Origin of the sequence: Leeia sp., from assembly GCF_041909055.1 — a bacterium.
Classification (GTDB): domain Bacteria; phylum Pseudomonadota; class Gammaproteobacteria; order Burkholderiales; family Leeiaceae; genus Leeia; species Leeia aquatica.
In genome coordinates, this window is record NZ_JAYREC010000005.1 from 283126 (window position 1) to 337921 (window position 54796).

General features: G+C 62.1%; 65 protein-coding genes (2 of these 65 running past the window's edge). 45 read left to right on the top strand and 20 right to left on the bottom strand.

Annotated elements, in window-relative coordinates; translation table 11 throughout:
* The 15 genes from ACE3O2_RS14150 to ACE3O2_RS14220 form a co-directional block, all read left to right on the top strand.
* A protein-coding gene (locus ACE3O2_RS14150) for a hypothetical protein (protein ID WP_374338533.1) crosses the window boundary here: on the top strand, window positions 1–2175 show its 3' portion. The gene continues 90 nt to the left of window position 1, outside the view; 2175 of the gene's 2265 nt are visible here — the last part of the coding sequence; its start codon lies off the left edge, out of view; its stop codon occupies window positions 2173–2175.
* 106 nt (window positions 2176–2281) lie between these two features.
* On the top strand, window positions 2282–2545 hold the full coding sequence (locus ACE3O2_RS14155) for a helix-turn-helix transcriptional regulator (RefSeq protein WP_374338535.1): 264 nt from the start codon (window positions 2282–2284) through the stop codon (window positions 2543–2545).
* An 11-nt stretch (window positions 2546–2556) separates the two neighbouring features.
* Window positions 2557–3033 carry a hypothetical protein gene (locus ACE3O2_RS14160; protein WP_374338537.1) on the top strand — a complete coding sequence of 159 codons (477 nt, stop codon included), beginning with the start codon at window positions 2557–2559 and terminating at the stop codon, window positions 3031–3033.
* Window positions 3034–3038: 5 nt separating this feature from the next.
* Entirely contained in the window at window positions 3039–3797 is a 759-nt protein-coding gene (locus ACE3O2_RS14165) for a Bro-N domain-containing protein (RefSeq protein ID WP_374338539.1), read from the top strand.
* On the top strand, window positions 3797–4639 hold the full coding sequence (locus ACE3O2_RS14170; RefSeq protein WP_374338541.1) for an ATP-binding protein: 843 nt from the start codon (window positions 3797–3799) through the stop codon (window positions 4637–4639). Before ACE3O2_RS14165 ends, ACE3O2_RS14170 begins: the two co-directional genes overlap by 1 nt.
* 5 nt (window positions 4640–4644) lie before the next feature.
* Window positions 4645–5280: a hypothetical protein gene (locus ACE3O2_RS14175; protein ID WP_374338543.1), complete on the top strand. Its 636-nt coding sequence runs from the start codon at window positions 4645–4647 to the stop codon at window positions 5278–5280.
* Between the two features lie 79 nt (window positions 5281–5359).
* A complete protein-coding gene (locus ACE3O2_RS14180) occupies window positions 5360–5836 on the top strand; it encodes a DUF6511 domain-containing protein (RefSeq protein WP_374338545.1) in 477 nt (158 codons plus the stop codon).
* 10 nt (window positions 5837–5846) lie between these two features.
* Window positions 5847–6584 carry a hypothetical protein gene (locus ACE3O2_RS14185; RefSeq protein WP_374338547.1) on the top strand — a complete coding sequence of 246 codons (738 nt, stop codon included), beginning with the start codon at window positions 5847–5849 and terminating at the stop codon, window positions 6582–6584.
* Window positions 6581–6835: a hypothetical protein gene (locus ACE3O2_RS14190; protein ID WP_374338549.1), complete on the top strand. Its 255-nt coding sequence runs from the start codon at window positions 6581–6583 to the stop codon at window positions 6833–6835. The genes ACE3O2_RS14185 and ACE3O2_RS14190 overlap by 4 nt, the downstream gene beginning before the upstream one ends.
* Window positions 6832–9132, top strand: a complete 2301-nt coding sequence (locus ACE3O2_RS14195) for a phage/plasmid primase, P4 family (protein WP_374338551.1) — start codon at window positions 6832–6834, stop codon at window positions 9130–9132. The genes ACE3O2_RS14190 and ACE3O2_RS14195 overlap by 4 nt, the downstream gene beginning before the upstream one ends.
* Window positions 9133–9274: 142 nt before the next feature.
* Complete coding sequence (locus ACE3O2_RS14200) at window positions 9275–9751, top strand: crossover junction endodeoxyribonuclease RuvC (RefSeq protein ID WP_374338553.1); 477 nt, start codon at window positions 9275–9277, stop codon at window positions 9749–9751.
* A gap of 1 nt (window position 9752) precedes the next feature.
* On the top strand, window positions 9753–9962 hold the full coding sequence (locus ACE3O2_RS14205) for a hypothetical protein (protein ID WP_374338555.1): 210 nt from the start codon (window positions 9753–9755) through the stop codon (window positions 9960–9962).
* A complete protein-coding gene (locus tag ACE3O2_RS14210) occupies window positions 9955–10383 on the top strand; it encodes a DUF6362 family protein (RefSeq protein ID WP_374338557.1) in 429 nt (142 codons plus the stop codon). Before ACE3O2_RS14205 ends, ACE3O2_RS14210 begins: the two co-directional genes overlap by 8 nt.
* Window positions 10384–10727: 344 nt before the next feature.
* On the top strand, window positions 10728–12143 hold the full coding sequence (locus tag ACE3O2_RS14215) for a site-specific DNA-methyltransferase (RefSeq protein ID WP_374338559.1): 1416 nt from the start codon (window positions 10728–10730) through the stop codon (window positions 12141–12143).
* Window positions 12140–13375: a DNA methyltransferase gene (locus tag ACE3O2_RS14220; protein WP_197579652.1), complete on the top strand. Its 1236-nt coding sequence runs from the start codon at window positions 12140–12142 to the stop codon at window positions 13373–13375. Before ACE3O2_RS14215 ends, ACE3O2_RS14220 begins: the two co-directional genes overlap by 4 nt.
* On the opposite strand, the gene ACE3O2_RS14225 is transcribed toward ACE3O2_RS14220, so the two are convergent.
* The 4 genes from ACE3O2_RS14225 to ACE3O2_RS14240 all read right to left on the bottom strand — a co-directional run bounded on the left by ACE3O2_RS14225 (window position 13335) and on the right by ACE3O2_RS14240 (window position 14853).
* Complete coding sequence (locus tag ACE3O2_RS14225; protein ID WP_197579654.1) at window positions 13335–13559, bottom strand: hypothetical protein; 225 nt, start codon at window positions 13557–13559, stop codon at window positions 13335–13337. The genes ACE3O2_RS14220 and ACE3O2_RS14225 overlap by 41 nt on opposite strands.
* Window positions 13559–13924 carry a hypothetical protein gene (locus tag ACE3O2_RS14230; protein WP_197579656.1) on the bottom strand — a complete coding sequence of 122 codons (366 nt, stop codon included), beginning with the start codon at window positions 13922–13924 and terminating at the stop codon, window positions 13559–13561. The genes ACE3O2_RS14225 and ACE3O2_RS14230 overlap by 1 nt, the downstream gene beginning before the upstream one ends.
* 95 nt (window positions 13925–14019) lie before the next feature.
* Complete coding sequence (locus ACE3O2_RS14235) at window positions 14020–14538, bottom strand: DUF3489 domain-containing protein (RefSeq protein WP_197579658.1); 519 nt, start codon at window positions 14536–14538, stop codon at window positions 14020–14022.
* Window positions 14539–14646: 108 nt separating this feature from the next.
* The gene (locus ACE3O2_RS14240) at window positions 14647–14853 is read right to left on the bottom strand and encodes a hypothetical protein (RefSeq protein WP_374338562.1); all 207 of its coding nucleotides are present in this window, start codon (window positions 14851–14853) and stop codon (window positions 14647–14649) included.
* A 104-nt stretch (window positions 14854–14957) separates the two neighbouring features.
* On the opposite strand from ACE3O2_RS14240, the gene ACE3O2_RS14245 reads away from it, so the two are divergent.
* The 30 genes from ACE3O2_RS14245 (at window position 14958) to ACE3O2_RS14390 (ending at window position 37383) form a co-directional block, all read left to right on the top strand.
* Window positions 14958–15536: an elements of external origin gene (locus ACE3O2_RS14245; protein ID WP_374338702.1), complete on the top strand. Its 579-nt coding sequence runs from the start codon at window positions 14958–14960 to the stop codon at window positions 15534–15536.
* A 2-nt stretch (window positions 15537–15538) separates the two neighbouring features.
* Window positions 15539–17488: a phage terminase large subunit family protein gene (locus ACE3O2_RS14250; RefSeq protein ID WP_374338564.1), complete on the top strand. Its 1950-nt coding sequence runs from the start codon at window positions 15539–15541 to the stop codon at window positions 17486–17488.
* Window positions 17489–17515: 27 nt separating this feature from the next.
* Window positions 17516–18004 carry a hypothetical protein gene (locus tag ACE3O2_RS14255; RefSeq protein WP_374338567.1) on the top strand — a complete coding sequence of 163 codons (489 nt, stop codon included), beginning with the start codon at window positions 17516–17518 and terminating at the stop codon, window positions 18002–18004.
* Window positions 18004–18396 carry a hypothetical protein gene (locus tag ACE3O2_RS14260; RefSeq protein ID WP_374338569.1) on the top strand — a complete coding sequence of 131 codons (393 nt, stop codon included), beginning with the start codon at window positions 18004–18006 and terminating at the stop codon, window positions 18394–18396. The genes ACE3O2_RS14255 and ACE3O2_RS14260 overlap by 1 nt, the downstream gene beginning before the upstream one ends.
* A complete protein-coding gene (locus ACE3O2_RS14265; RefSeq protein WP_374338571.1) occupies window positions 18396–18617 on the top strand; it encodes a phage head-tail joining protein in 222 nt (73 codons plus the stop codon). Before ACE3O2_RS14260 ends, ACE3O2_RS14265 begins: the two co-directional genes overlap by 1 nt.
* Entirely contained in the window at window positions 18617–20104 is a 1488-nt protein-coding gene (locus tag ACE3O2_RS14270; protein WP_374338573.1) for a phage portal protein, read from the top strand. Before ACE3O2_RS14265 ends, ACE3O2_RS14270 begins: the two co-directional genes overlap by 1 nt.
* 10 nt (window positions 20105–20114) lie before the next feature.
* Complete coding sequence (locus ACE3O2_RS14275; protein WP_374338575.1) at window positions 20115–21323, top strand: S49 family peptidase; 1209 nt, start codon at window positions 20115–20117, stop codon at window positions 21321–21323.
* Between the two features lies 1 nt (window position 21324).
* On the top strand, window positions 21325–21702 hold the full coding sequence (locus ACE3O2_RS14280) for a head decoration protein (protein ID WP_374338577.1): 378 nt from the start codon (window positions 21325–21327) through the stop codon (window positions 21700–21702).
* Window positions 21703–21704: 2 nt separating this feature from the next.
* Window positions 21705–22709: a major capsid protein gene (locus ACE3O2_RS14285; protein ID WP_374338579.1), complete on the top strand. Its 1005-nt coding sequence runs from the start codon at window positions 21705–21707 to the stop codon at window positions 22707–22709.
* Window positions 22709–23002, top strand: a complete 294-nt coding sequence (locus ACE3O2_RS14290; protein ID WP_374338581.1) for a hypothetical protein — start codon at window positions 22709–22711, stop codon at window positions 23000–23002. Before ACE3O2_RS14285 ends, ACE3O2_RS14290 begins: the two co-directional genes overlap by 1 nt.
* A 10-nt stretch (window positions 23003–23012) precedes the next feature.
* The gene (locus ACE3O2_RS14295; protein WP_374338583.1) at window positions 23013–23438 is read left to right on the top strand and encodes a hypothetical protein; all 426 of its coding nucleotides are present in this window, start codon (window positions 23013–23015) and stop codon (window positions 23436–23438) included.
* Between the two features lie 7 nt (window positions 23439–23445).
* Window positions 23446–23652: a hypothetical protein gene (locus tag ACE3O2_RS14300; RefSeq protein ID WP_374338585.1), complete on the top strand. Its 207-nt coding sequence runs from the start codon at window positions 23446–23448 to the stop codon at window positions 23650–23652.
* A gap of 2 nt (window positions 23653–23654) precedes the next feature.
* Entirely contained in the window at window positions 23655–24407 is a 753-nt protein-coding gene (locus ACE3O2_RS14305) for a hypothetical protein (protein WP_374338587.1), read from the top strand.
* An 11-nt stretch (window positions 24408–24418) separates the two neighbouring features.
* Window positions 24419–24808 (top strand): hypothetical protein, encoded by a 390-nt coding sequence (locus ACE3O2_RS14310; protein ID WP_374338589.1) that lies wholly within the window; start codon window positions 24419–24421, stop codon window positions 24806–24808.
* Between the two features lie 53 nt (window positions 24809–24861).
* Window positions 24862–24993 carry a hypothetical protein gene (locus ACE3O2_RS14315; RefSeq protein WP_374338591.1) on the top strand — a complete coding sequence of 44 codons (132 nt, stop codon included), beginning with the start codon at window positions 24862–24864 and terminating at the stop codon, window positions 24991–24993.
* 4 nt (window positions 24994–24997) lie between these two features.
* Window positions 24998–25639 carry a DUF6441 family protein gene (locus ACE3O2_RS14320; protein ID WP_374338593.1) on the top strand — a complete coding sequence of 214 codons (642 nt, stop codon included), beginning with the start codon at window positions 24998–25000 and terminating at the stop codon, window positions 25637–25639.
* Window positions 25639–28353 (top strand): hypothetical protein, encoded by a 2715-nt coding sequence (locus tag ACE3O2_RS14325; RefSeq protein WP_374338595.1) that lies wholly within the window; start codon window positions 25639–25641, stop codon window positions 28351–28353. The genes ACE3O2_RS14320 and ACE3O2_RS14325 overlap by 1 nt, the downstream gene beginning before the upstream one ends.
* 17 nt (window positions 28354–28370) lie before the next feature.
* Window positions 28371–29429, top strand: a complete 1059-nt coding sequence (locus ACE3O2_RS14330) for a hypothetical protein (RefSeq protein ID WP_374338597.1) — start codon at window positions 28371–28373, stop codon at window positions 29427–29429.
* A gap of 83 nt (window positions 29430–29512) precedes the next feature.
* Entirely contained in the window at window positions 29513–30901 is a 1389-nt protein-coding gene (locus ACE3O2_RS14335) for a hypothetical protein (RefSeq protein ID WP_374338599.1), read from the top strand.
* A gap of 5 nt (window positions 30902–30906) precedes the next feature.
* Window positions 30907–31695, top strand: coding sequence for a DUF2163 domain-containing protein (locus ACE3O2_RS14340; protein WP_374338601.1), 789 nt, complete (start codon window positions 30907–30909; stop codon window positions 31693–31695).
* A gap of 18 nt (window positions 31696–31713) precedes the next feature.
* Window positions 31714–31941: a hypothetical protein gene (locus ACE3O2_RS14345; RefSeq protein WP_009521704.1), complete on the top strand. Its 228-nt coding sequence runs from the start codon at window positions 31714–31716 to the stop codon at window positions 31939–31941.
* Entirely contained in the window at window positions 31938–32153 is a 216-nt protein-coding gene (locus ACE3O2_RS14350; protein ID WP_374338604.1) for a hypothetical protein, read from the top strand. The genes ACE3O2_RS14345 and ACE3O2_RS14350 overlap by 4 nt, the downstream gene beginning before the upstream one ends.
* Complete coding sequence (locus ACE3O2_RS14355; protein ID WP_374338606.1) at window positions 32153–34426, top strand: phage tail protein; 2274 nt, start codon at window positions 32153–32155, stop codon at window positions 34424–34426. Before ACE3O2_RS14350 ends, ACE3O2_RS14355 begins: the two co-directional genes overlap by 1 nt.
* Window positions 34426–35034: a glycosyltransferase family 2 protein gene (locus tag ACE3O2_RS14360; protein WP_374338608.1), complete on the top strand. Its 609-nt coding sequence runs from the start codon at window positions 34426–34428 to the stop codon at window positions 35032–35034. Before ACE3O2_RS14355 ends, ACE3O2_RS14360 begins: the two co-directional genes overlap by 1 nt.
* 3 nt (window positions 35035–35037) lie before the next feature.
* Complete coding sequence (locus ACE3O2_RS14365) at window positions 35038–35388, top strand: DUF2793 domain-containing protein (protein WP_374338610.1); 351 nt, start codon at window positions 35038–35040, stop codon at window positions 35386–35388.
* A 66-nt stretch (window positions 35389–35454) separates the two neighbouring features.
* A complete protein-coding gene (locus ACE3O2_RS14370; protein WP_158383889.1) occupies window positions 35455–35760 on the top strand; it encodes a DUF6127 family protein in 306 nt (101 codons plus the stop codon).
* The gene (locus ACE3O2_RS14375) at window positions 35757–35984 is read left to right on the top strand and encodes a hypothetical protein (protein ID WP_045667467.1); all 228 of its coding nucleotides are present in this window, start codon (window positions 35757–35759) and stop codon (window positions 35982–35984) included. Before ACE3O2_RS14370 ends, ACE3O2_RS14375 begins: the two co-directional genes overlap by 4 nt.
* Entirely contained in the window at window positions 35981–36490 is a 510-nt protein-coding gene (locus ACE3O2_RS14380; RefSeq protein WP_374338613.1) for a lysozyme, read from the top strand. Before ACE3O2_RS14375 ends, ACE3O2_RS14380 begins: the two co-directional genes overlap by 4 nt.
* Window positions 36487–36984, top strand: a complete 498-nt coding sequence (locus ACE3O2_RS14385; protein WP_374338615.1) for a hypothetical protein — start codon at window positions 36487–36489, stop codon at window positions 36982–36984. Before ACE3O2_RS14380 ends, ACE3O2_RS14385 begins: the two co-directional genes overlap by 4 nt.
* A gap of 108 nt (window positions 36985–37092) precedes the next feature.
* The gene (locus tag ACE3O2_RS14390) at window positions 37093–37383 is read left to right on the top strand and encodes a hypothetical protein (protein ID WP_374338617.1); all 291 of its coding nucleotides are present in this window, start codon (window positions 37093–37095) and stop codon (window positions 37381–37383) included.
* A gap of 4 nt (window positions 37384–37387) precedes the next feature.
* Here ACE3O2_RS14390 and ACE3O2_RS14395 read toward each other — a convergent pair whose 3' ends face one another.
* The 16 genes from ACE3O2_RS14395 to moaA form a co-directional block, all read right to left on the bottom strand.
* Complete coding sequence (locus tag ACE3O2_RS14395) at window positions 37388–38335, bottom strand: COG2958 family protein (RefSeq protein WP_374338620.1); 948 nt, start codon at window positions 38333–38335, stop codon at window positions 37388–37390.
* 1 nt (window position 38336) lies between these two features.
* Window positions 38337–39053 (bottom strand): M48 family metallopeptidase, encoded by a 717-nt coding sequence (locus ACE3O2_RS14400; RefSeq protein WP_197579716.1) that lies wholly within the window; start codon window positions 39051–39053, stop codon window positions 38337–38339.
* Complete coding sequence (locus tag ACE3O2_RS14405) at window positions 39053–42154, bottom strand: type I restriction endonuclease subunit R (protein ID WP_374338622.1); 3102 nt, start codon at window positions 42152–42154, stop codon at window positions 39053–39055. Before ACE3O2_RS14405 ends, ACE3O2_RS14400 begins: the two co-directional genes overlap by 1 nt.
* A complete protein-coding gene (locus tag ACE3O2_RS14410) occupies window positions 42147–42725 on the bottom strand; it encodes an SLATT domain-containing protein (RefSeq protein WP_374338624.1) in 579 nt (192 codons plus the stop codon). Before ACE3O2_RS14410 ends, ACE3O2_RS14405 begins: the two co-directional genes overlap by 8 nt.
* Window positions 42715–44031 carry a nucleotidyltransferase gene (locus ACE3O2_RS14415; RefSeq protein ID WP_374338626.1) on the bottom strand — a complete coding sequence of 439 codons (1317 nt, stop codon included), beginning with the start codon at window positions 44029–44031 and terminating at the stop codon, window positions 42715–42717. The genes ACE3O2_RS14410 and ACE3O2_RS14415 overlap by 11 nt, the downstream gene beginning before the upstream one ends.
* Window positions 44028–45296 carry a restriction endonuclease subunit S gene (locus ACE3O2_RS14420; protein ID WP_374338628.1) on the bottom strand — a complete coding sequence of 423 codons (1269 nt, stop codon included), beginning with the start codon at window positions 45294–45296 and terminating at the stop codon, window positions 44028–44030. The genes ACE3O2_RS14415 and ACE3O2_RS14420 overlap by 4 nt, the downstream gene beginning before the upstream one ends.
* Window positions 45287–47767 carry an N-6 DNA methylase gene (locus tag ACE3O2_RS14425; RefSeq protein ID WP_374338630.1) on the bottom strand — a complete coding sequence of 827 codons (2481 nt, stop codon included), beginning with the start codon at window positions 47765–47767 and terminating at the stop codon, window positions 45287–45289. Before ACE3O2_RS14425 ends, ACE3O2_RS14420 begins: the two co-directional genes overlap by 10 nt.
* 8 nt (window positions 47768–47775) lie before the next feature.
* Complete coding sequence (locus ACE3O2_RS14430) at window positions 47776–48678, bottom strand: helix-turn-helix transcriptional regulator (RefSeq protein ID WP_374338632.1); 903 nt, start codon at window positions 48676–48678, stop codon at window positions 47776–47778.
* 452 nt (window positions 48679–49130) lie between these two features.
* Window positions 49131–50405, bottom strand: a complete 1275-nt coding sequence (locus ACE3O2_RS14435) for a RelA/SpoT domain-containing protein (protein ID WP_374338634.1) — start codon at window positions 50403–50405, stop codon at window positions 49131–49133.
* A gap of 59 nt (window positions 50406–50464) precedes the next feature.
* Window positions 50465–50941, bottom strand: coding sequence for a cyclic pyranopterin monophosphate synthase MoaC (gene moaC / locus ACE3O2_RS14440; protein WP_374338636.1), 477 nt, complete (start codon window positions 50939–50941; stop codon window positions 50465–50467).
* Window positions 50938–51540 (bottom strand): molybdenum cofactor guanylyltransferase MobA, encoded by a 603-nt coding sequence (gene mobA, locus ACE3O2_RS14445; RefSeq protein ID WP_374338637.1) that lies wholly within the window; start codon window positions 51538–51540, stop codon window positions 50938–50940. The genes moaC and mobA overlap by 4 nt, the downstream gene beginning before the upstream one ends.
* The gene (gene moaE, locus ACE3O2_RS14450; RefSeq protein WP_374338639.1) at window positions 51537–52001 is read right to left on the bottom strand and encodes a molybdopterin synthase catalytic subunit MoaE; all 465 of its coding nucleotides are present in this window, start codon (window positions 51999–52001) and stop codon (window positions 51537–51539) included. Before moaE ends, mobA begins: the two co-directional genes overlap by 4 nt.
* A gap of 2 nt (window positions 52002–52003) precedes the next feature.
* Entirely contained in the window at window positions 52004–52264 is a 261-nt protein-coding gene (moaD, locus tag ACE3O2_RS14455; protein ID WP_374338641.1) for a molybdopterin converting factor subunit 1, read from the bottom strand.
* 28 nt (window positions 52265–52292) lie between these two features.
* Window positions 52293–53501: a gephyrin-like molybdotransferase Glp gene (gene glp / locus ACE3O2_RS14460; RefSeq protein WP_374338643.1), complete on the bottom strand. Its 1209-nt coding sequence runs from the start codon at window positions 53499–53501 to the stop codon at window positions 52293–52295.
* 15 nt (window positions 53502–53516) lie between these two features.
* Window positions 53517–54044: a molybdopterin-guanine dinucleotide biosynthesis protein B gene (gene mobB / locus ACE3O2_RS14465; RefSeq protein WP_374338645.1), complete on the bottom strand. Its 528-nt coding sequence runs from the start codon at window positions 54042–54044 to the stop codon at window positions 53517–53519.
* A 4-nt stretch (window positions 54045–54048) separates the two neighbouring features.
* Window positions 54049–54796, bottom strand: partial view of a GTP 3',8-cyclase MoaA gene (gene moaA, locus ACE3O2_RS14470; protein ID WP_374338647.1) — the 3' portion only. The gene runs 266 nt beyond the window's last position; the window shows 748 of its 1014 coding nt (coding positions 267–1014); its start codon lies off the right edge, out of view — the gene reads right to left on this strand; it ends in the stop codon at window positions 54049–54051.

Here is a 54796-nt window from a genome sequence, read left to right on the forward strand (position 1 = left end):
GACAAGTTCGCCATGCTCGGTGGCATCGATGCGTCCCTGCCCGAAGATCAGGCGCGCGCAGCGCTGCGCGAGCACCTGATCACGGTCAATCGCGAGGACGTTACCATCGCCGACCAGGAAGCCGTGCGGCTGCTCCAGCTCGTGCGATTTCGCACCGAGGAGATGCTGGAGCACGCCTACGGTCAGCTGGAGTACGAGCAGTACGCGGAGATCGGCACCTTCGACCGGTCGGCGGATGCGATGACCCGGCTGATCTGGCTGCGTGTGAAGGCGTCCCGCGTCTTCGACCAGATCGAGACCATCTATCTGACCCACCACTTCCATGGTCACAAGAAGTTCCTGGGCTTTACTGTGCGCGATGGCGACGGGCGTGACTTCCTGTGGACGCCGGAGGTCGAGAAGAAGTTGCACGAAGGTGTGGGCGAAATCCTCGAACTGGACGACGAGGCCAAGCAGAACTGCGAGCTGATCCATTTCGAGATGGACGAAGGCGATGCGGACGCCCAGCGGCGCATGCACTATCTGGTCGTCTACCACCCCGGCAAGATGAAGCTGCTGCGGCAGATGAAGGATCGTCGCCGCGATCTGCTGGTCTTCACGCCCGCACTGGAAGCGACGCTGGTGTACGACCCCGCCGCGAACAAGGTGCATGTGCTCTCGGATAAGCGCGGCACGGCGCAACGCCTCGCGGATCGCTTCGTCGCAGTCGGCTTCGAAAAGCCGCTCTCGAAGCAGCCGGTGGGGGCGATCAGCTACGAACTGGGCATGTTCAAGCAGTCGGTCGATCTTCGCGCAGCAAAGGCAAGGGGCGCGGTGATTCTGGACGCATGGATTTCCTCACTCACCGTCACCCTTGGGCATACCCGGCACACCGTCACGATTGCGATGGCGAACAGCGATAGCGTCTGGCGTGTGTCCAACTCGCACTTCGGCGATCACAACCCCTTGTCGAGCTGCCGTTCCGTAGTGGAGGTTCGGCTCTCGTTCTCGATTCGCTTCGACGGTGAGCAGGACGCGCGGGCCCTCGACATCTCCGTGGATCAGCGCGGTTCGTGCAATCTGCTGAACCTGCCCGACCCGCGCCTGCGCCAATGCGGTGAAGACATCCTGACTTCGCTGGGCGTGATGAAACGCGTCGAACCGGCGAAGGTAGGGGCTGACCTTGCCCTGTTCCGGGCCGAGATGAAGCTGCTCGATCTGGCAGGCCATGAAGTCGATGGGCATCTGCTAGCGGCACTTGGCATGACCGCAGCCGATCTGGTGAGCAAGGGTCTGCTCAAGCAGAAGGCACCGGGCGACTACATCACCGTCCCCGTTGAGGACGACGACGGCCAGCAGGGGTTCCGCCGCCTGAAGGTCAGCTTCAACAGCACGAGCACCTCGGCGGTAGATGACGTCAGCGGCGACCGCTACGAGCTGACCGAAGGCGATCTCTGCCGCTACGACATCAGCAAGGGCTACTTGCGTGAACGGCTCGATGAACTGCTCCGGTCACAACTGATCGACATCCCGTTGACCGTGGATGACGAGGAACCCTATGTGCTTGGCAACTACCGAATGGGCGATCAGCGTATTCCGGTCGCGTTGGTGTCGCGGCTGTGGGAGCCCAAGCACGCCGACAAGCTGGACACGAAGCTGCGGCAATCAAACCTCGGCCTCACCATCGCGTTGTCGACGACGGCAGGTCACCCGCGCCGCTACCTGGGGCCCGGCATCGTGGTATCGCTGGATGCACTTGCCAAGGACGTCAGCGGGAAGGTGTCGATTGACCTCGCGCCGGTCGAAGCCGAAATCCGTCGTCGTCAAACCGAGGCCACGACAACCGATACTCCGCGCCTGATCAAGGATGACGCGCGCAGCGGCACGCTGCACGGACCGTGGTCTGATCCCTGGACGCTGACCAAGAAGGAATGGCTCGACGTGGTCGAAGTATTCGTCGGCAGTTGGGCAAACGGACGGCGCAAGTGGTCGAAAGCGCAAATTGAATCGGCCTCCGGTGTTTCGTTTCGCACGATGGCCGAACTGTTCCGTGGCGCACCGGAATGGCAGACGTACTTTCGGGGTGCCGATGGCAATGCCAAGCCCCGTATCTGGGAACTGAACATCGGTACGCCCGACTATCTGGACTCCGCGCAGGCGACTGGTGACGAGCCTGCGGAATCCGAAACTGCCTGAGGAGCAGGCGCTTGTAATTTCTGCGTGATTTCTGCGGGAAGGCTGCGAAATATCGCAAGCCCTGCGGAAAGAAAGTAGGAGCACCCCAACAAAAGGAGTGCTCCTCATGCAAAACCAAGTCCATTCCATTCAATCAAGCCGGTTTCCAAACCAGCCTACTTCCGGCGGTGCCGTGTGCATCGCCCTCGACGAAAACGAGCTCGCCATCCGCTGGGGGCTATCCGTCAAGACCTTGCGCCGCTGGCGTCAGGAGCAGCTCGGGCCGATCTACTGCAAGCTCGGCCGCCGCGTCACCTACCTCCTGCACGAAATCGAAGCCTTCGAGCGGCGCGTCTCGCGCTACTCCAGCTTCACTCGTGCGTACCAGTGAGGAGGATGGCCATGAACGATCTGACCATCTTCCCCGCCGACATCGCCGAGATGTCCGTCAGCCAGCTGGCTGCGCTGCCACCCGAGCAGAAGGCGGAAATCGACAAGAACCTCGACGCGGCCATCGACTGGCTCAAGAAGGCACGCACCAAGTTCGATGCTGCGCTGGATGTTGCCTACGGCGAGCAGGCCCGCGCCGCGCTGCGTGACTCCGGCCGCGATTTCGGCACCGCCCACATCAGCGATGGCCCGCTGCATCTCAAGTTCGATCTACCCAAGAAGGTCAGTTGGAACCAGCAGCAACTGACCGAGATCGCCGAGCGCATCGTGGCTTCGGGCGAGAAGGTCGAGGGCTACCTCGACATCAAGTTGTCCGTCTCCGAGTCCCGCTACACGAACTGGCCTCCGGCGCTGCAACAGCAGTTCGCCGCCGCCCGCACCGTGGATTGCGGTAAGCCGTCTTTCACCCTTTCCCTCGATTCGGAGTAATGGCCATGAGCGCAATCATTCCCTTCCAGTTCGAAGCGCACGCCGTGCGCGTCCAGGTCGATGGTGCTGGCCTGCCGTGGTTCAACGCCAGCGACGTCTGCGATGCCTTGGAGATGGGTAATCCGTCTCAGGCGATCAAATCCCATGTCGATGCCGAGGATCTCCAGAAATTGGAGACCCTTACGGCGGGCGGTCGTCAACGCCAGAACCATGTCAACGAGTCGGGCCTTTACGCGCTGATCCTCGGCAGTACGAAGGACGCCGCGAAACGCTTCAAGCGTTGGGTGACCGGCGAGGTGCTGCCCGCGATCCGCAAGACCGGCAGCTACGCCGCCCCGGGCGCACTGGCGACCTTACCCGCGCCAACCCACGACCGCGTGTCCGCGATCCTGCTGATCGGCGAGGCTGTAGCCAAGGTGCCGGGCGTGAAGCCTGGCATCGCGGCGGCGGCGACGCTGACCTGCATTCAGGAGAACACCGGCATCACCACCGAGGTGCTGCGCCGCGCGCTGCCGTCGGCCAATGAGCCGATCTGCGCGCTCAATGCCACCCAACTCGGAAAGCTGCTGAACCGCTCGGCCAAGGCCACCAACCAGATGCTGGCAGCGGCTGGCCTGCAGCTGCGCAACGACCGTGACGAATGGGAACTGACCGAGGCCGGTGAAGCATGGGCCGAAGCCATGCCGTACTCGCGCAACGGCCATAGCGGCTACCAGATCCTCTGGAATCCGGCGGTTGCTGACGAGCTGAAGGAGGCCGCGTGATGAGCCTCCCCATCATCTCCGCGCAGCAGCGCATGGCCGAACGCAAGGGCGTCAAGCTCCTGATGCTGGGCAAGTCCGGCATCGGCAAGACCACCCGGCTCAAAGACCTCGATCCGGCCACCACGCTGTTCCTCGACATCGAGGCCGGTGATCTGGCCGTGGCCGACTGGCCGGGCGACACCATCCGTCCGGCCTCGTGGCCCGAGTCACGCGACTTCTTCGTGTTCCTCGCGGGCCCGGACAAGTCGCTGCCGCCGGAATCGGCCTTCTCGCAGGCGCACTTCGATCACGTCGTCGAGAAGTTTGGTGACCCGGCGCAGTTGGGCCGCTACCAGACCTTCTTCCTCGACTCGATCACGCAACTGTCGCGGCAGTGCTTCGCGTGGTGCAAGACGCAGCCGGGTGCGGTCAGCGACCGTTCCGGCAAGCCTGATCTGCGCGCGGCCTATGGCCTGCTCGGCCAGGAAATGATCGGCGCGCTGACCCATCTGCAACACGCACGCGGCAAGAACGTGGTGTTCGTGGCCATCCTCGACGAACGCCTCGATGACTACAACCGCAAGGTGTTCGTGCCGCAGATCGAAGGCAGCAAGACCAGTCTGGAGCTGCCTGGCATCGTCGATGAGGTTGTGACGTTGGCCGAGATCAAAGCCGAGGACGGCAGCTCGTACCGCGCCTTCGTCACGCACACCGTCAATCCCCACGGCTTCCCGGCCAAAGACCGCAGCGGTCGCCTCGACCCGCTCGAACCCCCTGACCTCGGCGCGCTGATCGCCAAGTGCGCGGGCGCAGCTGTGCCCACCAGTGCCGCCATCACCGCATCCATCGAATCCAAGGAATGACCACCATGAACACGCAGAACAACTGGAACGACTTCAACGACGCCGAACAACAGCAGTCCGGCTTTGACCTGATCCCCAAGGGCGCAATCGTGCCGGTGCGCATGACCCTCAAGCCCGGCGGTTATGACGACGCCAGCCAAGGCTGGGGCGGCGGCTACGCCACCCAGTCCTTCGATACCGGCTCGGTCTATCTCGCCGCCGAGTTTGTGGTCACCGCTGGTGATCATGCCAAGCGCAAGATGTGGTCGAACATCGGCCTGCATTCGCAGAAGGGGCCGACCTGGGGGCAGATGGGGCGCACCTTCATCCGCGCCGCGCTCAACAGCGCCCGCAACGTCCACCCGCAGGACAACAGCCCCCAGGCCGCCGCCGCGCGTCGCATCCAGGGTTTCCACGAACTGGACGGTCTGGAGTTCCTCGCCCGCGTCGACATCGAGAAGGACGGCAAAGGGCTGGATCGCAACGTGGTCAAGCTGGCGGTCGAACCCGACCACCCCGACTACGCGAAGTTCATGGGCGTGCCGCCCAAGACCACGGGCGGTGGCAACTCTGGCGCTCCGGCACAGGTGGCGGTACCCGCGTATCAAGCACCGGCTCAACAACGCGCACCCGTGACGGGCAAACCGTCGTGGGCGCAGTGAGGGAGCGAATGACAAATGGCCAGGAATCAATTTGCACGGCCGCAGGCCGCCCGCAGGGTGGCGCACAGGAATCTGCGCCATGAAATGTTGGGTCTGCAAACGACAAGCGCGCGGCTACGGCCACACGGATGGTCGATTCAAGACCGCCGATCCGCGCCGCTACGTGCTCGACTGGGTGTTCTGCTCGCGTCGCTGTCAGGACATTTTTCACCAGATGTACGGCAACTGGCAGCGCGTCAAGGAAGGCCGCATCGACAGGACGGAGGTCGCCATGATCGATCCGTCTGATGTCGAGCTCGCCGCCATGCGCCAGTGCCTCAAGGCCTTCGGCGCGGCGGCGGGTGAGATCGGCTTTGCCAAATCGCTGGGCGACTACGCCGAGGCCGAGGCGCTGCGCGTCATCGACGCCATCGTCACTTGCTACACGGATGCGATGGCCGCGCACCACGAGGCTACCAAGTTCCCGCCCGTGCGGGGCTTGCCGCCCACGCCCGATCCGCTGGCACCCAATGCCGCCAACCCGTTCGTCGATTTCGACGATGACATTCCGTTCTGAGGAGACCGTGATGCTGGATTTCAACTCATCTTCGAGCCTCTCCGGCCAGCTCACCGCACTGGTCGACGCAGGAATGCAACAAGCCCGCGCCCGCCAATCCGAGCGCCAGTACCTCGGGGCTTCGCGCCTCGGGGTGGCTTGCGGGCGCGCGCTGCAGTTCGAGTACGCCAAGGCTCCCGTCGATCACGGGCGTGACCATTCCGGACGGCTGCTGCGCATCTTCGAACGCGGCCACGTCATGGAGGACTGCATGGTGGCGTGGCTGCGGGACGCGGGCTTCGACCTGCGCACCCGCAAGCCTGACGGCGAGCAGTTCGGTTTCTCGGTAGCCGATGGCCGCCTGCAGGGGCACGTCGACGGCGTCATCGTTGGCGGCCCGGATGGTTTTGCATATCCCGCGCTCTGGGAATGCAAATGCTTGGGCAACAAGTCCTGGGGCGATCTGGACAAGAAGGGGCTGGCGCTTTCCAAGCCCATCTACGCCGCGCAAGTGGCGATCTACCAAGCCTATCTCGAACTACACGAGCACCCGGCGATTTTCACGGCACTCAACGCCGACACGATGGAGATCTACACCGAGCTCGTGCCCTTTGACGCGGCGCTGGCCCAGCGCATGTCGGATCGGGCGGTGAAGGTCATCACGGCGACCGAGGCAGGCGAACTCCTGCCGCGTGCCTTCCATGACCCGACCCACTTCGAATGCCGGATGTGCGCGTGGCAAGACCGCTGCTGGAGGACGCAAGCATGACCGATCACTCAACACCGGCCCAAGGCGTCGAGCCGATGATCGACGCCAAGCAGGCGGCGGCTGCACTACGCCTGCCGTACTACTGGTTTGCCGACCACGCGATGCGCAGCAAGTACCGAATTCCGCATTACCTGATGGGTGGGCTGGTGCGCTATCGGCTGTCCGAGCTTTCCACATGGGCGGCGCGCAGTGCTGCAGTCCAAGGCCGTACTGAAGACGATGCGGATGTTGCCGCCCGGGAGGCCGAATGACGCTCGACTTCAACGACACTGCGCCACCGCCCGAGAACAACCGCCGCACCATCAGCGACGCCGAACGCGAAGCACTGCGCGTCGAATTGCTGGCGCGCCTCGAGTCCGTGCTGTTCACACTGTTCCCGGCAGGCAAGAAACGCCGTGGGCGTTTCCTGATCGGCGATGTGCTGGGCAGCCCGGGCGACAGCCTCGAAGTGGTACTCGACGGTGACAAGGCAGGACTGTGGACGGATCGCGCCACCGGCGACGGCGGCGACATCTTTGCCTTGATCGCAGCGGTTCTTGGCGTCGACGATCACGTTCACTTCTCCAAGGTACTCGATGAGGCGGCCTCGCTGCTTGGTCGGGCGCGTGAGATGCCGGTGCGCAATGGCAAAAAGAAATCCGCACCCGTGGACGAGCTTGGGCCAGCCACCGCCAAGTGGGACTACCTCAATGCCAGCGGCAAGCTGATCGCGGTGGTGTATCGCTACGACCCACCGGGCGGTAAGAAAGAGTTTCGGCCTTGGGATGCCGCGCGACGCAAGATGGCTCCACCCGATCCGCGCCCGATCTACAACCAGCCGGGCATGGTGAGCAGCGCGCAAGTGGTGCTGGTCGAAGGCGAAAAATGCGCGCAGGCCTTGATCGCCATCGGCGTGGTGGCCACCACCGCGATGCACGGCGCGAACGCCCCGGTCGACAAAACCGACTGGTCGCCGCTGTCTGGCAAGGCCGTGCTGATCTGGCCCGACCGTGACAAGCCGGGCTGGGAATACGCAGCGCAGGCGGCGCAGGCCGTGCTGGCAGCAGGCGCGAAGTCCTGCCACATCCTGTACCCGCCCGAGGATGCGCCGGAAGGCTGGGATGCGGCGGACGCCATCGCCGAAGGCTTCGACGTCGCCAGCTTCCTTGCTCACGGCCCGCGCCTGCAAATGCACGACGTGGCCGATGCCGACGAGCCCGTGGTCGGCAGCGACGAATCGGTCTGGGGCACGGAGGACGCGCTGGCGCTGGCCTTCACCCGCCGCTACCACCGTGACTGGCGCTACGTCGCTGCGTGGGGACGCTGGCTGGTGTGGGACGGGCAGCGCTGGCGCACCGAGGACACGCTGGCGGCGACCGACCTGATCCGCAGCGTCTGCCGCCAGACCGCCGTGCGCGCCGACAACCCCAAGGTTGCGGCCAAGCTGGCCAGCTCCGGAACAGTCAGTGGCGTGGAACGGCTGGCGCGCGCCGACCGCAGGCACGCGGCCACCACCGATGAGTGGGATGCCGATCCGTGGCTGCTCAACACCCCGGGCGGCGTGGTCGATCTCAAAACCGGCAGGCAACGCCCGCACGAGCGCGCCGACCGGATGACCAAGATCACCACGGCCACGCCGGGGGGTGATTGCCCGACCTGGCGGCAGTTCATCGACGAGGTCACGGGCGGCGACAAGGCGCTGCAGGCCTATCTGCAACGCATGGTCGGTTACGCGCTCACCGGCTCGACGCAGGAGCACGCGCTGTTCTTCCTGTACGGCACGGGCGCGAACGGCAAGTCGGTGTTCGTCAACACTCTGGCCACCATCCTCGGCGACTACGCCACCAACGCGCCCATGGACACTTTCATGGAGACGCGCACCGACCGCCATCCGACCGACATGGCGGGACTGCGTGGCGCGCGCTTCGTAGCGGCTATCGAAACGGAGCAAGGGCGGCGTTGGGCGGAATCGAAGGTCAAAAACCTCACCGGCGGCGACAAGATCTCCGCGCGTTTCATGCGCCAAGACTTCTTCGAGTTTTTCCCGCAGTTCAAGTTATTCGTGGCGGGCAACCACAAGCCTGCCATTCGCAACATCGACGAGGCCATGAAACGGCGACTGCACCTGATCCCGTTCACGATCACCGTGCCGCCCGAACGCCGTGACAAGCATCTGCAGCAGAAATTGCTGGCCGAGCGCGACGGCATTCTCGCGTGGGCAGTGCAAGGCTGCCTCGACTGGCAACGCCACGGACGGCTCGATCCGCCGCAACGTGTGGTGGAAGCCACCGAGGAATATTTCGAGGCCGAGGACGCACTGGGCCGCTGGCTGGACGAGCGCTGCGTGCGTGAAGCCAACGCCAAGTCGCTGACCGCCGAGCTGTTCAACGACTGGAAACAGTGGGCCGAGGCTGCCGGTGAGTTCGTCGGCGCGCAACGACGCTTCTCCGACCTGCTCATCACGCGTGGGCTGGACAAGTGGCGCAACGGCATGGGCGTGCGCGGCTTCCAGGGCATCGGCCTCAAGTACCAACCAGCACCTGCGTACACGCCTTACGCGGACAACTGACCCCATATGAAAACCACGCCGTCTGACGCAGCTGACGCAGTTCGTCGTAACTCCTACGCGTGTGCGCGTGCGCGCACCTCATGGAGCGTTTCGATATTCCGTGTCAGCTGCGTCAGACCAGCGCCAAACAAGGACTGACACCATGACCACGACCATCCTCGCCCTCGATCTGGGCACCACCACCGGCTGGGCGCTGCGCGATTGTTCCGGCCAGATCACCAGCGGCTCGGAGAGCTTCAAACCACAACGTTTCGAAGGCGGCGGGATGCGTTTCCTGCGCTTCAAGCGCTGGCTCACCGAGATCAAGCAGTCCTGCGACGGCATCGACTGCCTGCACTTCGAGGAGGTGCGCCGCCACGTCTCGACCGATGCTGCCCACGCCTACGGCGGATTTCTCGCCACGCTCACCGCGTGGTGCGAGCACCACCAGATCCCATACCAGGGCGTGCCGGTCGGCACGATCAAGAAACACGCCACCGGCAAGGGCAACGCGGGCAAGAACGAGGTGATCGCGGCGATCCGTGCCCGTGGCCACCAGCCTATCGACGACAACGAAGCCGATGCGCTGGCGCTGCTGCACTGGGCCATCGCGCAGCACGCACTGGAACGGGAGGTGTGAGATGAAGGTGCCAACACCCCAATACCGCTGCCCGCTGGGCAGGCTGCAACCTGATATCCAGGACGTGGACGCCATCAAGCAACGCGGCTGGCGCGACCAGCACATCCTGGTCGTCAACGCGGACGACGAACGTCTGGATTGGATGGAGCGCGAACTGGTGCGCCAGATCGGCGAACGCCTCTACGGCGCAGGAGGACGGCATCATGGCTGACTCTCGCAATGCCTGGACGATTGAGGACGTGGCCGCGCGCTTCGAGGAGGCAGCCAGCACTGGACGCCGCCTGCCACCCGTGCGCGTACAGGGCTATTTCAACTGCTGGCCTGCCTTCGTGCGCAAGGAGTGGGAGTCGTTTGCCGCCGACGAGAAGGTCTACCGACCGTTTCCACCCAGCCCCGAGGCCATCGACCGGATGCTGGAGACGATGCGCTGGGTGCAATGGCTGGAGGTCGAGCAACGGCATCTGGTGTGGATGCGGGCCAAGCGTTACGGCTGGAGGGACATCACCATTCGCTTTGCCTGTGACCGCAGCACGGCGTGGCGGCGTTGGCAGCGGGCGCTGGAAATCGTGGCGACCCAGCTCAACACCGACGGTGTGCGGTCGCCGTCCAAAAACGTGGGCAATTTAGGGTAATGCTTGCCGCGTTTGTCCTCGCCTTGCCTTGCTTGTCCGTTTCGAGGCCCGGCAAGCATGCAACAAAACAGCCCGGTCGGGGGTAGTATTTCAGCTATCTTCTGGACAGCGGTGACGGCACAGGAAGTGGCCCAAGGCAAAACGGGTCCTTCCTGGCCAAATTCCCATGCGGGGGGCGCGAGCGCGACGCTTTTTTAGCGTCAGGCCGCAAAAACTGGTTACCACCCGGCGCGGTTACCGGCCCCGGTTACCACCCCGCAGCGCAGTTACCACCCCGTCCGGTTTCCACCATCCAGCCCGCCCACGGTTTTCCGTCGGCGGGTTTTGTTTTTGAGGCATCCACTTTGAACACGCTCAACGTCGAGTACCGCAAGGTCGAGGCGCTGATTCCCTACGCCCGCAATCCGCGCACGCATTCCGAGGCGCAGATCGCCAAGATCGCGGCCAGCATCGTCGAGTACGGCTGGACGAATCCGGTGTTGGTGGACGGCGACAGCGGCATCATCGCCGGGCACGGGCGTCTGGCCGCCGCCCGCAAGCTGGGGCTGGATCAGGTGCCGGTGATCGAACTGGCGCATCTGACCGTCGCGCAAAAGCGCGCGCTGGTAATTGCCGACAACCGGCTGGCGCTCGACGCGGGCTGGGATGAGGAAATGCTGGCGCTGGAACTGGCTGAGCTTTCCGAGGCCGGATACGAACTGGCGCTGACCGGTTTCGAGCATTTCGAGATCGACGCGCTGCTGGCCGATGCCGCCTCTGCCGACGAGCAGGAACAGCAGGACGCGGAAGGTGATGACGAACCCGATGATGCTGACGACGTGCCGAATGCTCCGGCAGTGCCGGTGTCACGCCCGGGCGACGTTTGGCAGCTCGGCGCACACCGCCTGATCTGCGGCGACGCCACCGATGCCAGCGTGGTCGCAGCGCTGATGCATGGCGACGTGGCGCGGCTGTGTTTCACCTCGCCACCCTACGGCAACCAGCGCGACTACACCTCGGGCGGCATCACCGATTGGGATGGCCTGATGCGCGGCGTGTTCGCGCACCTGCCGATGACCGCTGACGCTCAGGTGCTGGTCAACCTCGGCCTGATCCACCGCGACAACGAAGTCATCCCGTATTGGGACGGCTGGCTGTCGTGGATGCGTCAACAGGGCTGGCGGCGCTTTGCATGGTACGTATGGGATCAGGGGCCGGGGATGCCCGGCGACTGGCAGGGCCGACTGGCTCCGAGCTTCGAGTTCGTTTTCCACTTCAACCGTGAGAGCCGCAAGCCGCACAAGACCGTGCCATGCAAACACGCAGGCCAGGAATCGCACCTGCGCGCCGATGGGTCGTCCACGGCGATGCGCGGCAAGGACGGCGAAGTCGGCGGCTGGACGCACAAGGGCCAGCCGACGCAGGACACCCGCATCCCAGACAGCGTGATCCGCGTGATGCGTCACAAGGGCAAGATCGGTCAGGACATTGACCACCCCGCTGTGTTTCCGGTGGCGCTGCCCGAGTTCGCCATCGAGGCCTACACCGATGCGGGCGACATCGTGTTCGAACCCTTCGGCGGCAGCGGCACGACGATGCTGGCGTCCGAGCGCACGGGCCGCATCTGCCGCAGTGTCGAAATCGCGCCGGAGTATGTGGACGTGGCCATCAAGCGTTTCCAGCAGAACTATCTCGGCGTGTCGGTGACCTTGCTCGCCACCGGCCAGTCCTTTGAGCAGATCGCCGCCGAGCGTGAATCGAAAAACGAGGTGGCGGCATGAACTGGCTGGCCGACAAGATCGAACAGTGGCCGACCGCCAAGCTGCTGCCTTACGCCCGCAACGCGCGCACCCACTCGGATGATCAGGTGGCGCAGATCGCCGCCAGCATCGCGGAATTTGGATTCACCAATCCGATCCTGGCCGGAAGCGACGGCATCATCGTCGCAGGCCACGGGCGGCTCGCCGCTGCGCAGAAGCTCGGGTTGGAAATCGTGCCGGTTGTCGTACTTGATCACCTGACACCCACGCAGCGCCGCGCCCTGGTGATCGCGGACAACCGCATTGCCGAGAACGCGGGATGGGACGAGGCGATGCTGCGCATCGAACTCGAAGCCCTGCAGGTCGAAGGTTTCGATCTGGACATCACCGGCTTCGACGCCGACGCCCTGGCGGAACTGATGGCGGGTGACGAGCCGGACAACGAAGGCCAGACCGACGAGGACGCGGTGCCCGAGGTCAACGAGACGCCGGTGTCGCGGCCCGGTGATATCTGGCAGCTCGGCCCGCACCGGCTTCTTTGCGGCGATGCCACCGTGGCGGCGAGCTACGACGCTTTGCTGCAGGGCTCGCCGGTGGACATGGTCTTCACCGACCCGCCGTACAACGTGAATTACGCCAACAGCGCCAAGGACAAGATGCGCGGCAAGGATCGCGCGATCCTCAACGACAACCTCGGCGACGGCTTCTACGACTTCCTGCTAGCGGCGTTGACCCAGACGGTGGTGCATTGCCGGGGCGGCATCTACGTGGCGATGTCGTCCAGCGAACTCGACACTCTGCAGGCCGCGTTCCGCGCCGCCGGTGGCAAGTGGTCTACCTTCATCATCTGGGCCAAGAACACCTTCACGCTGGGCCGTGCCGACTACCAGCGCCAGTACGAGCCGATCCTCTATGGCTGGCCCGAGGGAGCGACACGCCATTGGTGCGGCGACCGCGATCAGGGCGACGTCTGGAACATCAAAAAGCCGCAGAAGAACGACCTGCACCCGACGATGAAGCCGGTGGAACTGGTCGAGCGTGCGATCCGCAATTCGAGCCGCCCCGGCAACGTGGTGCTCGATCCCTTTGGCGGCTCCGGCACGACGCTGATCGCTGCGGAAAAATCAGGCCGCGAGGCGCGGCTGATCGAACTCGATCCGAAGTACGTGGATGTGATCGTGCGCCGGTGGGAGGAGTTCACCGGCAAGCAGGCTACCCGCGAGGCGGCAGAACCGGAGGTGTACGCCAGTTGAATTTGGATGTGGGCTGCTTGGCTTCCTCATCCTCGGCGATTCGCCGCAGGATTTGCATCGTCGCCAGATCGCGCGGAAGCGCGGCGCACATCACGCGCACGGCCTGCTCGATGGAAACGTCGGGACGCCGGTTGGCAATCAGCCAACGCAGCGCCTGCTCCCGTTCGGTGGCGGGCGCTTTCATCAGGCGGCCATCTCGTCGCTGATCTCGCAGTGGATCACAAAGCCCGTCAGGTAAGGGAGGCCGCGTGGGATGCCGTAGGCCTTGCTGGTCTGGCGGCCAATCGTCCAGCCCATCCAGCGGGCGTTGGCGGCGTCGATGGCGTCCTGCAGGTTCTTGCCATCGAAAAGCCCGTTCTGCACGTCGTCGGCAAAGTGGCGACCGTGGCGGCTGTCAAGGAAGATGCGCACCGAGTCGAGGGGCTGGCCGGTGGCGTCGGAAATGGCGTTCATCGCCAGCGGCCAGGCTGCGGCGGCGTGCTCATCCATCGTGCCAAAAAATCCCCAGGCATCGTTCTGGGTGGCGGGCATCGGGTTGGTGGTGGTCATCGTTGGCTCCTTCGGGTTGATCGTTGCGACACCCGTAGTAACGCGCTGGGTGATGGAGAAGCCAAGCTGTTCTTGGCTTCTTTCTCGATCTTTCTTCAGGCGATGCGGTAGACCCGCTCGCTGCCTTGGGCCTTGTCCGAAGTGATGGTCAGGCCGAGTTTTTTCTTGAAGGCTCCGGCGAAGGTGCCGCGCACCGTGTGCGCCTGCCAGCCGGTGGCCGCGCAGATCTGGCTGATGGTTGCGCCCTCGGGGCGCTGAAGCATCCGCACGACTTCGGCCTGCTTGCTGTTCTCGCGGGTGCGGGGAGTTGGCTTGGCTTCCTGCTGCCACTGGGCTTCCGCGTTGGTGATGATCTTGTCCAGTTCGTCCTCGAATGCCGAGGTCGGCTGCGGGAGTTCCGGGCGTTTCATACCCAAGGCGTCATAGCCCTCGGCGGCGACGCGCCAGCCATCGCCGTCGGGCGTAATCAGGGCGCGGTTGAACATCCCGTCGAGCACCTTCTTGCGTGCGCCGCCTTTGATGTTGTCGGGGAACCATTCGATCTTGCCGCCGCTGGTGTTGATGGCCTTGGCGAGGATGGCGTGCTGGGCTGGGGTCAGTTGGGTCGTGGTCATTTGCTGCTCCTTTGCAGGTGGTGGTTGACGATGTGATGAACGCGCTGCTGCGCGGTGAAGCCAATCGCTTTCTGATCGTGATTGGCGCTTGACTTCGTTGGCTTGCGATCAGTCCTTGGCGATTTCCGCTTCCGTGGGCGCGGGCAGCGAAACGCCCACCTCGATGCCCGCCTTGAAGGCCGCTTCCAGCGCGTCCCGGAGGCACCACACCGCCGTGTCGTGGAAGTCCAGGCTGTCGGTGTGGCGGGTTTGCAGAGTGTCGATGGCGAGATGCTTCTGGGCGATCAAGGTGAGGATGGTGTCGATCTGGTTCATGGCGTGTTCCTTTCGGGATGTGGTTGGCGTGACGTGATGAACGCGCTGTTCCCGATTGAAGCCAAGCTGATTGCAGGGAAACGACGAACAAATGATTGAAGAAGGTGACGATGGGACTCTCGATTCGCGCCTACGCGCGCCACCGTGGCGTGTCGCACGTGGCCGTGAAAAAGGCCATCGACACCGGGCGGATTTCCGCACTGCCAGACGGCACGATTGATCCGGAGGTTGCCGACGCGCAGTGGGCACAAAACACCCTGCAGCCGCGCAAGGCCACCACGGCAGAACCAGCCAGCGCTTCGAAGGCGCGCACCGAGCAAGCAGCCGCTGCAAAAGCACCGCCGCCGCCACGCGACACGCCGGACGCGGGTGTGCCGCCGCTGTCGACCGGCGGCACCTCGCTGTTGCAGGCGCGTACCGTCAACGAAGTGCTCAAGGCCAAGCTCAAGCAGGTGGAGCTGGCCGAGAAAAAGGAAGAACTGGTCGACCGCGCCAAGGCCGTGGCGCAGGTGTTCAAGCTCGCGCGCATCGAACGCGATGCCTGGCTGAACTGGCCTGCGCGCATCTCCGGGCAGATGGCCTCCCAGCTCGGGGTCGACCCGCACACGATGCATGTGACGCTGGAGGCCGCCGTGCGCGAGCACCTGATTGAACTGGGCGAACTACGCCCGCGTGTGGACTAATGATGGATGACTACGAAGGCGCGCAGGAGATCGAGCGGGCGTGGCGCGAAGGGTTGACGCCCGATCCGCTGCTTACCGTGTCCGAATGGTCGGATCGGCACCGGATGCTGTCCAGCAAGGCCTCCGCCGAGCCGGGACGCTGGCGCACCAGCCGCACGCCGTACCTGAAGTCGATCATGGATTGCCTGTCGCCAACGTCGCCCATCGAACGCGTGGTGTTCATGAAGGCCGCGCAGCTGGGCGCGACCGAGATGGGCAGCAACTGGATCGGCTATGTGATCCACCACGCGCCGGGGCCGATGATGGCGGTGTGGCCGACGGTGGAAATGGCCAAGCGCAATTCCAAGCAGCGCATCGACCCGCTGATCGAGGAGTCTCCGGCGCTGGCGGAACTGATCGCGCCAGCGCGTTCGCGCGATTCGGGTAACACGATTCTGGCCAAGGAGTTCCGGGGCGGCGTGCTGGTGATGACCGGTGCCAACAGCGCGGTAGGCCTGCGTTCGATGCCGGTGCGCTATCTGTTCCTGGACGAAGTGGACGGCTACCCGCTGGACGTCGAGGGCGAAGGCGATGCGATCTCGCTGGCCGAGGCGCGCACGCGCACCTTTGCGCGGCGCAAGATCTTCATCGTATCCACTCCAACCATCTCCGGCGCGTCGAGCATCGAGCGCGAGTACGAGACCAGCGACCAACGCCGCTACTTCGTGCCGTGCCCGCATTGTTCGCACCGGCAGTGGCTGCGCTTCGAGCAGCTACGCTGGGACAAAGGGCAACCGGAAACGGCTGCCTATATCTGCGAGGCCTGCGACACGGCGATTGCCGAGCACCACAAGACGTGGATGCTGGAAAACGGCGAGTGGCGTGCGATGGCCGAGGGCAAGACGGCGGGCTTTCACCTGTCGTCGTTGTACAGCCCGGTGGGCTGGCGGTCGTGGCGCGAGATCGCCGCCGCGTGGGAGGCCGCCGTGAGCAAGGAATCCGGATCGGCAGCGGCCATCAAGACCTTCAAGAACACGGAACTAGGCGAGACGTGGGTCGAGGAAGGCGAAGCGCCGGACTGGCAACGGCTGGTCGAACGGCGCGAGGACTATCGGCTGGGCAGCGTGCCCGAGGGTGGCCTGCTGCTGGTCGGCGGTGCCGACGTGCAGAAGGATCGCATCGAAGCCTCGGTCTGGGCCTTTGGGCGTGGCAAGGAATGCTGGTTGGTCGAGCACCGCGTGCTGATGGGCGACACGGCGCGCGACACCGTGTGGAAACGCCTCGCGGAAATGCTGGCCGAATCCTGGACGCATGCGTCCGGGGCGCAGATACCGCTGGCGCGCTTCGCACTGGATACCGGCTTCGCCACGCAGGAAGCCTACGCCTTTGTGCGCGCCTGCCGCGACTCTCGGGTGATGGCGGTCAAAGGCGTGGCACGCGGCGCGGCGCTGATCGGCACGCCGACGGCAGTGGACATGACCCAAGGCGGCAAGAAACTGCGCCGAGGCACCAAGGTGTTCGCTGTGGCAGGCGGCATTGCCAAGCTGGAGTTCTACAACAACCTACGCAAGAGCGCGGATGTGAATGAGGACGGCGTGACGCCGATCTACCCGGCAGGTTTTGTTCACCTGCCCAAGGTCGACGCTGAATTCATCCAGCAGCTGTGTGCCGAACAACTGATCACCCGCCGCGACCGCAACGGCTATCCGGTGCGCGAGTGGCAAAAGATGCGCGAGCGCAACGAGGCGCTGGACTGCTACGTCTATGCCCGCGCCGCCGCATCGGCGGCAGGGCTGGATCGCTTCGAGGAACGCCACTGGCGGGAACTGGAGCGACAACTTGGAGTGGCCAGCGCGCCACCACCTGAAGAAGCAATCGAATCCGTCAACGGGGCCACCCAACGCGGTGGCCTCGCTGTTTCTGGCAACCGCAATACAGCTCGGCGCGTCATCAAAAGCCGCTGGCTGGGCTGACAACCCTGTTTTTCCAAGGAGACATTCATGAGTCTGGCTACCCGTATCGAATCGCTGGTCATCCGCGTCGCGCAGGAATTCAACGATGTGCGCGCCAAGGCGGGCAACCTCGCCAACCTGAGCACCACCGACAAATCCAGTCTGGTCGCCGCCATCAACGAACTGCAGGCGGCGGTGGCATCAAACGTGATCGACGATGGTCAGGTCGCCACCACCAGCACCTATTCGTCCAGCAAGATCGTTTCGCTGCTCGACGCGCTCAAGGCCGAAATCCTCGGCGGTGCCGATGCGGCCTACGACACGCTGGTGGAAATCCAGCAGCTCCTGCAGAACGGCACCAGTGGTCTGGATGCGCTGCTCGCCGCCGTCAACAACCGCGTGCGCTTCGACGCCGCGCAAACGCTGACCGCACCCGAGCAGGCGCAGGCGCGCAGCAACATCGGCGCGGTGGCCGCCAGCGATGTCGGCAACACCGACACCGATTTCGTCGCGGTGTTCGAAGGCGCGCTGGTCTGATGAGCCTCGCCACTCGCATCACCGCCTTGGCCAGCCGCATCGGGCTGGAAGTCAAAACCAAGATCGACGCCAGCCACCCCGGCGTGGCTCGGGCGTGGGTGTGCTTCGGCTACGTCGGTTCGCAGATCGAGATCCGCGCCGCGCACAACGTCGCCAGCGTGACGCGCACGGCGGCGGGCCGTTATCGGGTGATCTTCGCCAGCGCCATGCCCGACGACGGCTACTGCTGGACGGCACTGGCACGCAGCAGCACCAACAGCGGCACACAACGCTTTGCCACGGTGCGTGCAAGCACCGACGAAAAAACCGCGCAACACGTCGATGTGCGTTGCACGACCGCCGGTGGCGCGGCCACCGACTCCTCTGAAATCAACCTCACGGTATTCCGCTGATGGCATACACCCAAGCACATCTGGACGCGCTGGAAGCCGCGCTCGTCAAAGGCGAAAAGCGCGTCACCTTCGGCGACAAGACGGTCGAGTACCGCTCGGTCGATGAACTCAATGCGGCGATTGTGGCGGTCAAGCGCGACCTGTTCGAGCAGGCCGTGGACACCGGACTGTGGCCCATTGCGCCCCGGCAGATCCGTGTCACCACGGGCAAGGGGTTCTGATGGCCTGGTATTCGAAGATTCGCAGTCTGTTCGGCCAGTCGCCGATTCATGAAGCAGCGGGCCGTGGGCGGCGCTCGCTCGCGTGGATGCCGGGCAATCCCGGTGCGGTGGCGGCGATACTCGCCACCTCCAACGAGCTGCGCGTCAAATCCCGCGATCTGGTGCGGCGCAATGCGTGGGCCAATGCCGGAATTGAAGCCTTCGTATCCAACGCGGTCGGCACCGGCATCAAGCCGCAGGCGATGGCCAAGGACGAGGCCTTCCGCGCCGAGGTGCAGGCGCTGTGGCGTGACTGGACAGAACAGGCCGATGCCACCGGCCAGACCGACTTCTACGGCCTGCAGGCGCTGGCCGCCCGCGCGATGTGCGAAGGCGGCGAGTGTTTGATCCGGCTGCGCCCGCGTCGCCCCGAGGATGGGCTGGTGGTTCCGCTGCAATTGCAACTGCTCGAGGCCGAACACCTGCCGTTGAACCTCAACACGGAATTGCCGTCCGGCAATGTCGTGCGTTCCGGCATCGAGTTCGATGCGATGGGACGGCGCGTGGCCTACCACCTGTACCGCTCGCATCCCGAGGATGGTGGACTGGCACCGATGTCCGGGCAAGGCGGCATGGACACTGTGCGCGTCGATGCGCGGGAAATCATCCACCTCTACCGCGTGCTGCGTCCAGGACAGATTCGCGGCGAGCCGTGGTTGTCGCGGGCACTGGTCAAGCTCAACGAGCTGGATCAGTACGACGATGCCGAACTGGTGCGCAAGAAAACTGCCGCGATGTTCGCGGGCTTCATCACCCGCCTGTCGCCCGAGGACAGCCTGCTGGGCGAAGGCAACGCCAATGACGCAGGCATCGCGCTGGCCGGGATGGAACCGGGCACGCTGCAAATCCTGGAGCCTGGCGAGGACGTGAAGTTCTCCGACCCGGCAGATGTCGGCGGTAGCTACGGCGAATTTCTGCGCGCGCAATTCCGTGCGGTTGCCGCCGCCATCGGCGTGACCTACGAGCAGCTGACCGGCGATCTCTCCGGCGTCAATTACTCCTCCATCCGTGCCGGGATGCTGGAGTTTCGCCGTCGCACCGAAGCCATCCAGCACGGCGTGCTGGTGCATCAGCTGTGTCGTCCGGTCTGGAATGCCTGGCTCGATCAGGCCGTGCTGTCCGGCAGCCTAGCGGCACCGGGCTACACCCGTCGCCGCCGCGAGTACACAGCCTGCAAATGGATTCCGCAGGGTTGGCAGTGGGTCGATCCGGAGAAGGAATTCAAGGCGATGTTGCTGGCGATCCGCGCGGGCCTGATCAGCCGCTCGGAAGCCATCTCGGCCTTCGGCTACGACGCCGAGGACGTCGACCGCGAAATCGCCGCCGACAACCAGCGCGCCGACGACCTCGGCCTGATTTTCGACTCCGACCCGCGCCGCACCTCCAAGGATGGCGGCAGCGCAGAACCCAACTCACAGGCCACCGACAGCAACCAGTCGTCCGCCTGAAGGAATCCCGATGACCCTGCTACCGCATATGGCGGCGCGCATCTTTGGCGCGCCCCTGCTGATCCATCGCCCAAAACTGGAAGTCATCCTCGCCGTCCTCGGGCCGCGCATCGGCTTGTCGGAAAGCGGCACGCCAATCCCTGTGCCTGCCACACGCAGTACGCCCGCATCCGATGGCGGCATCGCCGTCCTGCCGATCTACGGCACGCTGGTGCGGCGCGCCGTGGGGCTGGAAGCCGCCTCTGGGCTAACCAGCTATCAGGACATCGCTACGCAGCTCGATGCGGCCATTGCTGATCCGTCGGTGGCCGCCATCGTGCTCGATATCGACAGCCCGGGTGGCGAGTCCGGCGGCGTTTTCGATCTGGCTGACCGCGTGCGCGCCGCCACCCAGATCAAACCCATCTGGGCACTGGCCAACGACATGGCGTACTCAGCGGCCTATGCGCTGGGCTCGGCGGCCAGCCGCTTCTTTGTCACCCGCACTGGCGGCGTCGGGTCGATTGGCGTCATTGCCATGCACGCAGATCAGTCGGTACGCGATGCGCAGGACGGCGTCCGCTACACGACGGTGTTTGCCGGAGCGCGCAAGAACGACCTCAACCCGCACGAGCCGATCTCGGACGAAGCGCACGCCTTTCTCAAGAGCGAGGTGGATCGGGTCTACGGCTTGTTCGTCGACACCGTGGCCAGCCATCGCAGCCTGACCAGCGACACAGTGCGCGGCACCGAAGCGGGGGTGTTCTTCGGGCAGGACGCCGTCGCGGCAGGACTGGCCGATGCGGTCGGCACCTTCGACGAGCTACTGGCCGAACTCACGTCTGCACTTTCACCCCCTCCGGCGCTCGCGGCTGCGGCGCTGGCCTCACTTCACTCACCACGACTGGAGCATTTCATGAATGAACCCGGAACCACTGCTGACCCTGGGGTTGGCGCTGATCCTGATCGCGTTGCTGACACAACCCCGCCGATGACCATCGAGGACGCGCAGGAAATCGCCGAGCTGTGCGCATTGGCGGGCTGCCCAGAACGCATCGCCGGATTTCTCGCGGCGCGTACCTCGGCAGCCGCTGTGCGAGGTCACTTGCTGGCCGCCCGCGCCACCGGGCAAGAGATCAACAGCCTGATCACCCCGAGCGCGGCCACCACGGCCACGCACTCCCTCAACGACAACCCCTTGGTGCAGGCGGCCCGTGCCCGCGCCGGACAGGAGAAATGACATGCCCGTCATCACGGAAGGCAAGAACCTCGGCGATCTTCTGAAATACGAAGCGCCCAATCTCTACTCGCGCGATCAGGTCACCGTCGGCGCAGGCCAGAACCTGCCGCTGGGCACGGTGGTCGGGCTCGTGACCGCCACCGCCAAGCTCAAGCAGATCGACCCGTCGGCCACCGATGGCAGTCAGTACGCCGCAGGCGTGCTGATGCAGGCCGTCGACGCCACGCTGATCGACCGCGAGGACGGGCTGATGCTGGCCCGCCACGCCATCGTTGCCGATCACGCCCTGGCGTGGCCCGCCGCCATCACTGCCGCAGAAAAGCTGGCTGCCACCCTGCAGCTCAAGAGCCTCGGCATCCTCGTTCGCAAAGGAGTCTGACCATGAACAACGTTTTCGAGAATCCTGCTTTCTCGATGTCGTCGCTGACCGCCGCCATCAACATCCTGCCCAACAACTACGGGCTGATGGAAAGTATGGGCCTGTTTCCGCCCAAGCCGGTGCGCTTTCGCTCGGTGGCCGTCGAAGAAAAGAACGGCATCCTGACCCTGCTGCCGACGATGCCGGTGGGATCGCCCGGCACGGTCGGCGTGCGCGGCAAGCGCAAGCTGCGCTCCTTCGCCATTCCGCACATCCCGCACGACGACGTGGTGCTGCCGGAAGAAGTGCAAGGCATCCGCGCCTTTGGTTCGGAAACCGAGGTGCAGACCGTGGCCTCGGTCATGGCCGAGCACCTGCAGACGATGCGCAACAAGCACGCCATCACGCTGGAGCATCTGCGCATCGGCGCGCTCAAGGGCATCATCCTCGATGCCGACGGCTCGGAGATCTACAACCTGTTCGATCTGTTCGAGATCACGCCGAAGGTGGTCAATTTCCAGCTGAATGCTGCGGGCACCGACATCAAGAAGAAGTGTCTCGACCTCAAGCGCTATCTGGAGAAGAACCTCAAGGGCGAACGCATGACCGGCGTCCACTGTCTGGTGTCGTCGGACTTCTTCGACGCCTTCACCAGCCACGAGAAAGTGGTCGAGGCCTATCACCGCTGGCAGGACAGTTTTGCGCTGCGCTCCGATATGCGCTCGGGCTTTACGTTTGCAGGCATCACCTTCGAGGAGTACGCAGGCGAAGCCAGTGACGGCGACGGCAACGTGCGCCCCTTCATCGAGGACGGCGAGGGCCACGCTTTCCCGCTGGGCACGGTGGACACCTTCGCCACCTATTTTGCGCCCGCCGATTTCAACGAAACGGCGAACACGCTGGGCCAGCCGCTGTACGCCAAGCAGGAACCGCGCAAGTTCGACCGGGGCACTGACATTCACACCCAGTCCAACCCGCTGCCGATGTGTCACCGGCCTGCGGTGCTGGTGAAGGTGTTGGCGTCCTGATGCTGGCCGTCGAGTTGTTCTACGAGTCGGCGCGCAACGCCGGGCTGCTCACCGCTGTCACGGTGGCGGGCGGCCCGATCAATCAAACCGTGCATTGCGCCTTTCGCGCCCCGGACGAAACCGTGCTCGATGGTTTTGCGCTGTCACGCGACTACCAGCTCGACTATCCGGCGGCGTGGCTGACGCTCGCACCGGGCGACACCATCGAGATCGCGGGCAGCAGCTATCAGGTGCGCGACGTGCGCGCCATCGGCGACGGCTCCGAACGGCGCGCCTTTCTCTCCCAACTCTGAGGCCATCCCCATGAACTCCGTCCGCGAGCGCGTCTTGCGGGAGGTCGTCGCGCGCCTGTCATCCGCGATTGCACCGATCCCGGTGCTGCGTATGCCTGCCGTGCCGGTCACCCGCGAGGCCAGTCCGGCGCTGCTGCTGTTTGTCGACGGCGACAGCATCACCGCCCACGCCAACCACCTCGTCGACCGGCTGCTGATCGTCCGGCTTGCCGTGGTGGCGCGCGGCACGGATGCCTTCGACGTGGCCGACCGGGCGCTGGTGGCGGCGCACGCGGCCTTGCTGCTGGAGCCGAATCTCTCCGGCCTCGCCATCGCCGTGCGTGAGATCGACTGCGAATGGGAGTTCGACGATGCCGATGCCGGAGCCGTCGCGCTGCCCGCCCGCTACGAGATCCGCTACCGCACCCACGCCATCGACCTCACCCAAACAGGATGAACCCCGTATGCCAAATCTCACCATCGAACTTCTGAAACCCCACACCCACGCGGGCAAACGCCACGCCGTGGGCGACCGCATTGAACTGACCGACGCCAGCGCCCGCTGGCTGATCGCACAGGCCGTGGCCAAGGCCGCAACTGCGCCCGTCGCTGCCACTGAAACCAAACCCAACCGCCGCGATGCCACGTCCGGCACCACCCAAGGAGACTGACCATGGCTTACTTTTCTGGACAAGGCCGCGTCTACATCGGCGCGCGCGACATCGACGGCAACCCGGCAGGCCTGACCTTCGTCGGCAACGTGCCCGAGCTCAAAGTCTCGCTGTCGGTGGACACCATCGAGCACCAGGAGGCGCAGTCCGGCCAACGCCTGACTGATCTGCAGCTGATCAAGACCAAGAAAGGCGAATTCGCCTGCACGCTGGAGGAACTGATCGCCACCAATCTGGCGCTGGCGCTCTACGGCAGCACGACCACGATCACCCCCGGCACGGTCACCGGCGAGCTGCTGCCCAACCCGGTGACGCCCGGCAGCCTCTACCCGCTGGCGATGCAGAACGTGTCCGCTGTGCAGATCCACGATTCCGACGCCACGCCCAAGCTGCTGCCTGTGGGGCAATACAACGTCAACGCCAAGCACGGTTCGCTGGTGATTCAGGACGTCAGCACCGGCGGCCCCTACATCGAACCCTTCACGGTGGACTACGCCTACGGCGCGGCGCAAAGCACGGCGATGTTCACCCAGCCGCTGCCGGAGCGCTGGATTCGCTTCGAAGGCTTGAACACCGCCGACGGCAACCGTGAGGTGGTGATCGATCTGTACCGCGTGGCGATCAATCCGGCCAAGGAGTTGTCGATCATCACCGATGAACTGCTCAAGTTCGAACTTTCGGGCCAAGTGCTCGCTGATCTGACCAAGCCGGTCGGTGGTGATCTCGGGCAATTCGGTCGTCTGGTGCTGCTGTGAGGACTGGAACGATGAGCGACTTCAACACCTTCCCGCCCACGCCCGTAGTGGTGCAGCTTTCCTGCAGCGCGTTGGAATTGACGCCGGTGCGCTTGGGCGAACTGCCGCGCCTGCTGACCATCGTGCGTCCACTGGCCGATGCCTTGAACGCAGACCCCGACTGGCTGGCGCTGTTCAGTCAGCACGGCAACGCGCTGCTGGAGCTGCTGACGCTGACCACCCGGCGCGAGCGGGCGTGGATCGATGACCTGCCGCTGGACGACGCGGTGCAGCTGGCCGCCGCCGTGTTCGAGGTGAACGCGGATTTTTTCGTGGGCCGGGTGGTGCCGGGCATCCAGCGCTCGGCGGACAAGCTGGCCCCGCTGATCCGCAACCTTGGGACAGCACCGTCGCCCGCCTGATCCGCGCCGGTCACGGCCTGCACGCGGTGTTGGGCTACACGCTGGCGCAGGCCGTGGCCTTTTTGGATCTCGAAGGGCAACTGGAGCGCCAGCGGCTGGCGCAACTGCTGGGCGTGGTCGCCGTCGCCGCCCAAGGTGAAAAACGCTCCATCGAACAACTGCAACGCGATCTCTTGAAGGACTGAAACCATGCGCCTGTCGCTGACCACCACCGGCTTGCTCGACCCGCGCCAGCTGGCGGCGTGGAGCAGTGAACGGCGGCGCGCCGTCCATGCCGCTGTCACCCGGGGCATGAAAACCGGCGGGCGTGAAGTGCGTGATGCTGCGCGTTCCGAAATGCGCAGCGCCTTCGAGGTCAAGCGCAACAGCTTCGTCTCCTCGATGGGCGTCAAGGTATTCGACAAGAAGGCCAACGAACTGCCCGCGCTGTGGGTGGGCAGCAAGATTCCGTGGCTGGGTCTGCACGAGAAAGGCGGCAGCGTGAGCGGCAATCTGCTGATACCGCTCTTGCCCGGTCGCATCGGCCCCAAGCGCTTCAAGGCGGTCATCGACGGCCTGATGCGCTCGGGCAACGCCTTCTTCATCGAGAAGAACGGCCGCGTGCTGCTGATGGCCGAGAACATTGCCGAGAACAGCCGCCAGCTCACCCGCTTCAAGCGCGCCGAACGTGGCCGTACCGGCGCAAAACAGATCAAGCGCGGGCAGGAAATTCCCATCGCCGTGCTGGTCAAGCGCGTCGATCTCAAACGGCGTCTGAATCTGGCCGGTGGCGTGCAACGCGCACTGCCTGCCTTGGCGCGGGCGATTCAACAGGAACTGGACAAAGTCTGATGGCAAGCAATCGAGCGCAAATCCTGATCAGCGCCGTCGACCAGACCAAGACCGCCTTCGATTCGATCAAGCGCGGCTTGGGCGGCCTCACGGACACCGCCCGCAGCGTCAACGGCCTGCTGGCCAATCTCGGCGTGGGTGTTTCGCTGGCGGGGCTGGCCGCGATGGTCAAGTCGGCCATCGACACCGGCGATGCGCTGGACGAAATGTCGCAGCGCGTCGGCATCAGTGTCGAAACCCTGTCGGTGTGGAAGCCTGCCGCCGAGCAGTCCGGCGTGTCGGGCGAATCCTTCGAGAAGGGGCTGCGCAAACTCTCCACCACGATGCTGGAAGCCGCGACCGGCTCGGAGGATGCCGCACGCAACTTCGCGGCGGTGGGCGTGGCGTTCAAGAACCAGGACGGCACGCTACGCGGCACCGACGCCGTGCTGCTGGATCTGGCCGAGCGCTTCAAGGCCATGCCCGATGGCGCGCAGAAAACCGCGCTGGCGGTGCAGCTGTTCGGCAAGGCCGGAGCCGAGCTGATCCCATTCCTGAACCAAGGGCGCGACGGAATCAACGAACTGTCTGCCGAGATGCAGGCGCTGGGCGTGCAGATGAGCGGCGAAACCGCCGCGCAAGCCGGTGAATTCAACGACGCGCTCGACAAGCTCAAACTCGCCAGCACCAGCATCGGCAACCAGATCATCGCGTCCTTGCTGCCTGCGTTGAACGACATGGCCGGTGGCATGGTCGAGTCGGCCAAGGAAGGCGGCACGCTGCGGGTGATCCTGGACGGCGTGGTGCTGGTGCTCAAAATCCTGGCGCTGGGTGCGGCCACCGTCGGCAAGGCCTTCGTCGCCTTGGGTGAGGCCATCGGCGCAGGCGTGGCGGCAGCGGTCGAAGCGCTGCGCGGCAACACCGCCGGAGCCAAGGCCATCATTGCCGACCTCAAGGGCAGCCTGATCAAACGGCTGGATGAACTGGCCGAGTTCCGCGACAGCCTGTTCGACCCCAAGCCCATCGAGGTCAAGGCTCCGAGGATTCAGGCCGATCCGGAACTGCTGCAGCGCATGACCAGACCGCGCGCAGCACGCGCCACGCCCGACAGCAGCGGCGCGCAGACCTCCTTGATCAAGGCGCAGCTGGATGCCGAACTGGCCTTGCTGAAAGACGCGCTGACCCGGCAACAGACGGCGCTGGACGCCGCGCTGGAAGATCGGCTGATTTCGGTACGCGACTATTACGCGCAGAAAACCGCGCTGGAACAACGCGAGCTCGATGCTGAGATCGCCCGCAAGCAGCAAGAGCTGGCGCGCAGCCAGCAGATGGCCAGCGGCGGCAAGAGCGAGAACGAGCGCCTCAAAGCCAAAGCGGAGGTGGCCAAGGTCGAAGCCGAGCTGATCGTGCTCAACAACCGTCGTACCGACATCGAGCAGGCTAATGCCCGCAAAGCGGCGCAGGCCGAACGGGAACTGGCCGACGCCTTGGCGCAGGCGCGCGAGGAACTGGCGCAGATCACCGGCACGGCGACGGACACCGACCGGCAGGCGGCGATTGCGCGCAGCTACCGCGATCTGCGGGCGCGGCTGGCGGCCGAATCGGACACGGATGGCGTGTCGCTGGTCGACCGGCTGATCGACGTGAAGGCCGCGCAGGCCAATCTTGCCGCGCTGGAAGCCGCGTGGCGGCAAGTAGCCGAGCGGCTGCGCAATGCGCAGGAAGCCATCGGCATTCAGCAGCAGGCTGGGCTCTTGTCCGAGGCACAGGCACGCCAGCAGATCGTGACCTTGCAACAGCAATCGGCCACGGAGATGAAGCGGCTTCTGCCCGCGATGCAGCAGGCCGCTGTCGCCATCGGCCCGGATGCGGTGCTGCGCGTTGAGGCATGGAAGAACGAGCTGGCGCGCACGCGTCTGGTCGTCGGTGAAATGGCTCCGCTGTGGAACCGGCTGGGCGAGAGCTTCGGCAGCGCCTTGAACGGGATGATCACCGGTGCGCAGACCTGGCGCAGCGCGCTGTCCACGCTGTTCCGGCAGGTGGCCGACGCCTTCCTGCAGCAGATGGTGATCCAGCCCTTCCAGCAGTGGATCGCCATGCAGGCGCGGATGCTGGCGCTCAAGCTCGGTTTCATCCAGCAGGAACAAGTGGCGGACGCGGCGGCCAGCACCAGCAAGCTCGCACAGAAATCTGCGGAAACCACCGCCGTGGTGTCGATGGATGCCGCCAAGGCCGGTGCGGGTGCGGCTGCCTCGCAGGCCTCGATTCCCTACGTCGGCCCGGGGCTGGCCATTGCCGCGATGGTGGCGATGGTCGCCGCCGTCATGGCGCTGCTCGGCAATGTGAAAAAGTTTGCTGCCGGTGGCTTGGTGTCGGGCGCTGGCACAGCCACCAGCGACTCGATCCCGGCACGGCTGTCGGCAGGCGAGTACGTGGTGCGCGCCGCCGCCGTGCGGCAAGTCGGCGTGGCGTTTCTGGATTCGCTCAACGGCTTGTCGGGCTGGGCGCAGGGCCCGCAGTTCAAGGGCGGCGCACTGGCCTTTGCCGCCGGTGGCCTCGTGCCCGAGGTGAAGGTGCCGCCCGCGCAGCCGCAGATGAATCAGGCGGTGCGCATCGTCAACGCCATCGACCCCGGCGTCACCCACGACCACCTGCAAACGCCTGCGGGCGAGCGGGTCATCGTCAACATCATCGGGCGCAACGCGCGGGCCATCCGCTCGGCGCTCAATGGCTGATTTCAAGGAGCACAAACATGGCACTGCTGTTCATCGACGGCTTCGACCACTACGACCCGCAGGCGCTGGACGACTTCGGCCAGCCGTGGCTGGCGCGCGGCAAGGCCGCCTATCTGTCGCCGCAGGCCACCCGCGTACCGGGACGGCGGCCTTCGTCATTCGCGCTGCGTCTGCCGGAAGGCTCGGGCGGCGGCTATGTGAAGAATCTGGATGCCACCAAGACCAGTCTGATCGTGGGCGCATCCATTCGTGTCGTGGCTTATGAGAACACCGACGTGGAGCCGCTGCTGCTGGGCGTGCGCGATGCCAACTCGCAGGTCGCGCATCTCGTGAAAATCGGCGAGGACGGTCGGCTCAAGCTCTACCGCTGGCAATACGGCTATGACCAGTTGATCTCTGTCTCAGTCGCCAGCGCTCCGGCGCGCGGCTGGCACTACATCGAGTTGCAGGTCACGCAAGGCACCAGCAACGGTGTGCTGTCAGTGCGCATCAACGGCATCCTGGCCATCCAGATGACCGCGCAGAACACCATTCAGGGCGGCGGCCAACTGCTCACGGCATTCGTAGGTGCGGTGCCCGGCCAGAATTGTCCGCTGACCATCGACGTCGACGACTTCTACATCGCCGACACCAGCGGCACGATCAACAACACCTTCCTCGGTGATGTGCGCGTCGATGCCTTGCAGGCTCAGGCCGATGGCAGTTTGAACCAGTGGACTCCCAGTCCGGTCGGCACTGCTGCCTGGGAGGCCGTCAGCGACGAGGACGAAGCCACAGCGATCAGTGCGCCCAACGTGGGGCTGCGCCAGTCCTTCGATGTCGAGCCGCTGCCGGTAATGGCCACGCCCGCCATCTACGGTGTGCAACTGACCATGCTGGCGCGCAAGACCGACGCGGGGCTGGGCAAGGTCAAAGGACTCGTGGTCAGTGGTGCGCAGAGCGCCGTCAGCACCGACATCATCCTTCAGGAGCAACTGGCGTGGCAGAGCACGCTGTTCGAGCGCAATCCGAACGGCAACGTGCAGTGGACGGAAGCAGCCTTCAATGCCGCTGAATTCGGCGTGGAATCGGCATGACGGAGCGTGTCGTCGTTCAAGACATTGCGGAGGTTTCTAGCAAGCCGACGCCTGGAAGCGAACTGCCCGCCTTCCAGGGTGAAGTGCTCTCGCGCGCCACCTTCGGGGCGAGCGCAGCCAGCTTCACGCCGGAAACAGCGGTCGCTCCGCTGCCGCCCAATCTGGCGGCCAGCCTGCTGGCGGAATCCTTGGCGGGCCCCTGGCCACCCATCGATGCACCGATCTTTCTGGTCGAAGTGTTGCGTCGCGATACGGCCTCAAGCGCCATCGTCGCCACCGGTATGGATGCCTTCGGCGACCAGCCTTGGCCGGATGCGCAACGCGGCGTGTTTGCCTTCCGTCATGATTGGATGGAGCCCCTTGTGGAACGGCTGACCGATGCCCTGGTGGCCGACTGGCTGGCCGATCATCTCGGTCAAATGGCGCTGTGGCCGCTGCCGCAGTACGCGGTGCACCTGACCGAGTCCTGCGAACGTGGCGCACTGGCACTCAATGTGACGGAGGCTGACGGGCGACAGTTCGGGCCACTCTCGGCCAATGTGCATCTGACCTACGACGGGGTGCAGGGCTGGCAGGAAAGTGAGAGCAATGGCCGCTGGGTGCTGATCATCGCCGCCGATGGGTGGCAGATCGCCCAACTCAGCGATGTAGAAATCGATCTGCTGTGGCTGACGGAGCCCTTGGCACGCGCCGCAGCCGTCGGCAGCACCATCATGCCCTTGGTGTGGGGTAAGGCCATCGATCCAGCGGATCTCACCCAGTGGGTACCGGGCATGGTCGGCGGCAACATCCCCACACAGATCCAGCCTGCGCCATTGCCCGACCAGGATGTCCTCGATGACCCATGGCTCGACGAGATTCCGGTCTGGCCGGATGGCAACTGGCGTGACGATCCAACGGCCGCCGTGCAAGCCATGATCACCCGCCAGGACTTTTCGCCTGCAGATCCGTGGGTGTGCCGGGACGATCCGTGGGCTACGACAACTTTGCAGCGGCGCTATCTGGCCAGCTCACTCGATGAAATCGAGATCTGGCGGGCGCGGTTGTGGCGCACCCAAGGCCGTCTGGGAGCCTTCTGGCTGCCCGATGGCTTGGCTCCGATCCTGTGGGTGACCGTCGAAGCCGATCCCGAAGATGGCTTCCTGCGCGTGGATGGCAAAGACGTCTCCGCGCGAGTTTCAGAATTTTGGCATCGCCCCGCCGCCTGCTTGATCGTGCACCCAGACGGCTATCGGCACTACGCCCTGACGGCGACCTGCCATCTGGATCAAGGCGGTGTGCTGGTGCTGCGCTCGGGTCTCGACGACTGGGTGCCCGCAGGCAGCCGCGTCATTCGCCTCGTGCGCTGCCGCCTCGACCACGATGCCATCGATCTGTACTGGCACAGCCCGACGCTGCTGGAGATCACCTTGACCGCGCGCCAGTTGCCCGAACCACGCGGAAATGATCGTCAAACCTACGAGGGAGAGTAAGCACGATGAGCCAGAGCCCATTGCTGGAAGTCGAGCTATACGCCTTCGCCAGCAACAGCGCGCAGTTCTATCTGACGCCGCACGAATTCGACGTTGATCTCGACGGCAATCTTTACAAGAGCCTGGCCTTGGAACGCAACGAACTGGCGCTGGGTGCTGAAGCTGCGAAGGCTGGCTTGGATCTGAAACTGCCGCCGAACTGTGATTTGGTGCGCCACCTGCTCGCCAATTCGCTGACCGGCGACACCACCTCGATCACCCTGCGCATAGGACGGCGCGACACCTGGGGCGACTACTGGTGGATCTCCGGCACGCGCTGGATGGGCCGGGTGCTGGGCGTCGAAGTGGCTGACGATGTCGCTCGCGTTCGCTGCGAGTCGGCGCAAGTCAGTCTCAAGCGTATCGGGTTGCGGCGGCTCTACAGCCGCAAGTGTTCCCACGTTCTGTATTCGACTGCCTGCGGCGCGTCACCGATTTCTGCCAGCGCCTTTGTGAGCAACAGCAATGGCCGCAACGTCGATCTTGATGGTGGCACGCCCGGCAGTGTCAGTGGCGGCTTGGCCGGTGGCTGGTTGCAAACCCCGGAAGGTGCCCGCCACATGATTGTCAATGACTACGGTGGTGGTGTGGAGTTGCTCTATCCGGTGGCCATTGAAGTCGGCACCGAGGTTCTGCTGACGGTCGGCTGCGATCACAGCACGGCCACGTGCGAGTGGCGCTTCGGCAACCTCGACAACTACGGCGGCTTTCCCGCCATCCCGAGCAAAAACCCGTTCTCGACGGGCGTGTTCTGAATCCCTGGAGAAATCGCCATGTGGTACCTCGTCGTCATCGTGGTGGCGGCGCTGGTTTCGGTCGCGCTCGCGCCGAAACCGCCCGAACCCAAACCGGCATCCCTGTCTGACGTCGATGCCCCCACCGCAGAAGAAGGCCGACCGATTCCCGTCGTGTTCGGCACCGTGCTGCTGCGTGGCTCCAACGTCGTCTGGTACGGCGATCTGGAAGCCGACCCGATCAAGAAGAAAGGTGGCAAGAAATGACCACTCAGACCGTCATCACCATCGATCACGTACGCGCCGTGGGCCTGTGCGTGAACGGCACGCGCATATGGTTTGCGCGTCACGATCTGGATTTTCGCGCCTTTCTGCGCGACGGCTGTGACGCCGAAACCTTGCTGACCACCGGCGATGCAATGGCCCAACGTGTGGTCGAGCACGCCCGCAATCGATCCAGCCAGCGGGAGCAAGGCTGATGGGTGGCAGCAGCAAATCGCAAACCGTTGGCTACCGCTACCGGATGGGGCTACATCTGGCCTTGTGCCAAGGTCCCGTCGATGCCGTGCAGGAAATCCAGATGGGAGACCGTACCGCGTGGGGGGATGCCGACCGTGCGCCGCTGTCCAGCGGGCATGGGCTGAGCAGCCTCTCGATCAACAAGCCCACTCTGTTTGGCGGCGACGAGCGCGAAGGCGGCGTGGTCGGCACCATCGATGTGCTTTCTGGTCATGCCGGACAAGGACGCAACGACTACCTGATGAGTCGCCTCGGCGGTTCCATTCCGGCATTTCGGGGCGTGCTGTCCTTGGTGGCACGCAAGATCCTGTTCGCGGCCAACAACCCCTACATCAAACCGTGGGCAGTGCGCGTCCGACGCTTCACGGCGGGTTGGTTCGATGCGCCGTGGATGGAATGGAATGCCGAAGTCCGCACCTGGGATGAGGACGAAGGCCGTGAGATCAGCGTCGGTATGAACCCGGCGCACATTCTGGTGCAGTGCCTCACCGATCCGCATTGGGGTATGGGCTATCCGCAGAGCACCATCGGCTGGAGCTTCTGGAACGCGGCATGGGCTTTGTCGAGTGAGGGCTTCGGCCTCAATCTGATCTGGACACGGCAGCAGCCCATCGAGAGCTTCATCGGCCAGGTCATCGACCACATTGGCGGCATCCTCTACACCGACCCGGAGCAAGGCACGTTTGAGCTCAAGCTGCTGCGCGACGACTATTGGATCGACAGCCTGCCACAGTTGGGGCCTGACGAAATTGTGCGGCTGGAACGCTTCGAGCGTGCCCAGTGGGGCGAGCTGCCCAATGAACTGACCGTGGTCTACACCGACTGGCAGACCGGCGGTGATGCTGCCGTCACGGTCGAGAACCTGGCCGCCATCCAGTTGCAAGGTGGCGTTATCAATCAACGCCGCGACTACCCGGGCGTCAACTACGGGCCACTGGCCGCGCGGCTGGCCTTGCGTGACCTGCGCGCCTTGGGTTCGCCCCTGGCCCGGATGAGTCTGACCGTGGCACGCGACACGCTGGAACGTGCGCCATTGCCCGGCGACGTGTTCCTGCTGAACTGGCCGCGCTTGGGTGTGGATCAGATGGTGGTGCGCGTGACCGGCATCGACACCGGCGTTTTGGGTTCGGCCGAGTGGCGCATCGAAGCGATGGAAGATGTGTTCGGCATGAGCAACACCGTGCTGTCACCCCCGCCACCCCACGTCGAAGAGCCGACCATCGAACCTTTGCCGCCCGCCTTGGTGCTGGCCGTCGAGGTGCCGTATTGGGAACTGGCCCGGCGCTTGTCGCGTGCGGATCTGGCCTACCTGACCGACACGGACACCTATCTTGGTGCGCTGGCTGCTGCCGGTGGCACCGGGCAGCTGAATTGGCAACTGGCTACCGGCACCTCAGGCGGAGACCTCACTTCCGTCGTGGGCGAGGACTATGCGCCGCTGCTCATGCTCGATGCCGCCTTGCCAGCCAGTGAGGCCGATGCCATCGGTGTGCCGGTGACGGCCATCAGCCAGCCGGAGAGACTGTCCGTGGGCGACTACGCCTACCTGCTGGCTGCCAGTGGGGAGGTTGCCGAGGCCGTTACCGTCCTTGCCTTCGATGCCGCCAACGCGACCATCGATCTCGCACGCGGCGTGCTCGATACCACACCCCAAGCTCATGCTTTGGGGACTCGGTTGATCGGCGTCGGCGAATGGCTAGCGTCGGAAGGTGCGGAGCGGGCCCCGGGCGAGTCGGTGTTCGTGGGCGCGATTCCTCGCACGCCGACCGACCAAGGCGATGCCGAACTGGCCGCCAATGGCCAGCCGTTGGTGCTGATCGGTCGGCAGGCCTTGCCGTATCCCCCCGGTCGTATCCGCCTCAATGGCCAGACCGAGCCTGCCGTGGTGGCCGGTGATCTCACCGTCGCGTGGGCGCATCGCGACCGCACGCAGCAGACCGCCTATCTCGTGCAGCAAGACGAGGGCGATATCGGGCCAGAACTGGGCGTGACCTACACGGTGCACATCCGCAATCGCAACAACGTGCTGGTTCGTACTGAGACGGGGCTGCTTGGTACCGCCTTCATCTGGACGGCAGCAGTGGCCGCGCTGGATGCCGGTGCTCTGGGCGACCGAATCACAGTCGAAATCAGTGCCGAGCGCGATGGTTTGAGCAGCTGGCAGCCGCAGGTGCGGGTCATGGATCGCGCGGGCTACGGCCTGCGCTGGGGACAGTATTGGGGAGGTGTGTGATGGATACACCAATAGAAGCACGCATTGATGCTCATCTGCTCACCCTGAACGAGCCTGCCGAATGGCGGGAGGCCTGCATCGCTAGCATCAAGGACGCACCGATCCAGTTGCACATTCTGCCCGGCATTCCGGGCCGTATCGGTGAGGCACGCGCGGCAGGCTACGCACAAGGCACTCTGCCGTTGGTGTCCTTCGTCGATCCCGACGACCTGTACGAAGCCAGTGCCTTCACACAACTGGCCGATGCGCTAGATGCCTGCCCGCAGGCCGTGATGGCCTACACCGACGAAGCGCTGACCGACGAAAACGGCCAGGACATCGCGGTACGGCGTCTGGCCTACAGCCGTTGGCAGCACGCGAACAGCGCCAGCCATGTGCATGGCCTGATCGTGATGCGTCGATCTGCCGTCGATGCCGTGCTCAAGGAAACCACCGACCTCAACAACTTCGCCGACTGGCTGCTAACCCTGCTCGTAGCCAAGCGCGGTGGCGTGCTGTACCTGCCCATCGTTGGGCGTCATTGGCGACAACACCCGCAGCAAAGCCACCGAACCGGCGATCCGGAAGTAGTCCGGCGCATTCGCCACACATCGAATCTCTGGAGATAAACCATGCCATCAACCGACCCGAACCTTGGACTCAACTACGGCTGGACGCTCGGCGAGAGCGGCTGGGATACCGGCATAGATGCCAACCTCAAGCGCCTCGGCGCGGTGGTCGGCCTGTCCGTGAAAGACCGCGACCTGACTACGCCACCTGCCAGCCCCGCCAACGGCGACCGCTACATCGTGCCTGCGGCTGCCACGGGCGTGTGGGCGGGAAAAACCAACCAGATCGCGGTGCGCATTGCCGATGCCTGGGAGTACCACTCGCCCAAGATCGGCTGGCTTTGCTACATCGAGGACGAGGCCAAGCTCTCGGCCTACAAGGCCACAGGCTGGAGTGCAGGCGTCGCCATCTGATTTCCCATCTTCGTACCCACCAGAAACCCGCCCACGAGGCGGGTTTCGCATTTCTGGAGACCTGCAATGACCGAACCCGAACAACAACCCGCCGCCCTTGTGGAAAACATGCTCCTGTTGCGCCGCGAGGACTTCGACGAACTGCTCGACCGTGCCGCCGAACGCGGAGCCGAGCGTTGCCTTGCCCATCTCGGGCTGGAGAACGGCAGTGCCGCGAAGGACATCCGCGAACTGCGCGATCTGCTGGAAGCGTGGCGCGATGCCCGCCGAACGGCGTGGCAGACCACCATCAAGGTCGTGACCACCGGCATCCTGGCAGCGCTGCTGGTGGGGGCCGCCATCAAGTTGAAGCTGATGGGAGGCGTCCAATGACCGCCAAGCCGAAGATCTGCCTTCTGGACGACTGGCGGCGCGTGTTGCGACGGGCCTGGAGCATTCGCTTCTCGCTGCTGGCCGCTGCCTTCACGGCGGCGGAAGTGGTGGTTCCGCTGTTCGGGGACGTACTGCCGCGCGGCGCGTTTGTGCTGCTGGCCTTTGCCGCCAGCATCGGCGCGACCGTCGCGCGCATCGTGGCGCAGCCGGAGATGCACCGATGACCCGGCCAACATCACCCGTGATGCGCAGGACGGTGACCGGGCTGACGCTGTCCGCCGCCGCCCTGGTCAGCATCGTGCTGCACGAGGGGTACACCGACCGCGCAGTGATCCCCGTCAAGGGCGATGTACCGACCATTGGTTTTGGCACCACCACCGGGGTGAAGCTGGGTGACACCACCACGCCGCCGAAGGCGCTGGCTCGGGCGCTCACCGATGTGCAGCAGTTTGAGGGGGCGCTCAAACAATGTGTGACCGTGCCCCTGGCCCAGCACGAGTACGACGCGCTGGTGAGCTTTTCCTACAACGTCGGCAGCCGCGCGTTCTGCCAGTCCACGCTTGTCAGAAAACTCAACGTTCAGGACTACGCGGGAGCCTGTGCCGAGCTGCTGCGCTGGCGCTTCTTCCAGGGTAAAGACTGCGCGTTGCCCACCAATGCGCGGCTGTGCGGCGGGCTGGTCACACGGCGTCAGGCCGAGTACCGGCAGTGCATCGGGGAGGCGTCGTGAGCGTGATTCCGTGGCCGTACCGGCTGCTGGCCCTCACGGCGCTCGGCGTCGCCCTGATTGGCTTCGGCTGGATCAAGGGGGCGAGCCACGTTCAAGCGCGATGGGATGCCGCCATCCAGCAACAAGCCCTACAGACCGCAGCCATCCGCGAGCGGCAGGCGCAAGCCACCGTCAAGGTCGTCACCCAGTACGTCGACCGCGTCCGCGTCGTTCGCGAGAAGGGCGAAACCATCATCAAGGAGGTTCCCGTCTATGTGCCAGTTCAAGCCGATGCTGCTTGCTCTATCAACCGTGGCTTTGTGCGCCTGCACGACGCTGCCGCCGCCGGTGAGCTGCCCGAGCCCGCCCGAGATGCTGATGCGGCCTCCGCAGGCATTGCGCTCTCTGCCGTCGCCGGAACCGTTGCCGCCAACTACCAGACCTGCCACGAAAACGCCGAGCAACTGAGGGCGTTGCAGGCGTGGGTCAGTGAGATTCCATCTGCCACCAAGTAATCAGCGCTTGGCCACTTCGCAACACCTGATCGTTCCATCCCGAATGCGCTTGGCTTTTAGCCCGGACAGCGCGTTCATGTCATCCGTACCCACCACGGAGCATTGACCATGAGCAATAGATTCAAGCACGCCGTCATCGACGACGTGACCTCGCGGAACATCGGCGCCAGCCTGCAAAACCATCTGCTCGATCTGTTTGAATCGGCCATGAAGTCGGTGGCCAGGACGTTGGTGCGCGAGGCTAAATTCAACACCACCGACTTCGCCACCGCCAAGGCACGAGGCTGCGAGGGATTCACGCTGCTAGTGAGCCGCACCCACGCCGACTCCCGCGACGGTTGGTTCGGTGCGTTTCAGCGCGGTGACGAACGCCTCGACGTGATCGGTCACCTGGAATAGGTGATCAATCGTCCAGTTCCGGAACGTCCCAGTCAGCCGGGCGCGCCTCGCCGGTCTGGTAGAACTGCTTCACCAGCTTCACGTATTCCAGAAAATCCCGGTTCTCTGTGGCCAGCCGATTGGCCATGTCCCAATCGATCTCGTCACGCTCTCGGGCCGGAATCAGCACCTGACTGTCGGCAGGGTTTTCCACGTCCAGCTTGATGAAGCCGATACCGTGGGCGGCAAACAGCATCCGCAGTTCCTTCAGCGTATCGGTGCCGCCGATTTCCGCAGCGACCAGATAGCCGAAATTGGCCCACGACGAGTTCGATACGGCCTGAAAGAAGCACTCGCGCACGTTCGAACGGTTGATCAGCAGCTTGACCTCGAACGACCACAGCTTGGTGCGCTTGTCGGAATACTGCGTCACGCAGTCGCGCACTTCGCGGTGCCACTCCTTGCCCAAGTCCTCCATACCCACCACGTCCGGGTAAAGCCAGCGGTTGCCGTTCGGCCCGCGCTTGTTCGACGAACGCTTCTCGTCGATGCGCTTGGAGAAAACGCCAAACTCCTCCCACAGGTATTGCGAGAGCAGCGGGTACAGAGCGTGCTCGTCAATCTTCAAAGCACTTGCATCCGCAGCCGTTGACGTGCTCTCGCTTTCGGCCGCCGCCACTTCGGCGCTGTCCGAGCGCTCCGAGTAGTAGTACTTGCGCGGCCGTCCTTCAGTCGTTTTGAGTTCTGGATGCTTCGTTTGCATGCGCGGGCGCTGCGAGCTGATTTCTGCGACGAGCTGCTGCACCAAATCCGCATCAGACTTGATGTAATCGCCGCGGCTATTGGCCCGCTTTTCCTGGCATTCATCCGGATAAGTGGCGAACACCCACTCGGCAATCTGCCGTGCGCTGAATTTTTCTTCGGGCCGATCTTTCAGATAGCCGATGACGACCTTTGCCAGATTCAGTGCCATATCACTCCTTCCAGACCTCTGCAGCCAGCGGCAATTCGTTGAGCTCGGCGCGGGCCTCACGCCAGCTGGGGTAATGCTCTTCAAGGATGGCGATGAAGCGATCACTGTGCGTGGGCTCAATCAAATGAGCCATTTCATGCACGACGACGTACTCCAGCAAATCCTTAGGCTTTTTCACCAGCTCCGTATTGAGGCGGATGTTTCCCTCTGCGTGATTGCAACTACCCCACTTGGTTTTCATCCGTTGCAGGAAATAGCCTGAGACTCTCACCTTGAGCTTTTGCTCCCACTTTTGGATCAGTGGCGGTACAACCTCGTGCAGCAACGACTTGTGCCACTCATGCATCACCTCCGCGCGTTTTTCTGCGCTGCTGCCCGGACGAACAATCAGGGTGATCCGTTTGTTGCTGAGGACAACACTAGGCTTTACATCCTGGTAGTCCACCGTCATTAGGTAGCGCCGCCCCCAAACGTGGTGGCTCTCACGCTCAACGAACTGGCGTGGTGTTTCCCGCGCCTGACATTCCAGTTTTCTCTGCTGGTCACGAATCCAGACCAACTTGGAGATCGCGTAGGCACGCGCTACTTCTAGGCGAGTGTTGGTTGGGGCGGCGAGAGTCACACGTCCATCAGGCGGATGAACGGTGAGGTGGACATTCTTGATGTCCTTCCTGGTCACCGCTATTGAAATCTCGCCCAGTTGGATCGTCTCGTTCATCAGTACCCCGATTGGTTCTTGATGATTTCGAAAATAGCCTGCGTCGCCACCCGATCCCGCGACATGATGGGAAACAGCGCATTGAGCACCTGCTTCTCACGGGTGTCATCCCCTTTCCAGCCTGCCGGTGCCTGCTCTCGCATCGCCTGATCGAGTTCGAGCGCGAGCGTCGCCTTGCCATCGTCGTCAGTCGGACAAACGAAAGTTGCGGCCGGAATGCTGGCCAGATTGTTGAAGAGAGCGATCGCTTCCGGGTGACCGTTGAGCACGTGCGGATGGCTGCCCGTATTCTTGGCCGCCATCTTTTTCACCAACTCTTCGGCCTTCTGGAGGAATTTCTCGTAGGCAGCGGTGTCGTCGCGCTTTTGCTTGATCAGGTCTTCGAGGAGCTTGGAGATCTCGTCGTAAAACTTCGGATCAGTCAGTTGATCCCGAATGATCGTCTTGCGGACGTTGTTGATGATGCCTTCAGCAATCGCATTCCTCGACAGCTTGCCCTTCTGGTTGAGCTTCTTGGCAATGGCGTCGTGAATGCCGGTTTCGATGATCAGCTCGGTCAGTGAGAGCGAGCTGAGATTTCCCAAATCTTCAGCTGGGTCTGCTTGGATGTAGGTGTTGATGAGGTGGCGCATATCCGCCTCATAAGGCTTAATGTCCAACTCTTCGCCTGAATGCTTCTTGATCGCCGTCCGGGTGTCGCTGTAGAACTCGATTTCTTTTTCGAGCGCAGCAATGTCAGCTGCTGAATATCCTGCTTCTTCGAGGTTCTGGGCAATTGCCGCATAGGCTCGCAGGAATGCGGCTGCTGACTTGTAGAACGAGATGCGCAGCGGCTCGGTGTTCAGCAACGCTTCTGGATCGTTGGCATCACCGCAGAAGTAGTGGAGGTACTGCTCCATCTCGCGGGGCATGGCCACCGGCTCACACAAGTAGCGCAGTGCTTCCCGGGCAGCATCGAGCTGCGCCTTGCCTTCCTTCAGCCAGTCTTTCACGGCTACGTTGCCGTCATCGCCACCTTCGTCGATGTCCAGCTCGTCCGAGGTGTAAACGGCGATGGAGTCCTGCACCTTCTCGAACAGCTCTTTGTAGTCGACGATGTGGCCATAGTCCTTGTCGTCGCCGTCGAGCCGGTTTGTGCGGCAGATAGCCTGGAACAGGTTGTGATCGCGCAGCTCGTTGTCGAGGTAGATGTAGGTGCAGGAAGGCGCATCGAACCCGGTCAGCAGCTTGCTCACCACGATTAGCAGCTTCAGATTGGCAGGCTCATCGATGAAGCGCTGCTTGGTCTTGTCCTCGTAGTCCTTAGTGGTCTGATCTTTCTGCAGGACGTGCTGGGTGTAGGTGTCAAACTTGTAGCGCTCGTCGCTGTCCTTGGGCTCGCGCGAAATCGCGTTGTGGTTGGGCTCGTAGGACGTAATGATTCCGCAGTACTTGCCAAACGACGTGTTCTGGAACAAACGGAAGTAGTGGCAGGCGTCGTAGATGGAGGCTGCCACCAGAATGGCCGTGCCCCGGTCATTGTTCAGACGCGGCTGGACTCCGAAGTCGTGGATGATGTCGGCGATGATGCGCTGCTTGCGCTCACCGGCACTCATCAGCTCTTCCATCGTCGCCCAGCGCTTACGCAGAACCGAACGCTGAAAGTTGTTCAGCCCCTTGGTTTTCTGATCAAACCACGCATCGATAGCTTTCTTTGACGTCAGGCGCTGAGGCACATCGCGCGCTTCGTACTTCAGGTCAAGCACAACCTTGTCGGCCACCGCTTCATCGAACTTGTAGGTGTGGATGTAGGTGCCGAAAACCTCGCGGGTGGTCTGCTTGTCTTTGCGCAGCAGAGGCGTGCCGGTGAAACCGATGAAGATGGCGTTCTCCAGCCATCGCTTCATCTGCTTGTTCATGTCGCCGCCTTGCGTGCGGTGACATTCATCGACGAAGACGTAAACACGGCCCACCACCCGCGGAGGCTCGCCCTTCAGGTCGGTCGTATCAAACTTGTGGATCAGCGCGCACATCAAGCGTGGCGTGGCTGCCCCTAGCTTTTCAACCAATTCCGCGCGAGAGGTGATGCGCGGCGATGCCGCATCCTCGCCAATCACGCCTGCATTACGCATCACACCCACGATCTGCTTGTCCAGCTCATCACGGTCGGTGATGACCAGGACGCGGGCGTGCGGGTCAAATTCCAGCAGCCACTTGGCAATCAGCACCATCAGAATGCTCTTGCCGCTGCCTTGGGTGTGCCAGATCACACCGCCTTCCTGCTGCTTCACCCGCTCCTGGGCCGCTTTCACGCCGTGGTATTGATGGACGCGAGGTACCTTCTTTTGCCCGCCATCGAAGATGATGAAGTTGCGAATCAGATCCAGCAGGCGCACCTTGTCAAACATCTGCGCCAATGGTTTATCCAGCAGCGCACCCTCTGCGAGTGGCTCTGATGGGGCTGCGCCTTTATCCTTGCGCTCCTTCCACTCGACGAAAAATTTTTCAGGGGTGCCCGTGGTGCCGTAGCGCAAACCCTGCGAGTCGCTTCCCGCCAGCACCAACTGCACCGTGCTGAAAAATCCCTTGTTGAAAATCTCTTCCTGGTTGGTGATGAGCTGACGAATACCGTCGGCCACCTCCACCGAACTGCGTTTCAACTCAATGACGGCGACCGCGATGCCATTGATGTAAACGACCAGATCGGGCCGCCGCTCGTAGCCGCCGCGCAAGGTGACCTCTTCGGCCAAGCCAAAGTCGTTGTTGCCAGGCGTTTCCCAGTCGATGAGGTGTACGGTCTCATGCGCCTGTCCGGCTGCAATCTGTACCGGTACGCCATAGCGCAGCAGTTGGTAGGTGCGCAGATTGGCTTGATACAGGGTGATGCCGGTGGAGTCGGCGGCGGTCAGGAGCTTTTGCAGCGCAGCAGAAATGTGCGCATCGGAATAACCACGCTTCTTGAGGTTGCTGCGCAAAAAATCTGCCTCGATGCAGCGGTTGTTGTCGCGTTTACTCCACTCACCCAGGTGATCGTACCCAAGGCAGTCAGGGCGACTTGCATCGGTAAACAGGGCGGCAACACGGTTCTGCGTCTTGCGCTCAGAACGGGCTTGTTCAGACATTGCCACCCCCCTTGGAAATTCTCTTCAATTCTTTCGGAAGGAAGGCATCAATTTCCTCATCGGAAAAAGTCATGTCTTCCAGCTTCTTCAACGCTTCTTGTGCCCTGCTGTAGGCTTCAAAGTTTGTGCTGGGGGCTCCGACATAGACTGCATGGAGTTCATCCTGAAGCGCATCCCTTCTTGTTCGAATCAATTCGAGCGCCACATCTCCCACACGGATATCGGTGAGCAACGAAAGATATTTCTCTCGAATAATCCAAAGATCTGAGCCTGCCTGGCGATGTTTCTGCGCGATCTCGCCAAGGTCGTAATCCTTGGTGTAGGCATTTAATGCCAGCAGGCTCGCCGAGAGCAGGGCGCTAATTGCGGCCCCAATTTCCTTCGTGCCGAAGAATGTAGACACAATTCCGCCAGTGACCACTGCGGAAATAACAATCTGCCAGAATTTAATTCTCCCTTGCCGCTCAAGCAGAATGTCCGCGCATTTCTCGTGTGTTTTGTGGGAGTAGACAACTCGCCCATAACACTCGCGCAACTGGCCTTCCAGTACATTGATATGGTCAGTCGTCATTGTTCTGCTCCCCATTAATAGGAACGTGAATCCGGTTTTTGGCGACAACCACACCATCCTTCACGCAATAACACTCAACGATGTGATCGCCGAGAAAACTGGTAGATTCCGTCCGCTGCATCAATCCATCATCTTTGATGATTTGCCCTCTGATGCAATTCCTCTTACGGGCCGCATCGCCGCGATTTAAGACCTTCCAGTAGATGTCATACGGTTTGGCTGCCGAAACACATGTAATTTCGAAGCGCAAGCTCTTTTTGGTCATCAAAGGAATCCTCCTGGCCAACATCTCGCGGAGGAAGAACTCACGGAATCCGTTCTGTTTGACCTCGCAATCCAGTTGCATGGATTCTCGAATATCAATTGGGAATTTGTCCTCGATAAATTCCTCGGTGTCATCCCAGCCTTGCGCAAAACTCTTTGCCACGGCCTCTTGAGCCACCGTCGCCGATGCTGGGAATGGTCGCCCATAAACCTTCTTCCACTTATCGTTGACGTTCTTCTGGTTCTCGGCCTCGATGGCTTCTACGCAGAGCTTGTGGGCTTTTTTGGCCTTTTTCTGAAATTTCTTTTTGACCTTCACTCGCTGGCGGCTACCCGGAGCAGCGTACTCGGTTTGCTCTGGCAGTTCAGACAGGTATTTGAAGAAGTCCCGACTCATCCAGTCGTAGTAGAGGAAGCTCTTGGTATCGAAATCCGTGGTTGAGTCAAGAAAGTTGTAGGCCAGCGTATCCAGCAGCAGCCCGCCCATTCCAACGCCGTGCTTGTTTTTCCAAGCCCGCGCCATCTTGCACAGAGGCCTCAGATTGGCATTCTTTTTCGTGTCCAAGTCCGCCACGGCCGTCATCTCTTCTCGTGGCTTGGTGGTTTTCCAGCTACCGCCGTTTTTCGTGTCTGGATATAGGTAGCTTGAGTCGTCTTGTTCAAAAACAGGCTGAACCTCAACGTGGAAGTCCGTGTAGGTGACCGTCACGACCAAGCGGTCTACCTTTACTTTCGTCGTTGGATAGCGCTTGAGGATCGCATCTTTTGCATCCTGCAGCAGGGTCAGTTGCCCCCCGGCTTTGTTGTAATCGACCCATTTGGTCTTGGGCATGATGTACAGCATGTCCAGATCGGAAATGCCATTGATGCCTGTTTTTCGACCAAACGATCCGACCTGAAGGGTGTTCGCGGTTTTTGACTCCGTGTCTCGAAACTGCTTATTCAGCGCTGACGTGAGTTCGCCATAGCGCGTGCTGATGGTCTCTGCGTTGCCAATTGCCAGATTGCCGACAAAGTCGGAAAACATCTCCGCAACACTCATACCAGCCTCGTCTTACCAGTGAGCAGTTCTTGCATCATGGCCTGTTTGATGTTGCGGGTTTTGTCGCGGCGAGCTTCTAAAGTAGCTAACTCGACGTCCATGCTAGAGAGCACGGCGGCGATCGCTATTTGCTCTGGAATTGACGGGATAGGCAGCGTCAACTTTGCAATGTTGGTTTTGCTGATGCCGGATACTTTTGTACCAACCGCATAGAACATGAACTGCTGGCGTATTGCCGGTGTTTGGAAACAGTAGTGCTTATAAGCATGTGCAAGATCGTTTGTCTTGCTCTTGGCAACTATCGTGTGCAGACCGGAAATGAACGGGACATCTTCCTCGTTTTCAATAACGAGATGTTTGCTTGTTCCAGCGTCGTCTTCGGATGCATCAACGAAAACAACATCGCCATGTTTAAGCAGTGAGCCTTCCGAAATTCGCCCGAGCGAAATATCTAACTTAGGGATATCCAAGAAGTCCCGTCTGGTGTTTACGCAAGTTTTTGACGATCCGTGGATATCGCCGTAGTGCAGATAGCAATGACCTTCGTTGGATAATTGATCGCGCGAGGCCGAATAACCGCCGCTGAAATCAAACAAGTCGCCAAACGACTTTAATTCCCAATCGCCTGAGAATCCGGGAAGGCGTTTTTCTCCCGTAAGCAGTTGCTGCATGGTCGCCTGCTTCAGATCGCGCTTCTTGGCGATTACTTGGTCAAGGGTGGCGAGCAAAGCATCGGCATCGCTCAACGCATTTGCAATTTGCGTTCGTTCCTCGTCGGTTGGCGGTAGCGGAACCTTGAAGGAGTTCAGGCTTTTGTTCGTGATCTGATTGATGGTCGCGCCCAGATGCTCATTGATCTGCTTTTTGAAAATGCCCGACTGAAATACGTGATGCAGAAGTTTGCCGTGTTCACTACGGAAAACTGCCATGAACGCGCCGAAGGTCATGCCAATGGCCCGCTCGTCGATAAGAGCGGACTTGCCAATCAGATCGCGACTGCCGTTTCGCACGCAGACAAGAATGTCTCCCGGCCTGACCATGATGCGCTCAGGAATATCGGTTTCGACAAATACGTTGTCATCAAAGCAAAGGGTGCCGTTTTGGACGTTGGATGAGCGCAGCACCAAGGTTCCATACTTGCGAACTTCGGAGGGGCGGTAGGTCAATCCAATGAGGCTGTCGCCAATCTCGCCCAGCGGCTTGGCATCCCAGTCGTCAGGGATCACGCCGACATCGCTGTGCTTGTAGCTAGGCATCAGTTCCATACCGCCCCCATTTTTTTCAGGTGCTCATCCACACGTGCTGAAAGTGTTACGAGATCTTTGGTCAGCGTTGGCAGCGGCGTGGCATAGCGTTCCGCAAGCTGGCGGATGCGACTGGTAAGGGTTTGAGAAACCCGATCCAGCTCGCCTTGCACGGCATCGGCCAAGGTCGCCAGCCATTTGTCGTCCACCACGAGCGTTTTGATCTCTTCCTCGGTCAGCTTGGGGTACTTGGCATCCAGCTTGGCCTCAAGGTCATCCTGCGCCGCTTTCAGCTTCGCTTTGATATCGGTCTGCTTGTCGAGCAAGGCGGCGTAGTCCTGCAGCGCCTTGCGCTCGTCTGCGTAGTCAGGGTCTTTGCCGATCTCCTTCAGGCGGGCTTTGACAGCCTTGGCGGTGATCTTCTGCTTGTCGCCTTCGCCTTCGATGACCTCGGCCAGCAGCCCTTCTTCGCCGCTGTTCTCTTCCATCATCTCCTGAAGTTGCTGCTCGACATCTGCCAGCTTGGCCTCAAACGCTTCAATGGCGTCGCGCTCAGCGATGAAGTAACGGGCGATCAGAATTGGCGCGGGAATCAGATCGGATTTGAAGCGGCGCTTGCCTTTCTTGTAGTCATGCGCTTCGGGCCACGCCAGCTTGCCGTCCTTGTTCTTGACTTGAAGGATTTCACGCGGCTGCGCCCCAGCGTGCCAGCCTGCGTCGGCGATCAGGTAGCAGTCGTCTTGCATCGCTTCCGCCCAGTAGTCCATGAGGTGTTGGTACACGTCATAGGCATTGACCAGGGGCGTCGGCTTGAATCGAGCAAGCAAATCCTCGGACAGCGACTCGATCAATTGCTTTGGGTGGCCGTTTTGCGCAAAGGCCTTCAGTTGCGGGGTGCTGGCCTGCTTCCAGTCAACAAACCCCTTGGTGGCTGCCTGATTGAATGCAGTGAACTCGGGATGCGCAAAGATGGTGGTCTTCACCTCTGCGATGGGCAGCTTCAACTGTGCGTAACCAGTGCGCCCAGCTGACTCGAACAGGGCGCTGCGCACACCGGGGATCACCTTCCAGTAGTCGCCCAACGCATCGAGGTCACGCTCAGGAATGCCGCCCCGCAGATGGCCATCGATGTCCTGGATGTCTTCAGGTTCGGTGCTGTCGATGTAGCGCGGCAGATTGAGGTTGTAGTCGTTCTTCGAGTCCGCGATCTCGGTGAGCGGCACCATACGCGAGTAGCGTGGCAACTCTGCCAACTTGGTGAAGGCATCGACGATCTTGTGAATGTCCTGCTCACGCAGGCGGTTCTTGGCACCGTCCTTGATGAAGCCCTTGGAGGCGTCGATCATGAAGATGCCTTTGCGTGCTGAAGCGTTTTCCTTGTCCAGTACCAGGATGCAGGCGGGAATGCCAGTGCCATAGAACAGGTTGCCCGGCAGGCCGATGATACCTTTGAGGATGCCGGATCGCACCAGCTTCTCGCGGATGACAGCCTCAGCATTTCCCCGGAAAAGGACACCGTGCGGGAGAATGCACGCACCTTTTCCGGTGCCTTTCAGTGAGCGGATGATGTGCAGCAGGTATGCATAGTCGCCTTGCTTTTTCGGCGGTTCGCCCCAAGCAAAACGCTGGTGCGCATCGCTGGCAGGGGTCAGGCCGGTGCTCCAGGTCTTGTCTGAAAACGGCGGATTGGCGACGACGTAGTCATAGGTACGCAGCGACTCGCCATCCTTGAACTTCGGCGAGGCCAGCGTGTTGCCCTGAAGGATGTTGGCGGTTGGAAAGTCGTGCAGGATCATGTTCATACGGGCGAGACCAGCGGTGGTCACGTCCATTTCCTGCCCCTCCAGCGTGATGTGCTTGCCAGCCTCGGCGGCCACCTTGAGCAGCAATGAGCCAGAGCCGCAGGTGGGGTCATACGCGGTGGTTGACGCCACTGCATTGGCCGGGGAGATGCCTACGACCTTGGCCATGATGCGACTGACTTCGGATGGGGTGTAGAACTGGCCTTTGCTTTTGCCGCTCTGCGATGCGAAGTGCCGCATCAGGTATTCGTAGGCGTCGCCCAGGATGTCGTCGTTCTCGGCACGGTTCTTCGAGAAATCCAGCTCGGGCTTTTGGAAGATGCCGATCAGGTTGCTGAGGCGATCCACCATCGCCTGACCTTCACCGAGCTTGTTCGGGTCGTTGAAATCAGGAAAGTCGCTGCGGGCAAGGCGCGAGTTGGCGTCGATCAGCGGTTGAATGACCTGCGTGTTGATCTTGTCGCCGATATCGCTTTTGCCTTTGAGGGCGACCATGTCTTTGAAGCTGGCTCCGGGCGGGATAGTGACTGGCGGGGCAAAGTCATCAGAGTCACCGTATTTGTCCGAGACGTACTTGATGAATAGCATGAACAGGACGTAGTCCTTGTACTGACTGGCATCCATGCCGCCGCGTAGTTCATCGCAAGATGCCCAGAGAGATGAGTAGAGGTCTGATTTCTTGATTGCCATTTGTGATCCTATTTCCGTGTTGTGCTGGTCGCCGGGGCGCGGTAGCCGGGCGCGAGCTTTGCGTTTTCGACGCCATACAAGGCCAGCGGATCGCTGAGCCAAAGGCGGTACTGTTCTTCTGTGAGGCTGTGATTTGGTGAAGCATCCACGCTCCAGCGCAGCAGCATGTAGCCCGCCACCGCCGCGCGAACGCGCATCCGGATCGAGCCATCGGTCATCCCGTAGTCCATCTTGATGATCTCGGGGCGGGCGAGGCGCGGATGCGGCACCAAGTCCAACTCCACGATCCGAGTCCACTGGATGTCGTTATCCGGGCGCTCGTTGGCTTTGGGTTCCTCATCGACCAAAGTCGGCGCTTCGATGCGGGTGACGACGAAGTCGCGGAACTCGCCGGACTTGCGGTCAAACGCCCGAACGTGCCAGCGCAGGCCGGTGTCAACCAGCGCAAAGGGAACGATGATCCGCTCCGACTCTCCGCTGCTCATCGAGTGGTAACGGATGGCGATGGGTCGCTTGGCGTGGATGGCTCGGCAAATCGGTGCCAGCACATCCATCCGGGGGCTACTCAAAGCTGCGGGGGATTCGCAGGGCAGCAGCGGTTGCGACTCGACGTTCACTCCATCGCCAAACCCAAGAGCAAGCGCCGACAAGACACGCTGCGTCGCGTGCTCGAAGATCGGGGAGAACGTCTTGCCGATACGGTAGATCTTGTTGCTGCCGTCGAACTCGATGTTCTGCGGCGCGATTTCCCGGTACAGCGCCAAGTCGCGCGTTGCCCCGGCTGGAGCCACCCCAAAGCGGCTCGCCAAGTCTGGGCGGCCGATTTCACCCATGAAGTACAGGCGAAAGTCGATGTACGCCAAGCGCTCGCGCTGGGCATGGCTCAGACTCTCGACACGTTGGGGGTGCATGGTCAGGCGCTCCTCATCCACATCTGATGGCCGTAAGACCGTAAACGGCGGTTCGATTACTCATTGCTAGGCGATCTATCTAATCAAAACGATGACATTATGCGCCATCGCTTTCACCTGAGCAAGCAGTCGAAGTGGACAAGTCGTCGAATCCACGCCCTCAAGGCCAAGGCGTTACCATCTGGCTCGGATTGCGGACGCGGGTTCGGTTCCGTGTTCCGCCACCACATTGAAGGGCTCGGATCATCTCCGGGCCCTTTTTCATTTACCGCACCTGCACTTGGCATGGCTTATACCACAACCGTACAGGAGGCGATGCTTTTGCTGGGGCTGCAATATTGTTCTGACAGCGCGGGTGGAGAGATTGCAATCAGCAGGGAATATTGGGGGGGCAGGTTATTTCGAAAATATCTTGTTCTTACAATAGATACTATATAGCAAAACAGCGAAAATCAGAGATGCTGTTCAATCTCTGCCTTATTTCTAACATTAAGTGAATAACCGCTACTTTTAGCAGACTTAATAACCAATCCTTTACTTAACAACGATGCGAGAGACGAATCGAAAGTTATAACCTCTTTGCAAAAATGGTTCTTCAAAGTGTCTTCTGACGCTGTTTTCTTACCCCAAAAGTGCTTTCTATGCATACATGTCAGAATCTGCCTAGCGCCAATATCAATATCAATTTTTCGTGTAAAACCAATTATATGCCCATCTATGCTATCCAAAATTTTATCGTATGTTTCTATCCCAAAGTAATGACTATGTGTTTTCCGAACCGTTGATACATCAGATGATCCAATAAGCACAACTTCATAACCGTCATCACTCTGGTACATGTTTTCATATTCAATGTATTTTCGAACAGCCCCATCTGAGCCCCTATCAACAATATCCCAACTTACAAACGAGCCTGTATTCCAATCAAAAACCAAAATCCAGTTATTCAACCCTCTTGTATTTCTTGCCTCTTTTTCAATAAGAGTTTTAATTACATCTTCATTTACAAAACTATCAAATACCTTATATCTATCCGAGGCCGACATAATTCCTTCACATTTATAGCGAAGATTATCAATTTCAATTTTATGCTCAGCTGACGGCTCCCTACCAGCCTCCATTTCATAAAATACATCTGATAGTGCCTTAAAATAGCTTATAACTTCCGGGCTTCCCTCTTTTTCTTTTAAGTGATAACCATAAATAACCGATGTTCTCTCTATACTTTCCGCCCAATAATGCTGCATTCTGCTTCTAATTTGAAGCTCAAGCTTACACCCCTCTCTTTGCAATATGAAATGAAGAGAGCGGTAACCAGTGTCATCCCGCCCTCTTTCGCGATAGTCGGTAGTTTGTAAAATATCAAACACGGAACTAGCCTTCGCCTTGGCTTTCAAATACTCACTAATCCTATCAACATCGCCATTATTTTTAACAATTATTCTACAGCCACCAATATCCTGCAACTGAGTCAATCTAACACTTAAACGTCTAAGCTTCCTCAATATTTGAGGCTTTCTCTTCAATCTCTGAGCAATGTAGTAAGAATCTCCGTAATCCATCAAAAGCCGTTGAATATCTAGCGTTGTTTCTGAAAGAGGCTGCAAGTGTGCCTTTCGGTACTCATCAAAAACATCCTCCATTTGAATGAGCTCAATTTCATTCAAGTGCGCCCCTTTAGACAGGGCCACGCCCGCCTTATCAATTTTTGATTTAGAGAAAACCATAACTCAGGGCCCTTTATATATAAAGCAGGCATTCAATTAAAACTATTACAAAAATATGTTTACCCCGCCACCCAGTGTCCCGATTTGCCGCCCTGTTTTTCCAGCAGGCGGACATTGTGGATCACCATGCCGCGGTCAACGGCTTTGCACATGTCGTAGATGGTGAGCAGGCCGACCTGCAGGGCGGTGAGGGCTTCCATTTCCACGCCGGTGCGGCCTACGGTTTCAGCCTGTACCGTGCAGCGCACACCGGGCAGGCTGGGGTCCGGGGTGAATTGAACGGTGACTTTGGTGAGCGGCAGCGGGTGGCATAGCGGAATGAGCTCGGCAGTGCGCTTGGCTCCTTGAATGGCGGCGATGCGGGCGATACCGAGTACATCGCCCTTGCTGGCTTCGCCTGCGGTGATGCGCGTCAGGGTGTCCGGCAGCATGTGGATTTCGCCTGAGGCGATGGCGATGCGGAGGGTTTCCTGCTTTGCGGAAACATCCACCATCCAGGCCTGGCCGCTGGGGTCGAAGTGGGTCAGTTCGCTCATGGGGTGTCCTGTTGCGGGGTGGCGGTGAGGCTATCCGCGGTATTGAGGTTGTCGAAGGCGTGGCGTTCGGTAAACGGCACGTGCCGGTGCGGTACGGCTTGCTGCCAGCGCCACAGTGCGCGCTGGCCTTGCTGCCACTGCTGCTGCAGCACCGGCCAGCTGCGGCGGTGGGCGAGGCAGATGGTAGGCTGGCGGTGCAGCGCGTCACCGTCAACAAGAGCGGCAACGGTGAGGTCGACCCCATCACAGGCCTGCTGCAGGCGCCGCAGGGTGTCCGTGGGGAGGTTTGGGGTGTCGCAGGGCAGTATCCAGAGCCAGTCGGCCTTACTGGCAGCAAAGGCAGCGTCAATGCCGGCCAGTGGGCCGGGAAAATCCGCTGTGGTGTCTTGCAGCACCCCGGCGATGCCAGGCAGCGCGCGGTAGCGCTCCAGCTCGCGGTTGGCGGATATCCAGATGCGGCGCGGGGGATGACTTTGCCGCTGGACCACCGCCAACATGGCTTCGATCAGCGGCTGGCCGCGCCAGTGTACCCAGCCCTTGTCGACCCCGCCCATGCGCCGCCCGGCGCCGCCGCACAGAATGAGGGCGTCGATGTTCATTGCCAGCGGTGCAGCGCCGTTTCGTCGCTATCCCGCGCGTCGACCCACCAAGCTTCGCCGTTGGCGGATTGCTCTTTTTTCCAGAACGGGGCGCGGGTCTTGAGGTAATCCATGATGAAGGCGCAGGCGTCGAACGCGGCTTGCCGATGGGCGCTAGCAGCCAGCACCAGCACGATGCGGTCCAGCGGGGCCAGCGGGCCGATGCGGTGAATGATGCGCACCGCTTGCAGCGGCCAGCGCTCGGCGGCCTGCTCGGCGATGTGCTGCAGCGACTGCTCGGTCATGCCGGGGTAGTGTTCCAGATACAAGCTGCTCAGCGCCTTGCCCTGCACCTGATCGCGCACCAGCCCGGTAAAGCTGACGATGGCACCAACCTCACCATCGCCCGCGTGCAGTTCGCTCTGCTCGGCGTTGCCGTCGAAGTCCTCAGCCTGCACGCTGATGCGAATGCGGGTGACCATGCTTAACCCCCGGTCACCGGCGGGAACAGGGCAATCTCACCCTGCGCAGGCAGCACAGCACTGCCGTCGGCCAGTACTTGATCTATGGCCACGCGGAACAGCTTCTGCCCGCTGAATTCTTCCTGCCACACGCCGCCCCGGCTGGCCAGCCAGGCCACCAGATCGTTGACGGTAGCCACCGTATCCGGCAGCACCACACTTTCTTCTGCCCGCTGGAACTCTTCTCGCAGGCGGGCAAAGTACAATAGTTTCAGGGTTTTCATCTTGTCTTCCAGTCCGGCACAAGCCGGCTCAATACAGGGTGGAGAGCGGCCAATAACGCACCCTGTCGCCCTGTTGTACCACGGTTTCCGGCGGCAGCTCGACCAGTCCATCGGCCCAGGCCAGTGAGGTCATCACGCCAGAGCCTTGATTGTCGAACAAGCTGAGCTGGCCATCACCATTGATGCGGGCGCGCAGGAATTCGCGCCGCTTGTCCGGTCGCGGCCAGTTAAAGGCCGCAGGCAGGGTCTGCGGCTGCGGGGTGACGTGTCGTTGCCCTTGCAAGGCCAGCAGGAAGGGGCGTACTACCATCAGCAAGGTGACAAAGCTGGACACCGGGTTGCCCGGCAGGCCAACAAAGTGGGTGGCCCCGATCCGGCCAAACGCGAGCGGCTTGCCCGGCTTCATCGCCAGCCGCCACAGGTGCAGCTCACCCAGCGTTTGCAGCGCAGCCTTGACGTGGTCTTTCTCTCCCACCGACACTCCGCCACTGCTGATCAGCACATCATAGTGCCCGGCGGCCTCGCGCAGCACAGCCTGGGTGGCATCCAGCCGGTCCGGCACCTGTCCCAGGTCCGTCACTTCGCAGCCCAGACGCTTGAGCAAGGCGCTCAGTGCGTAGCGGTTGGAGTTGTAGATGCCACCCGGCGGCAGGGGCTGGCCGGGTTCAATGAGTTCATCACCGGTAAACAGCAGGCCGACGCTGGGCTTGCGGTATACCGTAACCAGCGGCTCGCCAATTGAGGCAATCAGCGAAAGCTGCGCGGGCAGCAGCCGCTCGCCTTCCGCCACCACCACTTGCCCGGCAGCGATGTCTTCCCCGCGGCGGCGAATGTGTTGTCCGGCGCGCGCGGGTTGGCTCAGCCGTAACTGCCCGCCCTCTTCACTGGCATGCTCCTGCATCACCACCGCCACCGTGCCGGGTGGCACTGGCGCACCGGTGAAGATGCGTGCAGCCTCCCCCGGCTGCAGCGGCTGCCCGACCTGTCCGGCAGCAATGCGCTGGGTGACGGTAAACACCGCCCCTGCCTCCGCCTCGGCAGAGAGCGCATAGCCATCCATCGCGCTGTTATCAAAGCCGGGTACGTCCATGCCGGATTTGACATCGACCGCCAGCACGCGGTTATCCGCGTCCAGCAGCGACACCGTTTCAGTCAGCTCCGGCAGCTTCACCGCTGCCAGCAACTGGGCTATGGCTTCACTCACCTGCATCAGGCCTGCTTTACCTTCTTGTGCCACCGTTTTATCCATTGCTCAGGGGTTATAGGACCAGGCGCCAGCCTGGTACTGCTGCAGCAGCCAAGCTGCAATTTGCGGCAGGTTATTGAGATCCAGCCAGGTGCAGGTGGCTCCTGCCGCCGCCGGGATATCCGAGGCCACCGCCACAATACCAGCATCCTCCGGGTACAGTGGCGGCTTGCCAAGCGCCGGGCGCCACACTTCCAGCCGGGCGTGCTGGCCTCGCTTGAAACTCTCCACCAGTACCAAGTCCACCGGGTCCAGTCGGGTGAGCAACTCGGGCAATTCCGGCTCCGGCGCACCACGCAGCTCGTTCACCAAGGCCCAGCGCCAAGGTGAGCTGAGCAGCACTTGCTGCGCCCCGGCCACTCGGGCGCGGGCGCTGTCCTTCCCCGGCGGCTCCAAGGTGACATCGTGGTGGCTGTGCTTGATGACGCTCACCCGCAGCCCGGCGTGCTGCAGCAGCGGCAGCAGCTGCTCCAGCAACTGGGTTTTGCCACTGCCAGACCAGCCCACCAGCCCCAATACCGCCGGATACGCCACCCGCTTAGCCTCCGGTCTGCGACATGAAACGGATCACCTTGCCCGGTGCTTCGCGGAACTCATGGCGCTCGGGCTTGAGGGTCAGCGCATGGCGAATCGTCGCTTCCAGCTCGGCATCGCTGGCACCACCGCGCAGCAGCGGTCGAAATTCCACCCGGTCTTCCTGCCCCAGGCACAGGTGCAACACCCCATCCACCGTCAAACGCACCCGGTTGCAGGTGGCGCAGAAGTGCTGGGAAATGGGGGTAATGAAACCCACCTGCCCGCGGCCATCCCGCGTCTGCCAGTAGCGGGCGGGGCCACCGCCCAGCTCGGCGGCCTGCGGCACCAGATCAAAACGGCTTTGCAGGCGTTGGCGTACTGATTCCAGGTCCAGATAGGCGGTGTTGCGGCCAGTATCGCCCACTGGCATCGCCTCAATCAGCCGCAGGATGAAACCGTGTTCGATGCAGAAGGCGAGCATGGTTTCAATCTCATGCTCGTTAACGCCCTTCATGGCGACCATGTTGAGCTTGATTGGCGTCAGCCCGGCGGCTTTGGCAGCCTGCAGCCCCTCCATCACTTGCGACAGCACATCACGGCCCACCACTTGCTCGACACAGGCGCGCTCCAGTGAATCCAGGCTGACATTGACGCGGCTGACCCCAGCTGCCTTCAGCGCGACGGCATGGCGGGCCAACTGGGTGGCATTGGTGGAGAGGGAAAGGTCTTGCAGACCTGGCAAGGCCGCCAGCTGCCCCGCCAGTTGCGGC

Excerpts from the sequence above, each read along its gene's own strand:
- ACE3O2_RS14155 (WP_374338535.1), top strand. The coding sequence starts at position 2,282 with ATGCAAAACCAAGTCCATTCCATTCAATCAAGCCGGTTTCCAAACCAG.
- ACE3O2_RS14160 (WP_374338537.1), top strand. The coding sequence starts at position 2,557 with ATGAACGATCTGACCATCTTCCCCGCCGACATCGCCGAGATGTCCGTC.
- ACE3O2_RS14165 (WP_374338539.1), top strand. The coding sequence starts at position 3,039 with ATGAGCGCAATCATTCCCTTCCAGTTCGAAGCGCACGCCGTGCGCGTC.
- ACE3O2_RS14170 (WP_374338541.1), top strand. The coding sequence starts at position 3,797 with ATGAGCCTCCCCATCATCTCCGCGCAGCAGCGCATGGCCGAACGCAAG.
- ACE3O2_RS14175 (WP_374338543.1), top strand. The coding sequence starts at position 4,645 with ATGAACACGCAGAACAACTGGAACGACTTCAACGACGCCGAACAACAG.
- ACE3O2_RS14180 (WP_374338545.1), top strand. The coding sequence starts at position 5,360 with ATGAAATGTTGGGTCTGCAAACGACAAGCGCGCGGCTACGGCCACACG.
- ACE3O2_RS14185 (WP_374338547.1), top strand. The coding sequence starts at position 5,847 with ATGCTGGATTTCAACTCATCTTCGAGCCTCTCCGGCCAGCTCACCGCA.
- ACE3O2_RS14190 (WP_374338549.1), top strand. The coding sequence starts at position 6,581 with ATGACCGATCACTCAACACCGGCCCAAGGCGTCGAGCCGATGATCGAC.
- ACE3O2_RS14195 (WP_374338551.1), top strand. The coding sequence starts at position 6,832 with ATGACGCTCGACTTCAACGACACTGCGCCACCGCCCGAGAACAACCGC.
- ACE3O2_RS14200 (WP_374338553.1), top strand. The coding sequence starts at position 9,275 with ATGACCACGACCATCCTCGCCCTCGATCTGGGCACCACCACCGGCTGG.
- ACE3O2_RS14205 (WP_374338555.1), top strand. The coding sequence starts at position 9,753 with ATGAAGGTGCCAACACCCCAATACCGCTGCCCGCTGGGCAGGCTGCAA.
- ACE3O2_RS14210 (WP_374338557.1), top strand. The coding sequence starts at position 9,955 with ATGGCTGACTCTCGCAATGCCTGGACGATTGAGGACGTGGCCGCGCGC.
- ACE3O2_RS14220 (WP_197579652.1), top strand. The coding sequence starts at position 12,140 with ATGAACTGGCTGGCCGACAAGATCGAACAGTGGCCGACCGCCAAGCTG.
- ACE3O2_RS14225 (WP_197579654.1), bottom strand. The coding sequence starts at position 13,559 with ATGAAAGCGCCCGCCACCGAACGGGAGCAGGCGCTGCGTTGGCTGATT.
- ACE3O2_RS14230 (WP_197579656.1), bottom strand. The coding sequence starts at position 13,924 with ATGACCACCACCAACCCGATGCCCGCCACCCAGAACGATGCCTGGGGA.
- ACE3O2_RS14235 (WP_197579658.1), bottom strand. The coding sequence starts at position 14,538 with ATGACCACGACCCAACTGACCCCAGCCCAGCACGCCATCCTCGCCAAG.
- ACE3O2_RS14240 (WP_374338562.1), bottom strand. The coding sequence starts at position 14,853 with ATGAACCAGATCGACACCATCCTCACCTTGATCGCCCAGAAGCATCTC.
- ACE3O2_RS14250 (WP_374338564.1), top strand. The coding sequence starts at position 15,539 with ATGGATGACTACGAAGGCGCGCAGGAGATCGAGCGGGCGTGGCGCGAA.
- ACE3O2_RS14255 (WP_374338567.1), top strand. The coding sequence starts at position 17,516 with ATGAGTCTGGCTACCCGTATCGAATCGCTGGTCATCCGCGTCGCGCAG.
- ACE3O2_RS14260 (WP_374338569.1), top strand. The coding sequence starts at position 18,004 with ATGAGCCTCGCCACTCGCATCACCGCCTTGGCCAGCCGCATCGGGCTG.
- ACE3O2_RS14265 (WP_374338571.1), top strand. The coding sequence starts at position 18,396 with ATGGCATACACCCAAGCACATCTGGACGCGCTGGAAGCCGCGCTCGTC.
- ACE3O2_RS14270 (WP_374338573.1), top strand. The coding sequence starts at position 18,617 with ATGGCCTGGTATTCGAAGATTCGCAGTCTGTTCGGCCAGTCGCCGATT.
- ACE3O2_RS14275 (WP_374338575.1), top strand. The coding sequence starts at position 20,115 with ATGACCCTGCTACCGCATATGGCGGCGCGCATCTTTGGCGCGCCCCTG.
- ACE3O2_RS14280 (WP_374338577.1), top strand. The coding sequence starts at position 21,325 with ATGCCCGTCATCACGGAAGGCAAGAACCTCGGCGATCTTCTGAAATAC.
- ACE3O2_RS14285 (WP_374338579.1), top strand. The coding sequence starts at position 21,705 with ATGAACAACGTTTTCGAGAATCCTGCTTTCTCGATGTCGTCGCTGACC.
- ACE3O2_RS14290 (WP_374338581.1), top strand. The coding sequence starts at position 22,709 with ATGCTGGCCGTCGAGTTGTTCTACGAGTCGGCGCGCAACGCCGGGCTG.
- ACE3O2_RS14295 (WP_374338583.1), top strand. The coding sequence starts at position 23,013 with ATGAACTCCGTCCGCGAGCGCGTCTTGCGGGAGGTCGTCGCGCGCCTG.
- ACE3O2_RS14300 (WP_374338585.1), top strand. The coding sequence starts at position 23,446 with ATGCCAAATCTCACCATCGAACTTCTGAAACCCCACACCCACGCGGGC.
- ACE3O2_RS14305 (WP_374338587.1), top strand. The coding sequence starts at position 23,655 with ATGGCTTACTTTTCTGGACAAGGCCGCGTCTACATCGGCGCGCGCGAC.
- ACE3O2_RS14310 (WP_374338589.1), top strand. The coding sequence starts at position 24,419 with ATGAGCGACTTCAACACCTTCCCGCCCACGCCCGTAGTGGTGCAGCTT.
- ACE3O2_RS14320 (WP_374338593.1), top strand. The coding sequence starts at position 24,998 with ATGCGCCTGTCGCTGACCACCACCGGCTTGCTCGACCCGCGCCAGCTG.
- ACE3O2_RS14325 (WP_374338595.1), top strand. The coding sequence starts at position 25,639 with ATGGCAAGCAATCGAGCGCAAATCCTGATCAGCGCCGTCGACCAGACC.
- ACE3O2_RS14330 (WP_374338597.1), top strand. The coding sequence starts at position 28,371 with ATGGCACTGCTGTTCATCGACGGCTTCGACCACTACGACCCGCAGGCG.
- ACE3O2_RS14340 (WP_374338601.1), top strand. The coding sequence starts at position 30,907 with ATGAGCCAGAGCCCATTGCTGGAAGTCGAGCTATACGCCTTCGCCAGC.
- ACE3O2_RS14345 (WP_009521704.1), top strand. The coding sequence starts at position 31,714 with ATGTGGTACCTCGTCGTCATCGTGGTGGCGGCGCTGGTTTCGGTCGCG.
- ACE3O2_RS14350 (WP_374338604.1), top strand. The coding sequence starts at position 31,938 with ATGACCACTCAGACCGTCATCACCATCGATCACGTACGCGCCGTGGGC.
- ACE3O2_RS14355 (WP_374338606.1), top strand. The coding sequence starts at position 32,153 with ATGGGTGGCAGCAGCAAATCGCAAACCGTTGGCTACCGCTACCGGATG.
- ACE3O2_RS14360 (WP_374338608.1), top strand. The coding sequence starts at position 34,426 with ATGGATACACCAATAGAAGCACGCATTGATGCTCATCTGCTCACCCTG.
- ACE3O2_RS14365 (WP_374338610.1), top strand. The coding sequence starts at position 35,038 with ATGCCATCAACCGACCCGAACCTTGGACTCAACTACGGCTGGACGCTC.
- ACE3O2_RS14370 (WP_158383889.1), top strand. The coding sequence starts at position 35,455 with ATGACCGAACCCGAACAACAACCCGCCGCCCTTGTGGAAAACATGCTC.
- ACE3O2_RS14375 (WP_045667467.1), top strand. The coding sequence starts at position 35,757 with ATGACCGCCAAGCCGAAGATCTGCCTTCTGGACGACTGGCGGCGCGTG.
- ACE3O2_RS14380 (WP_374338613.1), top strand. The coding sequence starts at position 35,981 with ATGACCCGGCCAACATCACCCGTGATGCGCAGGACGGTGACCGGGCTG.
- ACE3O2_RS14390 (WP_374338617.1), top strand. The coding sequence starts at position 37,093 with ATGAGCAATAGATTCAAGCACGCCGTCATCGACGACGTGACCTCGCGG.
- ACE3O2_RS14395 (WP_374338620.1), bottom strand. The coding sequence starts at position 38,335 with ATGGCACTGAATCTGGCAAAGGTCGTCATCGGCTATCTGAAAGATCGG.
- ACE3O2_RS14400 (WP_197579716.1), bottom strand. The coding sequence starts at position 39,053 with ATGAACGAGACGATCCAACTGGGCGAGATTTCAATAGCGGTGACCAGG.
- ACE3O2_RS14405 (WP_374338622.1), bottom strand. The coding sequence starts at position 42,154 with ATGTCTGAACAAGCCCGTTCTGAGCGCAAGACGCAGAACCGTGTTGCC.
- ACE3O2_RS14410 (WP_374338624.1), bottom strand. The coding sequence starts at position 42,725 with ATGACGACTGACCATATCAATGTACTGGAAGGCCAGTTGCGCGAGTGT.
- ACE3O2_RS14415 (WP_374338626.1), bottom strand. The coding sequence starts at position 44,031 with ATGAGTGTTGCGGAGATGTTTTCCGACTTTGTCGGCAATCTGGCAATT.
- ACE3O2_RS14420 (WP_374338628.1), bottom strand. The coding sequence starts at position 45,296 with ATGGAACTGATGCCTAGCTACAAGCACAGCGATGTCGGCGTGATCCCT.
- ACE3O2_RS14425 (WP_374338630.1), bottom strand. The coding sequence starts at position 47,767 with ATGGCAATCAAGAAATCAGACCTCTACTCATCTCTCTGGGCATCTTGC.
- ACE3O2_RS14430 (WP_374338632.1), bottom strand. The coding sequence starts at position 48,678 with ATGCACCCCCAACGTGTCGAGAGTCTGAGCCATGCCCAGCGCGAGCGC.
- ACE3O2_RS14435 (WP_374338634.1), bottom strand. The coding sequence starts at position 50,405 with ATGGTTTTCTCTAAATCAAAAATTGATAAGGCGGGCGTGGCCCTGTCT.
- moaC (WP_374338636.1), bottom strand. The coding sequence starts at position 50,941 with ATGAGCGAACTGACCCACTTCGACCCCAGCGGCCAGGCCTGGATGGTG.
- mobA (WP_374338637.1), bottom strand. The coding sequence starts at position 51,540 with ATGAACATCGACGCCCTCATTCTGTGCGGCGGCGCCGGGCGGCGCATG.
- moaE (WP_374338639.1), bottom strand. The coding sequence starts at position 52,001 with ATGGTCACCCGCATTCGCATCAGCGTGCAGGCTGAGGACTTCGACGGC.
- moaD (WP_374338641.1), bottom strand. The coding sequence starts at position 52,264 with ATGAAAACCCTGAAACTATTGTACTTTGCCCGCCTGCGAGAAGAGTTC.